This window comes from Sandaracinobacter neustonicus, from assembly GCF_006385875.1.
Taxonomy (GTDB): Bacteria; Pseudomonadota; Alphaproteobacteria; order Sphingomonadales; family Sphingomonadaceae; genus Sandaracinobacteroides; species Sandaracinobacteroides neustonicus.
The window spans coordinates 1-49,703 of record NZ_VFSU01000025.1 but is presented as its reverse complement, the minus strand read 5'-3'; the positions used below and the strand labels follow the sequence as shown (position 1 = coordinate 49,703).

General features: G+C 63.7%; 60 protein-coding genes and 2 pseudogenes. 53 read left to right on the top strand and 9 right to left on the bottom strand.

Features of this window, described 5'->3' with window-relative positions; all coding sequences use genetic code 11:
* Positions 1–224 (bottom strand): annotated as a pseudogene (locus FJQ54_RS10400) (IS110 family transposase); the annotation flags it as partial.
* 72 nt (positions 225–296) lie between these two features.
* Between FJQ54_RS10400 and FJQ54_RS17495 the strand changes: the two are divergent.
* The 14 genes from FJQ54_RS17495 (at position 297) to FJQ54_RS10335 (ending at position 13,544) form a co-directional block, all read left to right on the top strand.
* On the top strand, positions 297–452 hold the full coding sequence (locus tag FJQ54_RS17495) for a hypothetical protein (RefSeq protein WP_181160095.1): 156 nt from the start codon (positions 297–299) through the stop codon (positions 450–452).
* An 85-nt stretch (positions 453–537) separates the two neighbouring features.
* On the top strand, positions 538–978 hold the full coding sequence (locus tag FJQ54_RS10395) for a hypothetical protein (protein ID WP_140928349.1): 441 nt from the start codon (positions 538–540) through the stop codon (positions 976–978).
* 554 nt (positions 979–1,532) lie between these two features.
* A complete protein-coding gene (locus FJQ54_RS10390) occupies positions 1,533–1,856 on the top strand; it encodes a DUF736 domain-containing protein (RefSeq protein WP_140928348.1) in 324 nt (107 codons plus the stop codon).
* A 176-nt stretch (positions 1,857–2,032) separates the two neighbouring features.
* Complete coding sequence (locus tag FJQ54_RS10385) at positions 2,033–2,452, top strand: MerR family transcriptional regulator (protein WP_140928358.1); 420 nt, start codon at positions 2,033–2,035, stop codon at positions 2,450–2,452.
* 54 nt (positions 2,453–2,506) lie between these two features.
* Positions 2,507–3,154 (top strand): cation transporter, encoded by a 648-nt coding sequence (locus FJQ54_RS10380; protein ID WP_140928357.1) that lies wholly within the window; start codon positions 2,507–2,509, stop codon positions 3,152–3,154.
* Positions 3,155–3,273: 119 nt separating this feature from the next.
* Positions 3,274–3,615, top strand: a complete 342-nt coding sequence (locus FJQ54_RS10375) for a methyltransferase family protein (RefSeq protein WP_207790406.1) — start codon at positions 3,274–3,276, stop codon at positions 3,613–3,615.
* Positions 3,615–4,046 (top strand): DUF2946 family protein, encoded by a 432-nt coding sequence (locus FJQ54_RS10370; protein WP_140928346.1) that lies wholly within the window; start codon positions 3,615–3,617, stop codon positions 4,044–4,046. Before FJQ54_RS10375 ends, FJQ54_RS10370 begins: the two co-directional genes overlap by 1 nt.
* A 163-nt stretch (positions 4,047–4,209) precedes the next feature.
* Positions 4,210–5,352 carry a TolC family protein gene (locus FJQ54_RS10365; RefSeq protein WP_207790405.1) on the top strand — a complete coding sequence of 381 codons (1,143 nt, stop codon included), beginning with the start codon at positions 4,210–4,212 and terminating at the stop codon, positions 5,350–5,352.
* Positions 5,349–6,515 (top strand): efflux RND transporter periplasmic adaptor subunit, encoded by a 1,167-nt coding sequence (locus FJQ54_RS10360; RefSeq protein WP_140928344.1) that lies wholly within the window; start codon positions 5,349–5,351, stop codon positions 6,513–6,515. Before FJQ54_RS10365 ends, FJQ54_RS10360 begins: the two co-directional genes overlap by 4 nt.
* 1 nt (position 6,516) lies before the next feature.
* Entirely contained in the window at positions 6,517–9,768 is a 3,252-nt protein-coding gene (locus tag FJQ54_RS10355; protein WP_140928343.1) for an efflux RND transporter permease subunit, read from the top strand.
* A gap of 8 nt (positions 9,769–9,776) precedes the next feature.
* Complete coding sequence (locus tag FJQ54_RS10350) at positions 9,777–10,073, top strand: DUF190 domain-containing protein (RefSeq protein WP_235890401.1); 297 nt, start codon at positions 9,777–9,779, stop codon at positions 10,071–10,073.
* Between the two features lie 166 nt (positions 10,074–10,239).
* Positions 10,240–10,863, top strand: a complete 624-nt coding sequence (locus tag FJQ54_RS10345) for a cation transporter (RefSeq protein WP_140928341.1) — start codon at positions 10,240–10,242, stop codon at positions 10,861–10,863.
* On the top strand, positions 10,853–11,002 hold the full coding sequence (locus FJQ54_RS10340; protein ID WP_181160094.1) for a hypothetical protein: 150 nt from the start codon (positions 10,853–10,855) through the stop codon (positions 11,000–11,002). Before FJQ54_RS10345 ends, FJQ54_RS10340 begins: the two co-directional genes overlap by 11 nt.
* A gap of 85 nt (positions 11,003–11,087) precedes the next feature.
* Positions 11,088–13,544, top strand: coding sequence for a heavy metal translocating P-type ATPase (locus tag FJQ54_RS10335; protein WP_140928339.1), 2,457 nt, complete (start codon positions 11,088–11,090; stop codon positions 13,542–13,544).
* A gap of 135 nt (positions 13,545–13,679) precedes the next feature.
* On the opposite strand, the gene FJQ54_RS17950 is transcribed toward FJQ54_RS10335, so the two are convergent.
* Positions 13,680–13,802, bottom strand: a complete 123-nt coding sequence (locus FJQ54_RS17950; RefSeq protein WP_268920571.1) for a hypothetical protein — start codon at positions 13,800–13,802, stop codon at positions 13,680–13,682.
* Between the two features lie 202 nt (positions 13,803–14,004).
* On the opposite strand from FJQ54_RS17950, the gene FJQ54_RS10330 reads away from it, so the two are divergent.
* From FJQ54_RS10330 to arsH, 4 genes are read left to right on the top strand one after another with little or no spacing between them, the layout of a single operon-like run.
* Complete coding sequence (locus tag FJQ54_RS10330; RefSeq protein WP_140928338.1) at positions 14,005–14,334, top strand: ArsR/SmtB family transcription factor; 330 nt, start codon at positions 14,005–14,007, stop codon at positions 14,332–14,334.
* Positions 14,335–14,343: 9 nt separating this feature from the next.
* Complete coding sequence (arsC, locus tag FJQ54_RS10325; RefSeq protein WP_140928337.1) at positions 14,344–14,775, top strand: arsenate reductase (glutaredoxin); 432 nt, start codon at positions 14,344–14,346, stop codon at positions 14,773–14,775.
* A gap of 2 nt (positions 14,776–14,777) precedes the next feature.
* Entirely contained in the window at positions 14,778–15,821 is a 1,044-nt protein-coding gene (gene arsB, locus FJQ54_RS10320; RefSeq protein WP_140928336.1) for an ACR3 family arsenite efflux transporter, read from the top strand.
* Positions 15,818–16,552, top strand: a complete 735-nt coding sequence (arsH, locus tag FJQ54_RS10315; protein ID WP_140928335.1) for an arsenical resistance protein ArsH — start codon at positions 15,818–15,820, stop codon at positions 16,550–16,552. The genes arsB (FJQ54_RS10320) and arsH overlap by 4 nt, the downstream gene beginning before the upstream one ends.
* 210 nt (positions 16,553–16,762) lie before the next feature.
* Here arsH and FJQ54_RS10310 read toward each other — a convergent pair whose 3' ends face one another.
* Positions 16,763–16,984 carry a helix-turn-helix domain-containing protein gene (locus FJQ54_RS10310; RefSeq protein ID WP_140928334.1) on the bottom strand — a complete coding sequence of 74 codons (222 nt, stop codon included), beginning with the start codon at positions 16,982–16,984 and terminating at the stop codon, positions 16,763–16,765.
* Between FJQ54_RS10310 and FJQ54_RS17805 the strand changes: the two genes are divergently transcribed.
* The 23 genes and pseudogenes from FJQ54_RS17805 (at position 16,883) to FJQ54_RS10200 (ending at position 36,191) form a co-directional block, all read left to right on the top strand.
* Complete coding sequence (locus FJQ54_RS17805) at positions 16,883–17,404, top strand: hypothetical protein (RefSeq protein ID WP_235890403.1); 522 nt, start codon at positions 16,883–16,885, stop codon at positions 17,402–17,404. The genes FJQ54_RS10310 and FJQ54_RS17805 overlap by 102 nt on opposite strands.
* Positions 17,405–17,521: 117 nt before the next feature.
* Positions 17,522–17,644 (top strand): transcriptional regulator domain-containing protein, encoded by a 123-nt coding sequence (locus tag FJQ54_RS18120; RefSeq protein ID WP_408006019.1) that lies wholly within the window; start codon positions 17,522–17,524, stop codon positions 17,642–17,644.
* A gap of 214 nt (positions 17,645–17,858) precedes the next feature.
* Entirely contained in the window at positions 17,859–18,287 is a 429-nt protein-coding gene (locus tag FJQ54_RS10300) for a DUF2285 domain-containing protein (RefSeq protein ID WP_207790404.1), read from the top strand.
* A 138-nt stretch (positions 18,288–18,425) separates the two neighbouring features.
* Complete coding sequence (locus FJQ54_RS10295; RefSeq protein WP_140928332.1) at positions 18,426–18,716, top strand: helix-turn-helix transcriptional regulator; 291 nt, start codon at positions 18,426–18,428, stop codon at positions 18,714–18,716.
* A gap of 13 nt (positions 18,717–18,729) precedes the next feature.
* Positions 18,730–19,563 (top strand): annotated as a pseudogene (locus FJQ54_RS10290) (replication initiator protein A); the annotation flags it as partial.
* A gap of 227 nt (positions 19,564–19,790) precedes the next feature.
* Complete coding sequence (locus FJQ54_RS10285) at positions 19,791–20,282, top strand: DUF2840 domain-containing protein (protein ID WP_140928330.1); 492 nt, start codon at positions 19,791–19,793, stop codon at positions 20,280–20,282.
* On the top strand, positions 20,252–20,920 hold the full coding sequence (locus FJQ54_RS10280) for a S26 family signal peptidase (protein WP_235890400.1): 669 nt from the start codon (positions 20,252–20,254) through the stop codon (positions 20,918–20,920). Before FJQ54_RS10285 ends, FJQ54_RS10280 begins: the two co-directional genes overlap by 31 nt.
* A complete protein-coding gene (locus FJQ54_RS10275; RefSeq protein ID WP_140928328.1) occupies positions 20,857–21,192 on the top strand; it encodes a DUF736 domain-containing protein in 336 nt (111 codons plus the stop codon). Before FJQ54_RS10280 ends, FJQ54_RS10275 begins: the two co-directional genes overlap by 64 nt.
* A 3-nt stretch (positions 21,193–21,195) precedes the next feature.
* On the top strand, positions 21,196–21,945 hold the full coding sequence (locus FJQ54_RS10270; RefSeq protein ID WP_140928327.1) for a lytic transglycosylase domain-containing protein: 750 nt from the start codon (positions 21,196–21,198) through the stop codon (positions 21,943–21,945).
* Between the two features lie 244 nt (positions 21,946–22,189).
* The gene (locus FJQ54_RS10265) at positions 22,190–23,929 is read left to right on the top strand and encodes a relaxase/mobilization nuclease domain-containing protein (protein WP_140928326.1); all 1,740 of its coding nucleotides are present in this window, start codon (positions 22,190–22,192) and stop codon (positions 23,927–23,929) included.
* Positions 23,930–24,047: 118 nt separating this feature from the next.
* A complete protein-coding gene (locus tag FJQ54_RS10260) occupies positions 24,048–26,036 on the top strand; it encodes a conjugal transfer protein TraG (protein WP_140928325.1) in 1,989 nt (662 codons plus the stop codon).
* A 1-nt stretch (position 26,037) separates the two neighbouring features.
* Complete coding sequence (locus FJQ54_RS10255; RefSeq protein ID WP_140928324.1) at positions 26,038–26,487, top strand: CopG family transcriptional regulator; 450 nt, start codon at positions 26,038–26,040, stop codon at positions 26,485–26,487.
* A gap of 148 nt (positions 26,488–26,635) precedes the next feature.
* Entirely contained in the window at positions 26,636–27,643 is a 1,008-nt protein-coding gene (gene trbB, locus FJQ54_RS10250) for a P-type conjugative transfer ATPase TrbB (protein WP_140928323.1), read from the top strand.
* Positions 27,640–27,981, top strand: coding sequence for a TrbC/VirB2 family protein (locus tag FJQ54_RS10245; RefSeq protein WP_181160093.1), 342 nt, complete (start codon positions 27,640–27,642; stop codon positions 27,979–27,981). The genes trbB and FJQ54_RS10245 overlap by 4 nt, the downstream gene beginning before the upstream one ends.
* The gene (locus FJQ54_RS10240; protein WP_140928322.1) at positions 27,978–28,247 is read left to right on the top strand and encodes a VirB3 family type IV secretion system protein; all 270 of its coding nucleotides are present in this window, start codon (positions 27,978–27,980) and stop codon (positions 28,245–28,247) included. Before FJQ54_RS10245 ends, FJQ54_RS10240 begins: the two co-directional genes overlap by 4 nt.
* 14 nt (positions 28,248–28,261) lie before the next feature.
* Entirely contained in the window at positions 28,262–30,712 is a 2,451-nt protein-coding gene (gene trbE, locus FJQ54_RS10235; protein WP_140928321.1) for a conjugal transfer protein TrbE, read from the top strand.
* Positions 30,709–31,458, top strand: coding sequence for a P-type conjugative transfer protein TrbJ (gene trbJ, locus FJQ54_RS10230; RefSeq protein WP_140928320.1), 750 nt, complete (start codon positions 30,709–30,711; stop codon positions 31,456–31,458). Before trbE ends, trbJ begins: the two co-directional genes overlap by 4 nt.
* Positions 31,459–31,465: 7 nt before the next feature.
* On the top strand, positions 31,466–31,759 hold the full coding sequence (trbK-alt, locus tag FJQ54_RS10225; RefSeq protein WP_140928319.1) for a putative entry exclusion protein TrbK-alt: 294 nt from the start codon (positions 31,466–31,468) through the stop codon (positions 31,757–31,759).
* Between the two features lie 2 nt (positions 31,760–31,761).
* The gene (gene trbL / locus FJQ54_RS10220) at positions 31,762–33,024 is read left to right on the top strand and encodes a P-type conjugative transfer protein TrbL (RefSeq protein WP_140928318.1); all 1,263 of its coding nucleotides are present in this window, start codon (positions 31,762–31,764) and stop codon (positions 33,022–33,024) included.
* Positions 33,024–33,707, top strand: a complete 684-nt coding sequence (gene trbF / locus FJQ54_RS10215) for a conjugal transfer protein TrbF (RefSeq protein WP_140928317.1) — start codon at positions 33,024–33,026, stop codon at positions 33,705–33,707. Before trbL ends, trbF begins: the two co-directional genes overlap by 1 nt.
* Positions 33,704–34,714, top strand: a complete 1,011-nt coding sequence (gene trbG / locus FJQ54_RS10210; protein ID WP_140928316.1) for a P-type conjugative transfer protein TrbG — start codon at positions 33,704–33,706, stop codon at positions 34,712–34,714. The genes trbF and trbG overlap by 4 nt, the downstream gene beginning before the upstream one ends.
* Positions 34,711–35,979, top strand: a complete 1,269-nt coding sequence (locus tag FJQ54_RS10205) for a TrbI/VirB10 family protein (RefSeq protein ID WP_140928315.1) — start codon at positions 34,711–34,713, stop codon at positions 35,977–35,979. Before trbG ends, FJQ54_RS10205 begins: the two co-directional genes overlap by 4 nt.
* Positions 35,976–36,191, top strand: coding sequence for a DUF2274 domain-containing protein (locus FJQ54_RS10200; protein WP_140928314.1), 216 nt, complete (start codon positions 35,976–35,978; stop codon positions 36,189–36,191). The genes FJQ54_RS10205 and FJQ54_RS10200 overlap by 4 nt, the downstream gene beginning before the upstream one ends.
* 153 nt (positions 36,192–36,344) lie before the next feature.
* On the opposite strand, the gene FJQ54_RS10195 is transcribed toward FJQ54_RS10200, so the two are convergent.
* The 4 genes from FJQ54_RS10195 to FJQ54_RS10180 are packed head-to-tail and all read right to left on the bottom strand — an operon-like array spanning position 36,345 to position 38,570.
* Complete coding sequence (locus tag FJQ54_RS10195; protein WP_181160092.1) at positions 36,345–36,827, bottom strand: YybH family protein; 483 nt, start codon at positions 36,825–36,827, stop codon at positions 36,345–36,347.
* A gap of 2 nt (positions 36,828–36,829) precedes the next feature.
* Positions 36,830–37,711: a copper homeostasis membrane protein CopD gene (copD, locus tag FJQ54_RS10190; protein ID WP_140928312.1), complete on the bottom strand. Its 882-nt coding sequence runs from the start codon at positions 37,709–37,711 to the stop codon at positions 36,830–36,832.
* Between the two features lie 6 nt (positions 37,712–37,717).
* Positions 37,718–38,068, bottom strand: coding sequence for a copper homeostasis periplasmic binding protein CopC (gene copC / locus FJQ54_RS10185; protein WP_140928311.1), 351 nt, complete (start codon positions 38,066–38,068; stop codon positions 37,718–37,720).
* Positions 38,069–38,096: 28 nt separating this feature from the next.
* Positions 38,097–38,570 carry a DUF411 domain-containing protein gene (locus FJQ54_RS10180; RefSeq protein ID WP_235890399.1) on the bottom strand — a complete coding sequence of 158 codons (474 nt, stop codon included), beginning with the start codon at positions 38,568–38,570 and terminating at the stop codon, positions 38,097–38,099.
* Between the two features lie 89 nt (positions 38,571–38,659).
* Between FJQ54_RS10180 and FJQ54_RS10175 the strand changes: the two genes are divergently transcribed.
* From FJQ54_RS10175 to FJQ54_RS10140, 8 genes are all read left to right on the top strand, one after another.
* A complete protein-coding gene (locus FJQ54_RS10175) occupies positions 38,660–38,935 on the top strand; it encodes a hypothetical protein (protein WP_140928310.1) in 276 nt (91 codons plus the stop codon).
* A complete protein-coding gene (locus FJQ54_RS10170; RefSeq protein WP_140928309.1) occupies positions 38,932–39,375 on the top strand; it encodes a Spy/CpxP family protein refolding chaperone in 444 nt (147 codons plus the stop codon). The genes FJQ54_RS10175 and FJQ54_RS10170 overlap by 4 nt, the downstream gene beginning before the upstream one ends.
* A gap of 7 nt (positions 39,376–39,382) precedes the next feature.
* Positions 39,383–39,937: an RNA polymerase sigma factor gene (locus FJQ54_RS10165; protein WP_235890398.1), complete on the top strand. Its 555-nt coding sequence runs from the start codon at positions 39,383–39,385 to the stop codon at positions 39,935–39,937.
* 56 nt (positions 39,938–39,993) lie between these two features.
* Positions 39,994–42,093: a multicopper oxidase domain-containing protein gene (locus FJQ54_RS10160; RefSeq protein WP_140928308.1), complete on the top strand. Its 2,100-nt coding sequence runs from the start codon at positions 39,994–39,996 to the stop codon at positions 42,091–42,093.
* 3 nt (positions 42,094–42,096) lie between these two features.
* Positions 42,097–42,807 (top strand): copper resistance protein B, encoded by a 711-nt coding sequence (locus FJQ54_RS10155; protein ID WP_140928307.1) that lies wholly within the window; start codon positions 42,097–42,099, stop codon positions 42,805–42,807.
* Between the two features lie 14 nt (positions 42,808–42,821).
* The gene (locus tag FJQ54_RS10150) at positions 42,822–43,016 is read left to right on the top strand and encodes a hypothetical protein (RefSeq protein WP_140928306.1); all 195 of its coding nucleotides are present in this window, start codon (positions 42,822–42,824) and stop codon (positions 43,014–43,016) included.
* Between the two features lie 69 nt (positions 43,017–43,085).
* On the top strand, positions 43,086–43,445 hold the full coding sequence (locus tag FJQ54_RS10145; RefSeq protein ID WP_235890397.1) for a hypothetical protein: 360 nt from the start codon (positions 43,086–43,088) through the stop codon (positions 43,443–43,445).
* Between the two features lie 104 nt (positions 43,446–43,549).
* The gene (locus FJQ54_RS10140) at positions 43,550–45,904 is read left to right on the top strand and encodes a heavy metal translocating P-type ATPase (RefSeq protein WP_140928351.1); all 2,355 of its coding nucleotides are present in this window, start codon (positions 43,550–43,552) and stop codon (positions 45,902–45,904) included.
* A 14-nt stretch (positions 45,905–45,918) separates the two neighbouring features.
* Here the strand turns inward: FJQ54_RS10140 and dmeF are convergent, their stop codons facing one another.
* Complete coding sequence (gene dmeF, locus FJQ54_RS10135) at positions 45,919–46,866, bottom strand: CDF family Co(II)/Ni(II) efflux transporter DmeF (RefSeq protein WP_140928305.1); 948 nt, start codon at positions 46,864–46,866, stop codon at positions 45,919–45,921.
* On the bottom strand, positions 46,863–47,138 hold the full coding sequence (locus tag FJQ54_RS10130) for a metal-sensing transcriptional repressor (protein ID WP_140928304.1): 276 nt from the start codon (positions 47,136–47,138) through the stop codon (positions 46,863–46,865). The genes dmeF and FJQ54_RS10130 overlap by 4 nt, the downstream gene beginning before the upstream one ends.
* Positions 47,139–47,331: 193 nt before the next feature.
* Between FJQ54_RS10130 and FJQ54_RS10125 the strand changes: the two genes are divergently transcribed.
* The 4 genes from FJQ54_RS10125 to FJQ54_RS10110 form a co-directional block, all read left to right on the top strand.
* On the top strand, positions 47,332–47,661 hold the full coding sequence (locus FJQ54_RS10125) for an ArsR/SmtB family transcription factor (protein ID WP_140928303.1): 330 nt from the start codon (positions 47,332–47,334) through the stop codon (positions 47,659–47,661).
* 11 nt (positions 47,662–47,672) lie between these two features.
* Positions 47,673–48,104: an arsenate reductase (glutaredoxin) gene (gene arsC, locus FJQ54_RS10120; RefSeq protein WP_140927255.1), complete on the top strand. Its 432-nt coding sequence runs from the start codon at positions 47,673–47,675 to the stop codon at positions 48,102–48,104.
* A 6-nt stretch (positions 48,105–48,110) separates the two neighbouring features.
* Entirely contained in the window at positions 48,111–49,190 is a 1,080-nt protein-coding gene (arsB, locus tag FJQ54_RS10115; protein ID WP_140927256.1) for an ACR3 family arsenite efflux transporter, read from the top strand.
* On the top strand, positions 49,187–49,703 hold a 517-nt coding region (locus FJQ54_RS10110), incomplete at its 3' end, for an NAD(P)H-dependent oxidoreductase (RefSeq protein ID WP_140928302.1). The genes arsB (FJQ54_RS10115) and FJQ54_RS10110, both read left to right, overlap by 4 nt.

The window sequence follows — 49,703 nt, the reverse complement described above, 5'->3', positions numbered from 1 at the left end:
TCGACCGGGATGCCCCGCTCGACCAGACCATGATACAGAAACGTCGACAGAGGGCCGGTCTCCAGAACCACCCGCACCAAGTCGGGACAATGACGGTTTAGCCAGCTGGCCAACGCTTCGGGATCGCTCGCCACCACATCTCGCCGGAGCACACCACCCTCGGCATCGACCACACAGATATGCGTGCTCTTGTCGCTCACATCCAAACCAGCAAAGATCGACATCGGTCACCCTCCTGCATTGAAGCGTCAACGCGACTTCGTACCATCCAGGAGGGTGGCTAAATCAATTACGCGGTGTCCAAACACACCAAGGCGGCTCCGTTCCGCCGCAACGACCAGATGCTGGACGCCATGCCCATCGGAGTCATCATCTTCCCCGGCACAGGCATCCAGGACAACCTTGCCGACAAGGCCCGCAAGCTGGGTATCCCGGTCTGGAGGGCGACATGAGCGCCCCCATCTGCTATGCTGGCGACCGCGCCTGGGTGGAGGTGGATGGCGCAATCGTTGGCGTTGTTCACCGGAGGCGCAAGCCATGACCATCCTTCCCATCCTGCTGGCGATCACCGCCATCCTGATGCTGTGCTGGCTGCTGTTCACACTGGCCATCTATGCATTGCCGCTGTTCATAGGCGTGACGGCTGGCGTGTTTGCCTACCAAACTGGTGCTGGCTGGCCGGGGGCAATCCTCATCGGCGCTCTTGCAGCGGCAGTTACGTTGGTCGCAGGCAACATGCTCCTTACCAGCGCACGGCACCCGATGGCCAGACTTGCGGTCGCGATGCTGTTCGTCGCGCCGGCGGCCATCTCGGGTTATTATGCGACCCATGGAATCGTGCGGCACACAGCACCATCTGAAGCCTGGCAGCTGGCGTTTTCCATAATCGGTGCAATCGCGGTGGGCGGCACAGCGTTCGTCCGCGTGACGCAACTTTCCGCCGCCCGGCAACCCGGCGGGAATCCGCCACATGGCTAACTTGCCGGTTCAGGCGAGGGTGGACAGAGATTGGCAATGGCCTCGCCATCCGTCGTCAATCCGGGTGGAAAGCATTGTTTGAAGCGGGTCAGCGGAACATGCCTGACATATGCGACATCATTGGAACCTGATCCTCCGAGCCTCATGTCGGGATGCCCAAAAGCCATGTCAGGGAAGCTTAACGGGCTGCAGCGCAGCTCGGCACCATCCACATCTTACCGGAGCACAGGTCTCTATTTCCGGGATATCTCTTCCACCGGACAAGGAAGACAACGGGTGGCCTGCGTTCAACCTGTCATTCCCCGCCCACTCCATACAGCCTCTCTCAGGGCGTGATCTGGCCGAAGACCGGCTTCGCCTCGCCTGCCTAAGGCGCAACAGTTCCGTCACGACTTTCTTCCCCTGCCGTCTCCGCCGCCATTCCTCGCGGAAACAAGAAATTCCCTCCTGCGCTGTCCAGGCCCTTCGGGTGCGCCGGCAGGCGTCTCCGACCGGACGATACGCCATCGAGGCCGCAATGGTGCGGGCTCGAGGGAAAAGACAGGAACCTCATCATGGCCACCATCGGCACCTTCAAAAAGTCCGGCGAAGAGTTCACCGGCGAAATCGTCACCCTCAGCGTTCAGGCCAAAGGCGTGCGGATCGTTTCCGACACCCGCGCCACCGGCGAAAACGCCCCCAGCCACCGGGTTCTGGTGGGCCGCGCCGAAATCGGCGCCGCATGGTCCAAGCGCTCCAACGAGGGCCGCGACTATCTCGGCCTGAAGCTTGACGACCCTAGCTTCACCAACCCCATCTACGCCAACCTGTTCGACGACGAGGAAGGCGAAACCTACAGCCTCATCTGGTCCCGCCCAACCCGCCGCAACGGCGACTAGACGGGAACAGCACCCCGCCCGGGTAACCGGGCGGGGACAGCCCCTTCAGATCTGCCATGCTATTTGGCCCTGTCTACAGGTTAGTTACTTCATTGATTGGTTTACGGTAACCTATGAGCAAATAAGCCACGCGCACAAACCAGGAGATACACAAATTGTCCGATCTGGACCGAGATCTGCGTATTGGCGATCTTGCACGTGCAACCGGCACGACCGTCGAGACAATCCGCTACTATGAGCGGATCGGGCTACTGGCAAAGCCGGCACGAACGGACGGCAACTACCGCGCCTATTCCGATCGCGACCTGAAACGCCTGAACTTCATTCGGCATGCGCGAGGGCTCGGATTTGACGTTCCTGAGGTGCGCTCCTTGCTCGACCTCTCCGACCAGCCGGAACGGGACTGCGGAGAAGCGGATCGGATTGCCACGGGGCATCTGGTCGCCGTCAATGCGAAGATCGAGCAACTGGAACTATTGCGGGCGGAGCTGTCGCGCATGGTCGGCGATTGCCGAGGCGGTCGAGCGGCCGATTGCCGCGTGCTGGAGATATTGGGCGATCACAGCCGCTGCACGGCGGAGCATCCGAGCCCTTGACCCTATAGCGGCTTCAGGGTGCAAAAGGCTGTCATTGGCGATTCGGAGCGATTGATGGCTGGTGGCTGCTGCAATGATGGATGTGGAACGACGGCGCGAACGGCGCCGGCGTCTCCGGCGTGGCGGCGCGCGCTGTGGATTGCGCTCGCGGTCAATTTTGCGATGTTCCTGATCGAAGTGGTGGGCGGCCAGATGGCGGGCTCGGTTGCACTGAGAGCTGACGCGCTCGATTTCCTGGGAGACTCCGCCAATTATGCGATCGCGCTGCTGGTCGCGGGGATGGCACTGGTGTGGCGGGCACGGGCGGCGCTTGCAAAAGGCATCGTGCTGCTGGGGTTCGGCGGATGGGTCGCCGTAACGGCGATCCAACGCGCATTTGAGGGCACACAGCCACAGGCCTTCACCATGGGTGTCATCGGTCTTCTGGCGCTCGCCGCCAATGTCGGCGTAGCGCTGATGCTCTACCGGTTTCGCGACGGGGATTCGAACATGCGCTCGGTGTGGATCTGTTCGCGCAATGACGCGATCGGCAACATCGCGGTGGTCGCGGCCGCCTTCGGCGTGTTCGGAACCGGCAGCCAATGGCCCGATATCGTGGTCGCCGCGATCCTGGCTGGTCTTGGCATATGGGGCGGAAGCCAGATCATCCGGCATGCGCTTTCTGAACTTGCGCTTCCGGCAGAAAAGCTCCGCCGCGCATGAGCCGGACTGCTGGCGTGATAGCGCCGCCGCCCCTTCTGTATCTTGGTGGGCTTGGGGCGGGTTTGCTAGCCGACCGGCTTCTGGCACTGCCTCCTGTCGGGTTGCCGATGGGCGTTCGGATGGGCATCGGGCTGGCGTTGGGGATGTGTGGGGCTGCCCTGATCGCGACGGCGCTTGGCCGGTTTGGGCGGGCTGGAACGCCTGCCGAGCCGTGGAGACCGACTACGGCATTGGCGACAGGCGGGGTGTATCGGCTGACGCGCAACCCGATGTATCTCGGTATGGCGTTCCTTCTCTTCGCTCTGGCGGTCGGGTTCGACAGCCTGGGAACGCTTTTGCTGTTTCCTGTGGTGGTCCTCGTGGTGGACCGCTTCGTGATCTCCCGGGAAGAACTCTACCTCTCCGGTCAGTTTGGTGCGCCCTATGATGCCTATCGCCTGAAGGTGCGCCGGTGGCTGTAATGCCGCGCCGGTTGCCCATTGCGGCGCAATCCGGCATTAGCGCCGTTGTGCGATCTGTCCGATCCCTGCTGATGAATGTACGCCGTCTGGCCATCGTGATGATGGTGCTGGCGGCTGCATCGCTTGCGCCAACGGCTGTAGCAGGGGCGTATGAAGCCGGCCTCGATGCGGCGCAGATCGCCATGTCGGTCTCCAGTGTCGACGCGGATGGATGCGTGTCGAAGGCCGACGCGAAAGGGCAGAAGACACCTCTGCCCGATGGCGAACATTGCATTGCCTGTTGCCTGCACCATCACGGCCCGAATGGATTGAGCAGCGACGTCGAGACACTCGCAGCGCACCTGCCATCGCGCCATTCTTGGGTGGAGTGGCAGCCGACCGGCCTTGTGCAGGCACCGGAACCAGTCCTGATTCAGCCGCCTCGAGCCTGACGGCCGCCGCGCCCCGGCTTTGCCGGGGTTCAGCTCCTGCTGTCCTGCAACGAGGCTTTTCATGCTTGTTTTATGGCGACGCCGTTGCGTCGTATATTTTGCCTGTCTGTGGCTTCCTGCCACGGCAATTGCCGCCCAATCCCCGCTGACACTCGCCGATGCTGTGCGGGAGGCGCGGCTACGGTCGCCCCTTGGTGTTGAAACGTCCGCGCGGATCGAAGCCGAGCAGGGGCGTCTCGCCCAGGCGAAACTCCGCCCCAATCCAGAGCTCGACATCTCGGTCGAGAATTTCGCCGGTTCACGCGACTATTCCGGCACCCGGTCGGCGGAAACCACCGGCTCCTTGGCGCTGCCGGTCGAGCTGGGCGGCAAGCGCTCGGCGCGCGTTGGTGCGGCCATGGCCGGAGTGGCGATGGCTGAAGCAGAGGCCGGGATGGCGCTGCTCGATCTCGATCTGGCGGTGCGCGAGGCGCACACGCTGGCGGCGGAAGCCGAGGCGGAAGCCTTGCTGGCAGCAGAGGATGCAGCCATCGCGCGCGAGCTGGACGAAGCGGTCGGCAAGCTGGTGCGGGCCGGGCGCGAGCCGCCGCTGCGGCAGGTCACCGCTGCGGCCGAGCGTGCGCAGGCCGAAGCTGCGGTTGAACTGGCATCAGCCGAGCGCCTCGGGGCGAGGGAGCGGCTGGCTGCCCTGATCGGGCGGGATAGGGCGGACTTCGAGGTGCCGCCGCTTGCCCCCGCCCAGAAGCTCGAAACATCCGGGCAGAAGTTGGCGGCCGGGCCGGACATGACGGCCGCCCAAGTGCAGGTCGATCTTTCGCGGGCGCGGCTGCGGGAGGCCAAGTCGCAGGCCGTGCCGGACGTCCGCTTCAGCCTTGGCGCCCGGCGACTGGCCTCGGACGATGCCACCGCGATGGTGGCGGGTGTCTCCATCCCCTTCCCGCTGTTCAACCGGAACGGCGGCAACATTGCAGCGGCGTCGGCCGAAGTGCGGGGCGCGCAAGCCGCTGCAAGCCGACTGGAACGGCAGGCAAATGCCCGGCTCGTCGCGGCGGAAGCGCGCGTTCGCGGGGCCTGGGCCAGCTTCCAGACCTACGACCGCGTCGTGGTGCCCGGTGCCGCCGAGGCGCTGCGTATTGCGCGTCTTGGCTATGCGGCGGGCCGATTTCCCTATTCCGACCTGCTGATGGCCCAGCGGGGCTATGCCGAAGCCCGCCGCGCGCGGCTGTCGGCCGCCCGCGATGCCGAACTTGCCAGCGCCGAGCGCGACCGTGCCGCCGGCCTCTATCCTTTTGGAGATGCACAATGACCTTGACCCGACCCCAGATTGCGGGCGCGGCACTCGCGCTGTTGCTGGCAGGCGCCGGCGGATACGCGATCGCGACCTTCGGGCAACTGCCCGCGCAGGTCGCTGCACCAACAGAGGAACATGAAGAAGAGGCGGGCGGCGAACATGCCGGCGATGCCCTTGTTCTATCGCCCGAGGTGATCCGTGGCGCCGGTATCATCGTTTCCCGGGTGCAGGCCGGAGGGCTGGCGGCGGAGTTGCTGGCGCCTGCGGTCGTAACCGCTCCCACCAGCGGACAGGCGGTGCTGACCGCTCGTGCAGCAGGGACCGTCACGCGCATTTCAGCGCAACTGGGCGATGTCGTTCGGCCAGGACAGGTGCTTGCGGTCGTGGAAAGTCGCGAGGCCGCCCAGATTGCCGCCGAACGCAGCTCTGCCGCGGCCCGCGCGTCGCTTGCGCAGCAGACCCTGAAGCGCGAACGCACACTCTTTGAGCAGAAGGTCACGGCACGAGCCGATTATGAGCTGGCGCAGTCCGAAGCTGCCGTTGCCGAGGCCGAGGCGCGCCGCGCCATGGCGGCGGCGGGGGCGGCGGGCGTTTCCGCAGACGGCCGCGCAGTTGTTGTGACCAGCCCGATTGCGGGCCAGATCACCGCGGTTCCAGCGACGCTAGGATCCTTCGTGCAGCCCGAGACCGAGCTGTTCCGCATCGCCGACCCGCGCCGCATCCAGGTGGAGGCGTCCGTAAAGGGCAGCGACGCAGGGCGCATCGCCGCCGGGGATCGGGCGGTGCTCGAACTAGCCGATGGCAGGACTATCGAGGCGCGTGTGCGCTCGGTCACCTCCGCGCTCGACAGCGAAACCCGTGCCGCGACTGCCGTGCTGGTGCCATCCGGCGGCAATCTACGGCTCGGCCAGACGCTGCGCGCCCGCATTTTCCCGGCCAGAACCGGCAATTCGACGGCGATTGTGGTGCCAGAAGATGCCGTGCAATCGCTCGAAGGGCGAAGCTTGGTGTTCGTCCGCACGGCCGACGGGTTCAAGCCAGTCACCGTCATTACCGGCGCCCGCAGCGCAGGCCGGATAGAGGTCGTCTCAGGTCTGGCGCCCGGCGCGTCGATCGCGACCACCAATGCGTTTGTCTTGAAGGCCGATATGGCCAAGGGTGAAGGCGAGGACGACTGACATGATGGGCAACCTCATGGGCCTGTCGGTCCGCAACCGCTGGGCGATTGTCGCCCTCTTCCTGATCGTCGCGGTATTTGGTTTCTGGCAGCTTCTGAAGCTGCCGATCGACGCCGTGCCCGACATCACCAACAAGCAGGTGCAGATCAACACTGTCGATCCGGGGCTCTCACCCGTAGACATGGAAAAGCGCGTTACATTCCCGGTCGAGACCGCGCTGGCGGGCATTCCGGGGCTGGAAAGCACGCGCTCCATCTCGCGCAACGGCTTCAGCCAGGTGACCGCCGTGTTCAGCGAGCAGACCGACCTCTATTTCGCCCGCCAGCAGGTAAGCGAACGGCTGGGGCAGGCGCGTGACAGCCTGCCCGAAGGCGTGCAGCCGCAGATCGGCCCCGTCACCACGGGCCTCGGCGAAGTGCTGATGTATACGGTCGATTTCACCCACCCCGACGGCAAGGGTGCGCCCAAGGCCGATGGCAAGGCCGGCTGGCAAGCGGACGGCAGCTACTTGACGCCCGAAGGCGACCGGCTGACGGACGAGGTTTCGCGTGCCGCCTATCTGCGCACGGTGCAGGACTGGATCATCCGCCCGCAGCTGCGCAGCGTGCGCGGCGTGGCCGGCATCGACTCGATCGGCGGTTTCGAGAAGCAATATGTTGTGGAGCCGGACCCCGCCAGGCTGATCGCCTATGGAGTCTCCTTCAGTGAACTGGGGAAGGCGCTGGAAGCTGCCAATCTGGCGGTGGGCGCAAACTACTTCAACCGCGGCGGCGAGGCCTTCCTGGTTCGCGCCGACGCCCGCATCCGCAACCTCGCCGAGATCGAGGAGGCGGTGATTGCAACGCGCGGCGGCGTTCCCGTCGCCGTGCGCGACGTGGCGACCGTGCGCATCGGCGGCGATCTGCGCACCGGTGCTGCAAGCATGAATGGCCATGAGGTCGTCATCGGCACCACGCTGATGCTGATCGGCGAGAACAGCCGGATCGTGGCCGGCGATGTCTCCGAAAAGCTGGAGACGGTAAAGCGCTCGCTGCCGCCGGGCATCAAGGTGGAGACCGTGCTGGATCGCTCGAAACTGGTGAGCGCCACCATTGGCACCGTGCAGAAGAACCTGATCGAGGGTGCCATCCTGACGGCGGTGGCGCTGTTCCTGCTGCTGGGGAATTTCCGCGCGGCCTTCATCGCCGTCCTGGTGATCCCGATGTCGTTCCTGATGATGGCGACAGGCATGAATGCCTTTGACGTGCCGGGAAACCTGATGAGCCTTGGCGCGCTGGATTTCGGCCTGATCGTTGACGGCTCGGTCGTCATCCTGGAGAACTGCCTCAGACGACTTGCCGAACGGCAGCACCACGAAGGGCGCCTGCTGTCGCTGCAGGAGCGACTGGAGGAAACCACGCTGGGCGCGCAGGAAATGATCAAGCCCACGGTTTTCGGGCAGGCGATCATCCTCCTCGTCTTCGTGCCGCTGCTGCTGTTCAGCGGTGTGGAGGGCAAGACCTTCTCGCCCATGGCCATCACCATCATGCTGGCGCTGGTCGCAGCCTTCCTGCTGTCGATCACGCTGGTGCCGGCGCTGGTGGCACTGCTGGTGCGGGGCGAAGTCTCCGAAAAGGAGGTGCGCGGCATCGTCTGGCTGAAGCAGCGCTATGCGCCGCTGCTGGAGCGCTCGGTCGCCAACCCCTGGCCGTTCATTGCGGGCGGCTTTGCGGTGTTCGCAGCCGCCGGCCTGCTGTTCACCACACTCGGGCAGGAGTTTATGCCAACGCTCGACGAGCGCGACATGGCGGTTGCCTCACAGCGCGTGCCATCGACGTCGCTGGAACAATCGCTCGCCATGCAGAAGGGCGTGGAGAGGGCTATTTCCAGCCTGCCCGAAGTCAAGCTGATGTTCTCGAAAACGGGCACCGCCGAAGTCGCGACCGACCCGATGCCACCCAATATGTCCGATAGTATCGTGATCCTGAAACCAAAGGACGAATGGCCCGAAGGCGTCAGCAGCAAGACGGATGTGATCGAGCGGGTCGAGGCGAAGGCCAACAGTCAGGTTGGCCAGGGCTTTGAAATCAGCCAGCCGATCCAGCTCCGCTTCAACGAACTGATCGGGGGCGTGCGTGGGGACGTGGCAATCAAGCTCTATGGTGACGATCTGGAGCGGCTGAGCGCAACCGCCAGCCAGATTGCGGCGGCTCTCAACGCCACACCCGGCGCGGCCGATGTGCGAGCCGAACAGACAGCCGGTTCTCCGACCCTGGATGTGCGCTTTGATCGGGCCGCCATCGCCCGCTTCGGCCTTACGGTGGAGGAAGTGGCAGACACCGTCGCTACTGCATTGGCAGGTCGTGAGTCCGGCCTGGTGTTCGAAGGCGACCGGCGGTTCGACGTGGTGGTGCGCATGCCGAACGAGGCTCGTGCCGATCTCGACGCGCTTGCGGCAACGCCAGTGATGCTGCCAGAGGAAAGCAGTGGGCATCGGGCTTCCATCCCGCTCGGCGCTGTTGCGCAGTTCCGCTTCAGCGAGGGGCTGAACCAGATCAGCCGTGAGAACGGCAGTCGCCGCGTGGTGATCCAGGCCAATGTGCGCGGCCGCGACGTCGGCTCGTTCGTGGCGGATGCCATGCCCAGGGTCGAGGCGGTGCCGCTCCCGGCCGGCGCCCATATCGAGTGGGGCGGCCAGTTCCAGAACCTGCAGGCGGCGAACCAGCGGCTGTCGATCGTGGTGCCGATCGTGTTCGGCATCATCTTCGGGCTGCTCTACATGGCTCTCGGCAATGTCCGCCGTGCGCTGGCTGTTTTCACCGCGGTTCCGCTCGGTGTCGCGGGCGGCGTGTTCACGCTGGCGCTCACCGGTATCGCCTTCTCGGTGTCGGCGGCTGTCGGGTTCATCTGCCTGTCGGGCGTCGCGGTGCTCAACAGCCTGATCGTGATGACGGCCATCGGCCAGCGGATCGATGATGGCATGGAGGTCAGCCGCGCCATCATCGACGGAATGATGGAAAAGGTGCGACCGGTGCTGATGACAGGCCTGGTGCCTGCCATCGGTTTCGTGCCCATGGCACTCGCCACCGGCACCGGCGCCGAGGTGCAGAAGCCGCTCGCCACGGTGGTGATCGGCGGGCTGGTTGTCGCGACCATCCTGACGCTGCTGGTGCTCCCGGCCATCTCGAAAGTGATGCTGAGCCGTGAGAAGCCGGTGGAGGGCGCCGGTGATTTCGGCCCCGACCTCGTGCCTGCGGATAGAAGCTGGATATAACGGAATCCATGAAACTGCTGCGCATCTACACCGATGAGGCGGCCTATTTCGGCGACCACAAGCTCTATGCGGTTATCGCCACCAGAGCCCGCGATGCCCATCTGGCCGGAGCCACAGTGCTCAGGGCCATGGTGGGATTTGGCAGAAGCAGTCACGTCCACAGGCGACATGTGCTGGAGAACGACCAATCGATGGTCATCGAGATCGTCGACACGGAGGCGCGCGTTCGCGCCTTCGTGGAGACGCTGACAGACTTGCCCGAAGCTGGCCTCATCACGCTGGAAACCGTTGAGGTCCTGTCATGAACCAAAGGCGCAGCTGGAGGAGCGGCATCCGCATGACCAAACAATTTTTGGGCGAGACTTGGCTGAGCGGACGCGCCTACAGCTTCTACAGCTGCTCGGCGGATAAGCGGATCCAGCCACTCGGTTCGCACAATGACCAGGCCAGCAAACCGAGAGGCTTACGGGCATGAGCGAGGAAGCTGTCGAGATCGCAACAGCGGCGCAGCGGCGAACCCTGTGGATCGTTCTTATGCTGAACGCCGGACTTGCGCTGGCCTTTGTCTCGACCGGTCTCGTGGCGCAGTCAACCGCGCTGATTGCCAACGGCATCGACAATGCTTCGGACGCGATCGTCTATGTCATCAGCCTTCTGGCGCTTACGCGTCCGCCGGCGTGGAAACGGGGAGCAGCCCGAGTTTCTGGCGTCCTGCTGCTCATCTTCGCAGCCGGGATCCTGCTCGAAGCCGTCCGAGGCTTTGTCAGCGGGTCAGAGCCCGTTGGCCTGACGATGATGCTGATGGCGCTCGGCGCGGCGGTCGTGAACTGGATCTGCCTTCGCTTACTTCAACGGCTGCGCAAGGCCGATGTCGCCACGCGCGCGGCTACGACATTCAGCGCCAACGACTTCATTTCCAATGCTGGCGTGTTGGTGGCAGGCGGGGCTGTGCTCTGGACAGGCGCGGCTTGGCCGGATCTTGTGGTCGGCGTGGCGATTGCAGCAATCGCCATCAAGGGAGGCGTCGAAATCTTCCGCGATGCGAATGCTGAAGCGAAAGCTGGGCGCGAAAGAAGCATTGCCGATGGCAAATGATCATTCGGCTGGGGTGCACGATGATTGCAACGCGCCCAATGCCCAGCGGCTGTCCTCGGCACTTGGTCTCACTGCCACCTTCGTCATCGAGCTGGTCGTCGCCACTGTACTGACGCTGCTCGTGCTGCCGGCCATCTAGAAGGTGATGCTGGGCCGCCAGAAGCCGGAGGGTGATGTCAGTGATTTCGATCCTGGCCTCGTGCCGGCGGAATAGGAGACCGAGAATGGCCGAAAAGCTGAAGATTGAAATCCCGCTTGTGCTGCCAGAGGTAACAGACGCAGCCGACGCCTGCGTGCAGCGGCTTGTTGCCGAGCTGAAGGGGCAGCAGGGCGTCACGGATGCGCATGTCGCTCCGCCTTCTGAAGGTCCGGCGCTGCTCTGCATCCACTACGACCCGGATATTCTCCCCTTGTCGCGAATTCGCGAGCTGGCCGAAGCCGCTGGCGCCGAAATCACGCAGAAATTCGGACATATTTTGTGGCAGATGGGCGGCCCGCTCCACCCGCGCAGGGCCCGCACCATTGCAGAGAGTCTGCGCCAGCTTCCCGGGGTGCTGGAAGCAAATGCCAATGGCGCCGGCGTTCTGAGCGTCGAATATGATCGTGCGACAGGCTCTGAACCGGCAATTCGCGCCGAGCTGAAAAGGCTTGGTGTAGGCCCCACCGCATCGCTGTCACCGGACGCCGACGACGACCATGCTGGCCACGATCATGCCCCCGGCGAGCATGGCCATTCCCACGAGGGCGGCGGACCGTTCGGCGCAAGCAGTGAACTGATCTTTGCGCTGGTCTGTGGCGGGCTGCTGGTGGCGGGTTTCGCCATCGAAAAGCTGGTGGCCGCAGCGCCCGGCTGGCTGCCGCTCGCCTGCTACATCGGCGCCTATTTCTTCGGCGGCTTTTTCACTTTGCGCGAGGCGATCGACAACGTCCGCCTGAAACGCTTCGAGATCGATACGCTGATGCTGGTGGCAGCTGCCGGCGCCGCGGCACTCGGCGCCTGGGCGGAAGGCGCGCTGCTGCTGTTCCTGTTCAGCATCGGCCATGCGCTGGAACATTATGCCATGGGCAAGGCCCGGTCTGCAATCGAGGCACTTGCCGAGCTTGCACCGGAGACTTCAACCGTCCGCCGCGATGGCGCGCTGGCGGAGGTTCCAGTGGCCGAGCTCGAACCGGGCGACATCGTGGTAGTTCGACCCAATGAGCGGCTCGCGGCTGATGGATTCATTGTCGTCGGAACAACGGCCATCAACCAGGCTCCGGTGACGGGCGAAAGCATGCCCGTCGACAAGCGCCCGGTTGGAGAAGCGGCTGCAGCGCGCGCGAAGCCGGATTTGGTGGCGGCTGAAAGCAGGGTATTTGCCGGGACGATCAACGGGGCCGGTGCCATCGAGATCGAGGTGACCCGCCGCGCCGGTGAGACGACGCTGGCCAAGGTCGTCCGCCTCGTCAGCGAGGCTGAAACCCGCCGCTCGCCCACGCAGCGGTTCACCGATCGCTTCGAGCGGGTGTTCGTGCCACTGGTGCTCGGCCTTGCAGTGCTATTGCTGTTCGCCTGGGTGGTTGTGGACGAGCCATTCCGGGACAGCTTCTACCGCGCCATGGCGGTTCTGGTGGCTGCCAGCCCCTGTGCGCTTGCCATCGCCACGCCCAGCGCCGTGCTTTCCGGTGTCGCCCGCGCGGCGCGCGGCGGTGTGCTGATGAAGGGAGGCGCCCCTCTCGAACTGCTAGGGTCACTGGATGCCATTGCCTTTGACAAGACGGGCACACTAACGGTCGGCGAGCCGCGCATTCGCAGCGTCATCACGGCTCCGGATGTCGACGAGCAGGACCTGCTGGCCGTTGCAGTCGCTGTAGAGACGTTGTCCGACCATCCGCTGGCGCGCGCGATAGCACGCGACGGGCGGGAGCGGCTGACCACAACGAAAGTTCCTGGGGCGAGCGACCTGAAGAGCCACACAGGACAAGGTGTGTCCGCGAGACTTGATGGCGAACTGGTGCTGATCGGCAAGGCAGAGATGTTCGGCGCCGGCGATATCGCACCTCTTTCCGATGCGATGCAGGCGGCAATCGCCCAATTGAGGGAAGCGGGCCAGACCAGCATGGTCGTGCGCCGGGGCGACCGCGACCTGGGCGCTATCGGGCTGATGGACACGCCAAGGCCAGAGGCGCAAGCTGCTCTGGAGCGACTGCGCCAGATCGGTATCCGCCGCATGATCATGATTTCGGGGGACCATCAGAAAGTTGCCGAAAATATCGCCCGGGATGTCGGGCTCGATGAAGCCTGGGGCGACCTCATGCCCGAGGACAAGGTGGAGGCCATCCGCAAGCTGCGTGCCGAAGGCCAGGTTGCTATGGTGGGTGATGGCGTGAACGACGCGCCCGCCATGGCCAATGCGACGGTCGGGATAGCCATGGGAGCAGCCGGGTCTGACGTGGCGCTGGAAACTGCCGATGTTGCGCTGATGGCGGATGACCTTTCCAACCTGCCATTCGCGGTGGGCCTCAGCAGGCGCACACGCTCCATCATCCGGCAGAATCTGTTTGTTAGCCTGGGCGTCGTCGCACTGCTTGTGCCAGCTACCATCATGGGGCTTGGCATCGGTCCGGCTGTTGCGCTCCATGAAGGGTCGACGCTGCTGGTGGTGTTTAACGCGTTGAGGCTGCTCGCCTATCGCGAATAGCCCGCAAGTGCGCCCGAGCTTAAAGACTGTGTGATGAAGCTGGAGTTTCGATCCCACGCTAGAGCCCAGCGGCTGCCATCCGACTTCTACCGAGCATTGTCGATACTTTCTTCAGGTGTGGGCCAAGCCGGGTGATCAATCCTTGCACCATTCCATGACGAGGAAGTTGGGCACCCGGGTGTAGCGGCGGCCCCAGTCGCCGTCGGTGCCCATCGTTTCAATCCAGGCTTTCGCGGAGGCGTCCCAGCCGTCTGTCATCAAGTATTTCCTGTCCTCAGCAGATTTCCCGCCGCACCCGTCTTCTGACGGCGGCGTACCTGAAGGCCATCCCAGAAACTCCGCTCGCATCTCCATGAAGCATGGCGGCAATTTGGCACCGCATGCCGTCGGGACGGAGCTTTGAAACTTTTCTGGGAGATTCAGGCTTGTAGCCGGTCATTAATTCTATATTTCTCGAATTATGGATTTGGGAGATGCACTCAACGGCTTGGCCGCCCTGTCACAGCAGACGCGGCTGGAGACCTTTCGCCTCCTCGTCCGCCATGAACCAGTCGGCTTGCCCGCAGGCGAGATCGCACGCCAGCTCGATGTGCCGGCCAATACCCTTTCCACTCACATCGCAATTCTGGCGCGCGCGGGGCTGGCCACCTCAGAGCGACACAGCCGGGTCATCCAGTATCGCGCCGATCTGAACGGCCTGCGCGCCCTGATGCTGTTCCTAGTGAAGGACTGTTGCGGTGGAAATCCCGAGCTATGCGGCCCGCTGCTCACAGAACTCGCTTGCTGCTGAAAGCCTGCCATGCCCATCGACATAGTCATCTACCACAATCCAGCCTGCGGCACCTCGCGCAACACGCTGGCGCTCATTCGCAATGCCGGCATCGAGCCGCATGTGATCGAGTATCTGCAAACACCGCCATCGCGCGCCATGCTGGAGAGTCTGGTTGCACGCGCCGGCCTCACGCCTCGCGCATTGCTGCGCGAAAAGGGAACGCCGTACGCGGAGCTTGGCCTTCCCAACGCGGAGCTTACCGACGCTGAATTGCTGGATGCCATGGCCGCACACCCGGCCCTCATCAACCGGCCGCTGGTGGTTTCGCCGCTGGGCGTGAAGCTCTGCCGCCCGTCGGAAGAGGTCCTGGACTTGCTGCCAAGCCCCCAGCGCGGCGCCTTCACCAAGGAAGATGGCGAGCAGGTGATCGACGCTGACGGCAAGCGCGTGAACGGCTGACAATGAACCGCCTTTCGTTCCTCGATCGCTATCTGACACTTTGGATCTTCCTCGCCATGGCGGCGGGGGTGGCACTTGGCCGGCTGGTGCCCGCGCTGCCGCCGCTGATCGAAGGGTTCAGCATCGGCACCACAAATATCCCAATCGCCGTGGGACTGATCCTGATGATGTATCCGCCACTCGCCCGCGTTCGCTATGAGGAACTGCCGCTGGTCTTCAAGGACAAGCGCATCCTGGCGATCTCTCTGGTGCAGAACTGGATCATCGGGCCGGTGCTGATGTTCGCGCTGGCGGTGATCTTCCTGCGTGACGAGCCCGAGTATATGACCGGGCTGATCCTGATCGGGCTCGCCCGCTGCATCGCGATGGTGATCGTGTGGAACCATCTGGCGCGGGGCGACAACCAGTATGTCGCCGCGCTGGTGGCCTTCAATTCCGTGTTCCAGATCCTGTTCTTCAGCGCCTATGCCTGGTTTTTCCTGGCCTTCCTGCCGCCGCTGCTGGGCCTGCAGGGCAGCGTGATCGACGTGAGCTTCTGGACGATTGCGCAAGCGGTGCTGGTGTATCTCGGCATCCCCTTTGCCGCCGGGTTCCTGACGAGACGCGTGCTGATCTCCGCCAGGGGCAACGACTGGTTTGAAGGGGCTTTCCTGCCGAAGATCGGCCCGGTCACCCTGCTGGCGCTGCTGTTCACGATCTTCGCGATGTTCAGCCTGAAGGGTAGCGATATCCTGACCCTGCCGGGCGACGCCATCCGCATCGCCATTCCGCTGGTCATCTACTTCGTGGTGCAGTTCCTGATCAGCTTCTGGATGGGGAAGCTGATCGCGGCGGATTATCCGCGCACGACGGCGGTTGCGTTCACCGCAGCAGGCAACAATTTCGAGCTGGCGATTGCCGTCGCCATAGCCGCCTTCGGGCTGGCCTCCCCGGTGGCGTTCGCCGCCGTCATCGGCCCGCTGGTGGAAGTGCCCGTGCTGATCCTGCTGGTGAGCGTGGCGCTTCGGCTTGGGCGTCTCTGGTTTCCGGAAAGCGCGCCGCAATGAACCGCCTGCGCACCTTGCCCGACCCTTTGCATCTGCCGGCTCTAAGGCCGGAATATCTCGACCGCGTCCCAGCCCTCGGTCTTGGCGCAATGACGCCGCCACCGCGCATCCTGCTGCTCTACGGCTCGCTCAGGGAGCGGGCCTTCTCGCGCCTTGCCGTGGAAGAAGCCGCGCGCCTGCTGCAGCTGTTCGGCTGCGAAACGCGAATCTTTGATCCCGCAGACCTGCCGCCACCAGACCTTCTGCCCTACGACGACCATCCAGCGGTGCACGAACTGCGCGAGCACTCCATCTGGTCCGAAGGGCAGGTGTGGTGCAGCCCGGAGCGGCATGGGCAGATCACCGGGGTGATGAAGGCGCAGATCGACCATTTGCCGCTGGCGATGAAGGGCGTCCGCCCGACGCAGGGCAGAACGCTTGCCGTAATGCAGGTTTGCGCCGGCTCGCAATCTTTCAACAGCGTCAACACCTTGCGCATCCTTGGGCGATGGATGCGGATGGTGACGATCCCCAATCAATCGAGCATTGCGAAAGCCTATGCCGAGTTTGACGACAATGGGCGGATGAAACCCTCAAGCTATTACGACCGCATCGTCGACGTGATGGAGGAGCTGGTGCGGTTCACCGTGCTTCTGCGCCCGCATGCCGAGCAGATGGTAGACCGCTATTCCGAGCGCAAGGACCGCAATGCGCCGGTGGATACGCCGGTGGAGCAGGCCGGGCTGGCGTAACACATGATGGCGGCAACAGCTTCGCCTGTCAGAGCCCAATCGGGAGCGTTCCACAGTCGGAAACTCCTTACGCGGATGTTTGTCGAGGACGACTAACTGCTTTCGTCAGGTTCCACTTTGCTGCGCAAATCCGCAATGTCGGCGAACACCGAAATTCTGAGAGAGGCTAGAAAGACTTGGCGGTACGAGCCAAAAAAATATCAAAATGGGCTACGATCTGTCAGCAGCCGGTTTAACAAGATCAAGTAGGGAGACACCCAGCGCGCATGCCAACTCGTACAACGTGATGATTGTTGGATTTCGCCTGCCGCGCTCCAGGCTGCTGATATATTGCTGGCTGAAGCCGGAGCGAGCCTCAACATCCTCTTGTGTCAGGCCTTTTTCGTGCCTGATGCGGGCGAAGTTTTGGCCGACCAGTTTGCGCATATCCATGCGCCATCAGATCGCGGCTTACACACTATGAGTTTATCAACTATAATGTGTATCGGCTTTGCCTGTTTCGGAATTGCTACCCCAAGGCAAGGTTTTGGCTTGGAAAGTGCCTCAAAACAGTCAACAAAGCTGTCAGGTTGGAACAAGGATGTCGCCATGGTCGAATCCAGCCCTGTCACACTCGATGAGCCACCCGCCGCGGAGGCGATAACAGCTTATGACCATGCGCATTTGACGCTCTATCTGCAGTTGCTGGATTTTGCGCAGTGCGGCGGTGATTGGCAGCAGGGCGTGCGGGAAATCTTTGAAGCTGATCCCACCATTGATCCGGAGCGAAGCAGACATGTCTATGAGGCCCACCTGGCCCGCGCCCGATGGATTAGTGAAAAAGGCTATCGCGGACTGGTGTCTGGTAGCTGAAAGCAGCCCCGTGATGCGCTCCGGGCATCACGTCCCGCAGCTTTTGCAGCTTCCGGCCCGCCTGATAATCCCTCACATCCAGAAGACTTTGCATGGTTAACGGACCAGGAGGATTCGATGACTGGAGAGGATTCGCGCTGGCGCTCGGCTGACGCATATCGCCGTATCGAACGGCTATCCCCATCAGACATCGCTTGGGAATTCCTGCGACGAAACCCGGACTACATCCGCGACTACTAGGCATTCGCCAGTTCAGGACACGCCGCACCGCTAGCAGAGGAACTCTGCCAGCACTGGGGGTTGCGATTTCCCGGTCGATCCGGCGCTGCATCCCCCTGACGTTGCGGTCTTCTGGTCGCCGCTGCTCGATACCGGCAGTGTCATCCTTCAGCAGGCACCGCCGCTCTTTGGCGAGGAGGCAGGTCAACCAGCAATTGCATCCCCCAAGGGCCAGGTGGATGAACTCGGGCTCAATATCCGGCTTCCGATTGGCGCTGACGACGCATTGAACGTGCTGCAAATGGATGGCCAGAAGGATAGCAAACTGGTCGCCATCGTCCCGCTATCGATCGATGGCTTTGGCCGCTTGGCGGCGCTTCATCGCCTTCTTGCTCTGCTGCACGCGCGAGCCATTCCACCCGACACGCGGATGTCTGGGCAGCAGCGAACGCGGGCTGCCAAAATGTTGCGTGCATCGGATGCCCGGGCACAGGGCGCAAGCCAGCAGGATATTGCGCGCAATTTGCTGCGCATCGCCAAGCAGGATCGTCACAACTGGCAGGAATCCTCCGCCCGTTTCGCGGTCATGGCCCTGCTGCGGGATGCCAGGGCAATGATCTCGGGCGGCTATCGGAAACTGCTTCGTCATCGCATCCGGCCCTAGCTTGTCGCTGCCCGCGCGCGGTGTGCGAACTCAGCACCCCCTACCTCCGCACACCTTCTCACCGTTTCCAGTGCGCCATGGTCGTCGCTGCCCACCGCCCGTGATCGGCGGCCTTCAGAAGCAGCCGGAGACCAGACCATGCCCGCCGATTCCGCACCACTCCCGCCACGCTACCTTCGGACCAAAGAGGCGGCGCATTTTCTGAGCCTGTCCGCCAGGACGCTGGAGAAGCACCGGACCTATGGAACTGGGCCAGCTTATCACAAGCTTGGCGGCCGGGTGGTCTACGCGCTCGACGATCTGGAGACTTGGGTGAACCGCGGCGCTGTCACATCCACTTCAGACCCCCGAGGCTCCGTATTGCCTGCCCGCCGCCATGCCGGCCTGCCATCAATGGCGGCGCACAATCGCCCCTTCCCGGCGCGTTGATCGAGAACCTGTGATGGGTAATCAGGAACACCTTCCAGCGGAACGTCGCCAGCTGGAACTGTTCCGGGCGCTGCCCGGAAAGATCGCGGCCCGCGATGCCCAGGATTTGATGGCCTATCCGTTCTTCTCGCTCAGCAAATCGCACCGTGTTGTGCCGATCAACTTTGAGGCTGGGGGCGTGTCGATTCGGGTTGAGGCGGTGCCGGACCATGGCATGGCGACGATCTGGGATGCCGATATTTTGATATGGGCCGCCAGCCAGATTGTGGAGGCCCGCGATCTCGGGGAATCCACCTCGCGCCTGATGGCAACGACCCCCTATGACATCCTGACCTTCACGGGCCGCGGCACGTCGGCACGGGACTATCAGCGGCTGAAGGCAGCGCTCGACCGCCTGCAATCGACCACGGTTTCCACGACAATTCGCCAGCCTGCCGAAGGCCGGCGCCACCGCTTTTCCTGGATAAATGAGTGGCAGGAACGCACAAGGCGCGACGGTCGGCCAGCAGGAATCGAACTGATCCTACCCGACTGGTTTTATGCCGGCGTGCTGAACGATGCGCTCATCCTCACGATCGATCGCGGCTATTTTGATCTGACGGGCGGTCTCGACCGCTGGCTCTATCGCCTGGTGCGCAAGCATGGTGGGCGGCAGGGCAACGGTTGGCGATTTGATTTCCGGCATCTGCACCTGAAGTCTGGCAGCCTTGCGCCCTTCAAGCGGTTCGCGTTCGAACTGCGGGATATCATCCGCCGCCAGCCATTGCCCGGCTATACGCTCAGCATTGAGATAGAGCGCAGCGGCCGCGTGCTGCTGGCCTTCCAGCCGGCCACCTGTGGACAATTTCCGGACGGTATCGTGCTATCGGGAACCCGCACTATCGTGCCGTCGGGAACCCGATTGTCGTGCTATCGGGAACCGGAATCAGGCTCAACCCATTCCCGTACCAGCAGAATTCGGGCGCCTAACGACTCTAACCCAGAATCTAACATAGAAGATTGCGATAGAGTCGCTGGGGATAAGTCGCCGAAGATTCGATCTGGCGATCTGTTTGCCGGGAAAGGGCAGCGGCCATGAGCCATGTCCCCGGCTATCCGCGCCCGGAAACGCTGACGCAGGTCGATCTGGTGTGGATCGAGAAGCGGGTCCAGCACTGGATCCGCTTCGGCCGCCCGGTTCGCGACGACATCCGGGATCGCAGACGGCGTACCATTGCCTTCCGTCCCGGGAGTGTGTTTGCCTTCATCCAGTGGGCAGCCAACGACTATGGCACCATCCTGTCCCGGATTGATATCCTGCGTGCGGTTGGCGCTGGAGAAGCGTTTCAGACTGTCCCCAATGTGCGGCCAGGCGGCGAGTTGCTCCTGTCCATGGACGGCTGGCCCAAGGTGCAGAGCGTGCTCCAGCACATTGATGATATCGAGTCTGCCGACATCGACGCTTGCGCGGTATCCCCAGATCACTGGCGCCATGTGCACCACTGCCTGAGCGCAAAAATCGCCCCTCGCGCTTACACGAAGATGCGGCATGCGGCTTGGCTGAAGCGGCGGGAAATCGAGCGATGACCCGGCTCGGATATGCACGCCTGACATGGTTTGCGACGCTTGCTGTCGCTGCCACCACGCTGATTACTGTGCCGGTGAAACTGGTATGGAACGCGTCGGCCAGTGTGCCTGTCGGCTTCTACCGGATCAGCAAAGCCGATGCGCCACAGATCGGCGACCTTGTGTTGATCAGGCCTTCCCAACCCATCGCCCGCTTTATGGGCGAACGCCAATATGTCGGTCCCCGCACGCCACTTCTCAAACATGTGGTGGCGGTTCCGGGCCAGCAGGTTTGCCGCTTCGGTATGCGGGTCATCATCGAAAGCAACTATCGTGGCAGCGCGCTTTCGCACGACCGGAGCGGACGCCTGCTGCCCGTATGGCAGGGATGCCATACCCTTCAATCCGGCCAGCTCTTCCTCATGAACCCCGCCGTCCCGAACAGTCTGGACGGCCGCTATCTCGGCCCCACGGCCGCCACTGCCGTAATCGGACGCGCCTTCCCGCTGTTCGAGCGTTCGCGCCCAGTCGCGGCCGGCCAGCAGCAGAAACGCCCGCCTTCAAGCACTTCCATCACAAGAGAAGGAGACCTGAAATGTCACAGATCGGCACGTTCCAGCGCTGCGAGAATGGCTTTGCCGGGCGCATTGATACCCTGATGCTGGCCAGGGAGATCACCCTCGATATCGCCGAAGTTCAGAACAGCGAGAATGCGCCCGACTATCGTGTGCACGCGGGCGATACGGATGGCCCGGAGATCGGCGCCGGCTGGAAACGGAAGGGTGAACGGGCCGGAGATTATGTCGCGATCATCATCGATGATCCGCTTTTGCCACAGCCGATTCGCGCCAATCTGTTTCGGGACAATGCTGATGGTGCGTTCTGGTCCCTGCACTGGAACCGCGCCGACAGGGCTGGGGGAAAGCGCTGAACCATGTCCCGCATTGGCACGTTTTCCCGCATTGGTTTGCTGCTGTGCTGTGCGTCATTTGTCGGTGGGATTGCCAATGCGCGGCCGGTCAGCGCGACGTTGAACAGTGCCGCGGTGGCCTCCGCGATAGCAGAAGCGTCTCGCAGATTTGGCATTCCCGAGAGCTGGATTCGTGGCGTGATGCGCGCCGAAAGCGCCGGAAATCCGCACGCGATATCCGTCAAGGGCGCGATGGGTTTGATGCAGTTGATGCCCGCCACCTGGGCCGAGCTTCGCATTCGATACGCCCTTGGAAACGATCCCTTTCATCCACCGGATAACATCATGGCGGGGACGGCTTACCTGCGGGAGTTGCATGATCGCTACGGATCGCCGGGATTTCTGGCAGCCTATAATGCTGGTCCGGGTCGTTATGAACAGCATCTGCGGGGCCGCCCATTGCCAACAGAAACGCGCGTCTATGTGGCGAGACTGGCGTCATCGCTTGACGTTGGTAAGTCCGGAATTGCCGGAAAAGTGGCTGCGATCGATCCACATGCGTGGACACGATCGGCCATTTTCGCCGCGTCACATCAGACCCAACCGACCGCAAAAAAGGCGCTGGCCGATGATAATGTCGGTCCGGCATTTGAGCTGAGGGCAGACCTTCGGAAAGGGTTGCTGGCCTCCAGTTCACTCGCTCACGAAACGACACCCGCAACGCCGACCGGAGGCATTTTCGTTGCCCGATCCCGCCCGGATTCCAGGCCATGACCCCAATCGGCATAATGCGCGGGTTCGGATACCGCTGCGTGCGATGTGCCCTGAAACTGTGGAAGTGGGCCAGAACAGGTTTTCGATGGCAGGATAAAGGGTGGCGAGGTGTCGCCGCCGACGGTCGTGGGATCTCAATTGTTTATAGGCCAGTTTCGCGAGGTGCGGCATATGGAGCGCACATCGCGACATCATCGATAATCATGCAAGTTCAGATAGATGCCGCAATGTGCGTGCCGAAGCGATGACTGACGACAAGGAATTTCGTATCCGGCCAGGGCGCATCCGCTCCACGCGTACCCAGCAGGCCAGACCATTCATCTCGCAACTTTTGGCAGGCGTTGAAAAGGCTGGCGGACGCGTCAACCGCTCCGGGCAAATCGTGCGTGGACGCCGATCCCGCTTTGGCAAGGGCCAGGCGGCAACGATTGCGGCCCGTCAGCAGATCAATGCCCGTTCCCGTGGTGCCGTCATCAAGGCCCGCCTTGTGCGCAACCGCGGGAAGGCCGCACAGCTTGGAAGCCACCTTGATTATCTTCAGCGCGACGGCGTCACACGTGATGGAGCAGAAGCGGGGCTCTTTGGTTCGGCCGGTCAGGAAATCGAAGCAACGGACTTCGCCGAACGCTGTCAGGGCGACCGGCACCATTTCCGTTTCATCGTGTCGCCAGATGACCCGCTGGAGATGGCCGACCTCCGGTCGTTCACCAGCGACCTCGTTGCCCAAATGGAAACGGACCTTGGAACCCGGCTGGATTGGACGGCGGTAGACCACTGGAACACCGAGCATCCGCATGTGCATCTTATCGTTCGGGGCATCCGGGACGATGGTGAAAATCTGGTCATTTCGCGAGACTATATCAGCGAAGGCATGCGGGACCGTGCGCGGGCAATCATCACCGATGAGCTGGGGCCACGCACGGATCTCGACATTCGTCAGAGCATCGAACGACAGATCGGTGTGGAACGCTGGACGCAACTCGACAGGCAAATGCAGCGGGATCAGGATCGTCATGGTATCATCGACGTCGCGCCAGTTCCCGGCCGTACGCCCGATGCAATGGACGTCGCCAAGGTCGGACGGCTGCGCAAACTGGAGACGCTGGGTCTCGCCAGCCAGATTGGCGCCGGCCAGTGGTCATTGGCAGAGCAGGCCGAGTCCACGCTGCGGGAGCTTGGCGAGCGCGGCGACATCATCAAGCGTATGCACCGGGCGCTGGGGGATCGCGGCATTGAGCGCGGCAGTGCGTCCTTCGTGCTCGCGGCAGAAGGCATCGATCAGCCCGTTATCGGTCGCCTCGTCGTGCGCGGTCTGGACGATGAACTGAAGGGCAGCGCCTATGCCATCGTTGATGGGACTGATGGGCGCACCCACCACATCCGTCTGCCCGATCTGGAGGCGACTTCCGACGCCGCACCAGGCGCCATTGTCGAAATGCGCGCATTCGAAGACGCGCGTGGCATTCGCCTGAAAGCGCTCGCCGTCCGGTCGGACATCGATATCAACCGGCAGGTGACTGCGATCGGTGCCACCTGGCTCGACCGCCAGTCAATTTCGCGCGATCCACCCTCACTGTCAGACGGTGGCTTTGGCGCGGAAGTGCGCGAAGCAATGGAGCGGCGTGCGCTGCATCTGGTCGGCGAAGGCCTTGCCGAGCAACGCGGCCGGCGCATTATCTTCGCCGCCCAGTTGCTGGACACGCTGCGTCAGCGTGAGTTGGACCTGCTGGCAGGCCGAATTGCCGGCGAAACCGGTCTTCCGCACAATCCATCCCAACCCGGCGAACATGTGTCGGGCAGCTACCAGCGGCGCATTGCGCTGGCATCCGGCCGCTTTTCGATGATCGGCAACGGGTTCGGCTTCCAGCTCGTGCCCTGGTCACCGGCGCTAGAGCGGCATCTCGGGCGGGAGGTGTCGGGCATCATGCGCGACAGTGGCGGGATCGACTGGAGCTTTGCCCGCAAGCGGGAACTGGGCCTGTGATGTTCGCCCGTCCGTTCTGCACGATAGCCTAGCCGGCGGCGCGCCCTGCTCCCGAACACCGTTGCGGCCACTGGAAAACCCATGATCTGCAAGGTCGCCACTGTCCGAAGGGCTGCCCATGTCCGCCACCCGCATCCTGTGGGGCCAGATCCTCGCCGTGTTCCTGATCATCCTCACGGGCGTGTGGACTGCAACCCAATATGTCGCCTGGAGGCTGGGATTTCAGGAGGGGCTCGGAACCCCCTGGTTCGAACTGGCCGGCTGGCCGATCTACTACCCACCCGCGTTTTTCTGGTGGTGGTATCTCTACGATGCCTATGCGCCCGATATTTTCGTGACCGGCGGGCTGATCGCGGCGTCCGGCGGTATCGCCTCGATCGCCGTGGCAATCGCCATGTCCGTGTGGCGGGCTCGCGAAGCGCGCAAGGTCGAGACCTATGGCTCCGCCCGCTGGGCGAGCCGGGACGAGGTACGGGCGGCGCGCCTGCTTGGCGCTGACGGTGTGGTGCTGGGAAAACTCGGCGGCGACTATTTGCGCCACGATGGCCCCGAACATGTGCTCTGCTTCGCGCCAACCCGCTCAGGCAAGGGTGTTGGTCTCGTTATCCCGACGCTGTTGACCTGGCCGGGATCGGCCATCGTTCACGACATCAAGGGCGAGAACTGGCAGCTGACGGCAGGTTTCCGCGCCCGGCATGGTCGCGTGCTTCTGTTCGATCCTACCAATCCCGGGTCTGCCGCCTACAACCCGCTGCTGGAAGTCCGTCGCGGCGCCTGGGAGGTGCGCGACGTCCAGAACATCGCCGACATCCTGGTTGATCCGGAGGGTTCGCTGGAAAAGCGCAACCATTGGGAAAAGACCAGCCACGCGCTGCTGGTGGGCGCCATCCTCCATGTCCTCTATGCCGAGAAGGACAAGACACTGGCGGGCGTCGCCGCCTTCCTCTCCGATCCGCGGCGCACCATCGCCGTGACGCTCGAAGCCATGATGAAAACGCCGCATCTGGGAGACGCCGGCCCGCACCCTGTTATCGCCAGCGCCGCGCGCGAGCTTCTGAACAAGTCCGAAAATGAGATGTCGGGCGTTTTGTCGACCGCCATGTCCTTCCTGGGGCTCTACCGCGATCCGGTGGTGGCGGAAGTGACGCGCCGCTGTGACTGGCGGATTGGTGATCTGGTCACGGGCCCGCAGCCAACCACCCTCTACCTTGTGGTACCACCGTCCGACATCAACCGCACCAAGCCGCTGATCCGGCTGCTGCTCAATCAGGTGGGGCGCAGGCTGACCGAAGACCTCAGAGGACGGACCGACCGGCATCGCCTGCTGTTGATGCTGGACGAGTTTCCGGCGCTTGGACGGCTCGACTTCTTCGAAAGTGCCCTCGCGTTCATGGCGGGCTATGGCCTCAAATCCTTCCTGATCGCCCAGTCGCTGAACCAGATCGAGAAAGCCTATGGGCCCAACAACTCGATCCTCGACAATTGTCACGTCCGCGTCAGCTTCGCGACCAACGACGAGCGCACCGCCAAGCGGGTGTCCGACGCTCTTGGCACGGCGACAGAAATGCGGGCGATGAAAAACTATGCCGGCCATCGCCTCAGCCCTTGGCTGGGCCATCTGATGGTGTCGCGCTCCGAGACCGCCCGACCGCTGCTGACACCGGGAGAGGTCATGCAGCTGCCAACAACGGAGGAGATCGTGATGGTGGCCGGCACACCACCGATCCGCGCCAGCAAGGCGCGCTACTTCGAGGACAGGCGGTTGCAGGGCCGGATCAGTGCGCCGCCCGTTCCGAAAGTACCGGCAACGGTGGTGCCGGACCCCTGGAACCAGCTTCCGATCCCGCCACGACCATTCATCATTCCCGCAAAGCCGACAAAGAACACGAAGAAGCAGGCCTCCACTGGAGGCGAAGAACAGCAGCATGCAATGCAGTTAGGCGAAAAGCTCCCTCGCCCCGAGAATCCCATTGAGCCCAATGAATTCGACCTGGATGGCGCGCCACGCGAGCCCGACGCGGACGTGGAATTTGTACGGCTGCAAAACCAGATGCGGCAGGTCGCGCGACAGGCTTCCATGGACCCCAGCTCGGACAGTGGCCTCTAGCATGCGCCCCAAACAGCCCCGCAAACGCCGGCTGTCGGTCTATCTGGAACCAAACCTCCTTGTCGCGCTAGAGGAGCGCGCCGCGCGGAGGGACCATTCCCTGTCGATGATCGCCGAAGCGGCCGTTGCCGCCTTTCTCTCCCCCGACGATGGCGAGCGGCGGGAAGCAGCTGTCGCCAAACGACTGGACCAGATTGACCGGCGGATCGCCCGCATCGAGCGCGACCAGACCATAGCCGTCGAGACGATGGCCATGTTCGTGCGCTTCTGGCTCACCACTACGCCTGCACCACCGGAAGCGCATGCAGGTGCCGCGCGCGCAAAAGGGCTGCAGCGCTATGATGCCTTCCTTTCCGCGCTCAGTCGGCGCATGGCCAGCACCACCAGACTCGCCCGCGAACTGGCGGAGGATATCGGTTCGAGCGGACCGACGGTCGACCCGCAAGGCTGATACCAGAACCGGCACATTCGCCATCGCCTGTCATTGCACGCCACACCCCTTCGCCTCGCAATAGCTGTTGAACCGCGCGGAAATCGGGTTCTCTTACTCGGCCCCAACAGGGGCAGCATGGGCTGACCCTTCGACAAGAGGGCAGCAGATGCGCGGTTCCCGCAATCAGGAAGAAGCTCTCAACCGCAGCGCGCGGATGCTGCGCACTGCGCTTGGTCCCGCCATTGCGGCGCTGTTGGACGATCCGGCTGTCGTCGAAGTCATGCTGAACCCGGATGGCCGCCTCTGGTCTGACCGGCTGTCGCAAGGTCTTGCCGATACCGGGGAGCGGCTGTCGGCATCGGACGGCGAGCGGATCATCCGGCTGGTGGCCCACCATGTCGGCGCGGAAGTCCATGCCGGCGCGCCGCGTGTGTCAGCCGAACTTCCGGGAACCTGGGAACGGTTCGAAGGCCTGCTGCCGCCCGTCGTGCAGGCGCCCACTTTTGCCATCCGAAAACCCGCCGTCGCGGTGTTCACGCTCGACGACTATGCGGCTGCCGGCACCCTGCGTCCGCCCGAGGCAGCCCTGTTGCGGGACGCTGTCCAAAGCCGCCTCAACATCCTGGTTGCCGGCGGCACCTCCACCGGCAAGACAACATTGGCCAATGCCCTGTTGGCGGAAGTCGCCGGAACCGGCGACCGGGTGGTGCTGATCGAAGACACCCGAGAACTGCAATGCACTGCGCCCAACCTTGTGTCGCTACGCACCAAGGATGGCGTCGCCACGCTTTCCGATCTTGTCCGCTCCGCGCTGCGGCTGCGGCCGGACCGTATTCCCATCGGCGAAGTGCGCGGCGCTGAAGCACTGGACCTGCTGAAGGCCTGGGGCACCGGCCATCCCGGCGGCATCGCCACCATCCACGCCGGCAGCGCCATGGGCGCCCTGCGGCGGCTGGAACAGCTGATCCAGGAAGCGGTGGTGACCGTCCCGCGTCCGCTCATCGCCGAGACCATCGATCTTATCGCTGTGCTGTCGGGGCGCGGCAGCGAACGCCGCCTCGTCGAACTAGCCCGCGTGCCGGGCCTTGGCCTCGACGGCGACTACCGCCTGATCCCGGCCACCGCGCCGGTTGCCGTTCCAAACCTTCTCACCCTCGCAGGAGACCTTGCATGACCCGCTTGCTTACCCTTGCCAACCAGCACCGTAGCCGGTTCGCCGCACGCGCCTCGCTTCTGGCGATTATGTTCATGCTCACACCTGCCGCCTGGGCCGGTGGCGCGTCCATGCCGTGGGAGCAGCCGCTGGAGCAGATCCTGCAATCGATTGAGGGCCCGGTCGCCAAGATTATTGCGGTCATCATCATCATTGTGACCGGCCTGACGCTGGCGTTTGGCGACACGTCGGGCGGCTTCCGCCGGCTCATCCAGATCGTGTTCGGCCTGTCGATCGCCTTTGCGGCCTCGTCCTTCTTCCTGTCCTTCTTCAGCTTCGGCGGCGGGGCGCTGGTATGACCGGGATGGATGAGGTGCCCGGCTTCAGCGTTCCCGTGCACCGGGCACTGACCGACCCGATCCTGCTGGCGGGTGCGCCGCGCTCGCTCGCCATCGTCAATGGCACGCTGGCGGCAGCCCTTGGGCTGGGCCTGCGTCTGTGGCTGGTCGGGCTGGCGATTGGCGCCATCGGCCATTTGCTGGCGGTCTGGGGCGCCCGGCGCGACCCGCTCTTTGTCGAGGTGGGGCGGCGGCATCTGCGCCTGCCGTCCCATCTGGCGGTCTGAGGGCAAACGCCGCTATGTTTCACCTCGCCGAATATCGCCGTCAGGCCACGCAGCTCGCGGATTATCTGCCTTGGGCGGCTCTGGTCGCGCCGGGTATCGTTCTCAACAAGGACGGCAGCTTCCAGCGCACTGCCCGGTTTCGTGGGCCGGACCTCGATTCCGCCGTGCCGGCCGAGCTGGTGGCGGTCGCTGGCCGCCTCAACAATGCGCTGCGGCGACTGGGCTCCGGCTGGGCGCTGTTCGTCGACGCCCATCGCCATGCCGCCACTTCCTACCCTGAAAGCAGTTTTCCCGATGCTGCATCCGCACTGGTGGATGCCGAGCGCAAGGCAATGTTCGAAGAGGAAGGCGCGCATTTTGAATCGAGCCATTATCTGACTTTCTGCTGGTTGCCGCCGCCCGAAGATGCGAGCCGAGCGGAGCGGTGGATGTACGAAGGCCGCAACAGCCGGAACCTTGATCCGCGCGAATTGCTGGCTGGCTTCCGTGACCGGACCGAGCGCCTGCTTGGCCTCATTGATCCGCTCATGCCGGAATGCGCCTGGCTCGATGACGGCGAGACGCTGGGCTTCTTGCACAACAGCATTTCGACACAGCGGCAGCGGGTCGGAGTGCCCGAGACCCCGATGTATCTGGACGCGCTGCTGCCCGATCAGCCGCTCAGCTGCGGGCTGGAACCACGGCTGGGTAACGCGCATCTGCGCATTCTGACCATCACCGGTTTCCCAACGCAAACCACGCCCGGGCTGCTGGACGATCTGAACCGTCTGGCTTTTCCTTATCGCTGGTCAACCCGCGCCCTGCTGCTCGACAAGACCGACGCGACCAAGCTCCTCTCCCGCATCCGTCGCCAATGGTTCGCCAAACGCAAATCGATCGCCGCCATCCTGAAAGAGGTGATGACGAACGAAGCCTCCTTACTTGTGGATTCGGATGCCGCCAACAAGGCCGCAGATGCCGACCTCGCATTGCAGGAACTGGGTGCCGACCATGCTGGCATGGCCTATGTGACGGCGACCGTCACCGTCTGGGACGAGGATCCGCGCGCGGCAAACGAGAAGCTGCGGCTGGTCGAGAAGGTCATCCAGGGCCGCGACTTCACCGCCATCCCGGAAACCGTCAACGCGGTGGACGCCTGGCTCGGGAGCCTGCCGGGCCATGTCTATGCCAATGTCCGTCAGCCGCCGATTTCCACGCTGAATCTGGCCCATATGATTCCGCTGTCGGCGGTCTGGGCAGGCGAGCCGGAGGACGCGCATCTCGGCGGGCCGCCATTGCTGTTTGGAAAGACGCAGGGGTCAACCCCGTTCCGGCTATCGCTCCATGTCGGCGACGTCGGGCACATGCTGGTCGTCGGGCCGACGGGTGCTGGAAAGTCCGTGCTGCTGGCACTGATGGCCTTGCAGTTCCGTCGCTATCCCGGCGCCCGCGTTTTTGCATTCGATTTTGGCGGATCGGTGCGGGTGGCCACGCTTGCCATGGGCGGAGACTGGCACGACCTTGGCGGCAGTATCGCGCCGGCCAGCGACGATGAACCCGCCCGGCCGCTCAGCCTGCAACCGCTGGCCCGCGTCGACCGGGTGCCGGAACGTGCCTGGGCAGCCGACTGGGTGGCCGCCATGCTCGCCCGCGAAGGCGTCGAGCTGACGCCGGACGTCAAGGAACATCTGTGGTCGGCGCTGACTTCGCTTGGCACAGCACTTCCATCCGAGCGGACCCTCACTGGTCTGACCGTGCTGCTGCAATCCCGCCAGCTGAAGCAGGCGCTGGCACCCTATTGCGTCGGCGGTCCCCATGGCCGCCTGCTGGACGGCGAAACCGAGCATCTTGGCAGTGCGTCGGTGCAGGCCTTCGAGACCGATGGCCTGATCGGTACGCCCGCGGCACCCGCTGTTCTCTCCTATCTGTTCCACCGGATCGAGGGCCGTCTCGATGGTGCGCCCACCCTCATCATCATCGACGAAGGCTGGCTGGCGTTGGACGATGCCGCATTCGCCAGCCAGTTGCGCGAATGGCTGAAGACACTGCGCAAGAAGAATGCCTCGGTCATCTTCGCCACCCAGTCGCTGTCCGATATCGATGCTTCACCTCTGGCGCCGGTGCTGATCGAAAGCTGCCACACAAGGCTGTTGCTCCCCAACGAGCGCGCTATCGAACCACAGATCAGCGCTGTCTATCGCCGCTTTGGCCTCAACGACCGGCAGATCGATATCCTCGCGCGGGCAACCCCCAAGCGCGATTATTACTGCCAGTCCCGACGCGGCAACCGGCTGTTCGAACTTGGGCTGTCCGATGTCGCGCTCGCGCTCTGTGCGGCGTCGGCGAAGTCTGACCAGCCCTCCATCACCGCCCTGCATGCCGAATATCGCAGCGATGGCTTTCTTGCCGCCTGGCTTCGCCATCGCGGCCTTGGCTGGGCCGCCGACCTCGTTCCCGATCTTGTCCCAGAGGAGAATGACCAATGAACGGCAAATCCCGCGCCGCTCGGTTCGCAGCGGCATGGCTGCTGAGCACCGCGCTCGTACCCACGATGTTGTCCGCACCGGCGCACGCCATCGTCGTGTTCGACCCCTCCAACTATAGCCAGAACGTGCTGACCGCCGTCCGCTCGCTGCAACAGGTGACCAACCAGATCACCTCGCTGCAGAACGAGGCGGCAATGCTGATCAATCAGGGCAAGAACCTCGCCAGCCTGCCATATTCGGCGCTTGGCGCCTTGCAGCAGTCGATCCAGAAGACCCAACAGCTGCTCGCCGAAGCGCAATCGATCGCTTACGATGTCCAGCAGATCGATAAAGCGTTCCAGCAGCACTATGCTCAGGTTGATCCGGCCGCCACCGACGCCCAGCTGATCGCCAACGCCAAATCCCGCTGGCAGACCAGCGTGGCGTCATTGCAGGATGCGATGCGGGTGCAGGCGGGCATCGTCCAGAATATGGACGCCAGCAAGGGCGAGATGGCGGCCCTGATTGGTGAAAGTCAGGGGGCGTCGGGCGCGTTGCAGGCAGCCCAGGCCGGCAACCAGATCCTTGCGCTTCAGGCGCAGCAACTGGCCGACCTGACCGCCGTGACGGCCGCCAATGGCCGCGCGCTGGCGCTTCAGGCCGCTGAACAGGCAGCGGCTGCCGAACAGGGCCGCGAACACCGCAAGCGCTTCCTGACCCCCGGCACCACCTATCAGCCGGGCCAGGCCAAGATGTTCTACGAGTGAGACGGCAGTGGACAGCCGCACCCTCGCGCGCACCGGCGCATTCGCGTTCGTCGGCATCGCCGTCACGCTGATGGCGGTGCAGTTCTCCGACAGGGAGCGGCGGGAAGAGCCGCTGGCCGTTGCGCAGGTCGCTCCGCTTCCCGATCCCCGTCGCGCGGCGCTGCGCGCCTGCCGCGACATGGGGGAAGCGGCCTCACGAGACCCATCCTGCCTGAACCTCTGGTCCGAGAACCGGGACCGGTTTCTGGGGCAGGTGACCGAACGGCCGGCGATTGCTGACCACCCTGAGCCGGTGGGCTGATCATGGGCGGCACCGGCATCATCGACCAGTTTCTGGAGGTATTTACCTCCTATATCGACGCCGGGTTCGGCCTGCTGTCGGGTGAGGTCGCGTTCATCGCCACCACCCTCATCGTCATCGACGTGACGCTGGCCGCGCTGTTCTGGTCGTGGGGCGCCGACGACGACATCATGGCGCGTCTCATCAAAAAGACGCTGTTCGTCGGCGTGTTCGCCTACCTCATCTCCAACTGGAACGGGCTGGCGAAGATCATCTACGAAAGCTTCGCCGGCCTTGGCCTGATGGCCAGCGGCTCCGGCCTGCCGCCGGAAGACCTGCTGCGGCCGGGCAAGGTGGCACAGATCGGTCTCGACGCCAGCCTGCCGTTGCTGGAATCCGTGTCTGACCTGCTGGGCTGGGTCTCCTTTTTCGAGAACTTCATCCAGATCATCTGCCTGCTGTTCGCCTGGGCGCTGATCCTGCTCGCCTTCTTCCTGCTGGCAATCCAGCTGTTCGTGACACTGATCGAGTTCAAGCTGACGACGCTGGCCGGGTTCGTGCTGATCCCATTCGGCCTGTTCGGCAAATCAGCCTTCATGGCCGAGCGCGTACTGGGCAATGTCATTTCGTCCGGCATCAAGGTGCTGGTGCTCGCCGTCATCATCGGCATCGGCTCGACTCTGTTCTCCACCTTCACGCAAGGGTTCGGCGGCGAAATCCCGACCATCGACGAGGCCATGACCATCGTGCTGGCAGCGCTCTCGCTACTGGGTCTGGGCATCTTTGCACCCGGCATCGCCAACGGCATCGTGTCCGGCGGCCCACAGCTGTCGGCAGGTGCGGCCGTCGGCACAACCATGGCGGCCGGTGGCATGGTGGCCGCGGGCGTTGCAACCGGCGGCATGGCAGCAGCGGGCGGTTCGGCGATCCTTGGCCGCACGGCAGCCGCTGCCCGCGGCGGCGCGTCCATGGCAGCCGGCGCCTCAGAGGCCTATTCCGCAGGAAGTGCCGGTCGCAGCGGAATTGGCGCTGTGGCCGGGGGTCTCGGCAATGTCGCCCGCACGGGCGCACAGGCTGCGATTTCCCCTCTCCAGCGCGCATCTTCCAGTGGCAGTTCTGCAGGCACCGTATCGTCGGCCGCTTCCGGCGAACCGCCCGCCTGGGCCAACCGTCTGCGCCGTTCCCAGCGCCTGTCGCAAGGGACGCAGGCCACCCTCCACGCCATCCGCGCTGGCGACAGCCACGGCGGCGGCTCCTCCATCTCGCTCTCTGAAGGGAAAAGCTGATGTTCCGGCGATCCGCCGTTCACTATGGCAAAACGCCCGAGCCCGAAACGCCCTACCAGCGCGCGGCGCAGGTGTGGGACGACCGCATCGGCTCGGCGCGCGTGCAGGCCCGCAATTGGCGGTTGATGGCATTCGCCTGTCTGGGTCTGGCGGGCGGCCTGTCCGCCGCGCTCGTCTGGCAGGCATCTCGCGGCACCATCGTCCCCTGGGTGGTGGAGGTCGACAAGCTTGGCCAGACCTCCGCTGTCGGGCCTGCAACCGAAGGCTTCCTGCCGTCCGATCCGCAGATTGCCTATCAGCTGTCGCGGTTCATGGAACAGGTGCGCGGTATCGCCACGGATCCCATCATCGTCCGCCAGAACTGGTTGCGCGCCTACGACATGACAACAAGGCGTGGCGCACTGGTGCTGAGCGACCATGCCCGCGCCAATGATCCCTTTTCCCGTGTCGGCAAGGAACAGGTGTCGGTCGAGGTCAACTCGGTCATCCGGGCGTCGCCATCATCATTCCGCATCGCCTGGACCGAGCGCACCTATCGCGACGGATCGCTCATGGACACCGCCCGCTGGAGCGCGATTCTGACGGTTGCCGTCCAGCCGGCCAGCGACCCCGAACGCCTGCAAGCCAACCCGCTCGGCATCTATGTCGACGCCATCAACTGGTCGAAGGAGCTTGGATCATGACCCGGCCATCCTGTTTGCTGCTGCTGTTTTCCACGACGATCATCGCCGGCTGCGCGACGACGGCGATATCCGCGCCGTTGCCGCAGGCGAAGTCAGATATGCAAGCGTTGGCGACCGCACCGCGGGCGACGGACACCCCTGTCGCGCTCGGACCACCGCATCAACTCATAGTGGAAGTGCCCGTCCCCCTGCCGCTCCCCGGTCAGCTGAAGCCACTTCCCGCAATCGTCCGCACACCGGAGCCGGCATCGCCTACCACTCGCATACTTCAGGCCAACGCCGCGGCCCGCATGGAACCGGTACGCGACGGGTTCATCAACGCCATGCAGGTCTGGCCATTCGTCGATGGCGCCCTCTATCAGCTGTACACGGCGCCAGGCCACGTCACCGACATCGCGCTCGAACCCGGCGAGAAGCTGGTTGGTCCCGGCCCGGTCGCTGCCGGCGACACAGTGCGCTGGATCATCGGCGACACCGAAAGCGGCACGGGCGCTGCAAAACAGGTCCATATCCTGGTGAAGCCCACCCGGCCCGACATCGGAACCAATCTTGTCATCAACACCGACCGCCGCACCTACCACCTCGAACTGCGGGCAACGGAGCGGACTTGGATGGCGTCAGTCCGCTGGGATTATCCGCAGCGGGCGTTGCTTGCGCCACCACAGGGGAAAGCAGAGCCAGAACGGCAAGCATCCGCCGGGGTCGATCCCGCCAGTCTGGATTTTGGCTATAGTCTTTCCGGTGACCGCCCGGCCTGGCGGCCCGTGCGCGCGTTCAACGATGGGAGCCAAGTCTTCATCGAGTTCGATCGCAGTATCGGCCAGGGCGAGATGCCGCCCCTGTTTCAGGTTGGGCCAGACGGCAAATCGATGGAACTGATCAACTACCGCGTGCGCGGACACTATATGATCGTCGACCAGCTGTTCTCGATAGCCGAGCTGCGGATGGGAAGTGGCAAACGGCAGGCCAGCGTCCGGATCCAGCGCGATGTCGGACACCGGCCATGATCGTCGATCCGCCACCGCCGGCAGCGGCACCGGAAAGCGCATCAGCAGTTTCGTCGGGTGAGAAATCCGCCAATGGTCATGCGCAAAATGAGCGGCCTCGCCTGAAGGAATCCGCTGACGCCATGCGCCTGCGGCCGACGCTTCCGCCAGTCACGCGGCTGTCACGCAAAGCCCTGCTTGGGCTTGGAATCGTCGTCAGCATCGGGCTGGGTGGAGCGCTGGTGTATGCATTGCAAGGCCGCGAAGCTGCCGAGGGGCTGCCGGAGCTGGTGCCGACCGACAATCGCACCACACCTGATGGACTGGCCCAATTGCCCCGGGACTACAGCGGCATTCCGCGCCTCGGGCCGCCGCTGCCCGGCGACCTCGGTAGGCCAATCCTCCGTGCCCAACAGCAGGGCAGAGATGTCCCCGTGCCAGGCATTGCGACTTCCGCGCCGCCCGCCCAGCCCGTGGACCCAGCAGTTCAGCAGAGACAGCAGGAGAGAGAGGCAGCCCGAACCGCCAAGCTGTTTGCAACAGGCACCTCCACTGCATCTGCCGCGACACCTTCAGTCCTGATAGAGGGCCTTCCCGTCAATGCAGATCAGCCGCCCGGTGCCGCCCAGCCCACCGCACCTGTCGATCGCCGCGAAGCATTCCTTGGCCGGCGAAGCGAGCCGACAACCTCCCCCGAACGGATTACCGCGGCACCCTCCCGGCAAATCCTTCAGGCCGGCGCCATCATTCCCATCGCGCTCCTCACCGGCATTCGCTCAGACCTGCCCGGTCAGGTGACCGCCCAGGTGACCAGCAATGTCCATGACAGCCCCACCGGCCGGACAATCCTCATCCCGCAGGGAACACGCGTGATCGGCGATTATGATTCCGGTGTCGCATTCGGCCAGAGACGCGTGCTGCTGGCCTGGAATAGGCTGATTTTCCCGGATGGCCGCTCGCTCGCGCTGGATCGCCAGCCCGGCACCGATGCGCAAGGGCAGGCCGGGATGCAGGACGGCATTGATCGCCACTGGGGCCAGATGCTGAAGGCCAGCCTCCTATCCACCATATTGGGCGTCGGCGCCGAACTTGGTGCCGGTTCCGGCGACAGCGCCATCCTCCGCGCCTTGCGCCGTGGGGCCGCCGACAGCATCACCGACACCGGCAGACAGATCGTCGACCGTCAGCTCGATGTGTCGCCAACCCTCACCGTGCGAGCCGGCTTCACCGCCCGCATTCTCGTGACGCGCGATCTCATTATTGAACCCTATGGAGCTATCCCATGACAAAACTGAAACTCGGCCCAATCGCCGACGAAAGGCCGGTTAAGGTCACAGTCGAGCTGCCGGCCGCGCTGCATCGCGACCTCATCGCTTATGGAGAGCAATTGGCGATGGAAACTGGCACCGCTGCGCCGGAGCCGTGCCGACTGATTCCGCCGATGGTAAGCCGGTTTATTTCAGCAGACCGGGCATTTGCGAAGTCGCACTCAAAGTAGATTACCAGCCAGCTGCCTTAAACATGGGGCAGATTTGTCGGGCGATCCGGAATGTCAGTAGTTTGTGCAAAATGGCGATAAATTGCCATGCGTTCAGCTAATAATTCCAGCGCCTGCAAAGTCTGCAGTCCGGAAGTGCGAGGTACCATAAGCTCAGTTGCAGTCGGCGGCGATCTCGCGTCGCTTCGGCAGCGCCGCCCCGGTCGGCAACTTGCGGGACGACCAGTGGATGTGGGCGATCTGCCATCCTTCGGACAGCTTCGTCAGCACCATGGTTTCGGTTCCGATCCGGGGGTCAGCGCGCCCGTCGGCTGTGGTCGTGCTCTCCGACATGATGACCGCCTGCGCAGGCGTGATCAGGCATTGGCGAGCAACGGGGACAGTCACCGTCTTGGCAGCATGGGCGGCGTCGCCGGCCAGATGGCCTCCGGCATATTCAGCCGCTGATCGCTCGATGTGGCCTGCCTCGAAGATCAGCGCATCCGGTGCCAGCAGCGCGGTGACGGCCTTGCTGTCTCCGCGCTTCAGCGCAGCATGAAAGGCATCAACCGCAGCAGCCGGTCCCTGCTGTGCCGCTGCAGCGCTTGCGGAGAGGACCATCAGCGTCGTGAAGGCGATATGGAACTTATTTTGCATCGTCAGTCTCCTGAAGGGGAAAGAAGCCCCAGCCATCCGACGAGAAACAGGATGGACGTGGCAAGAAGCAGTTCGGCGCGCAGGCTGAAGACGAGGGGCCCTTGCGCGCCATTTCCGGCAAGCAACGGTGCAAGCCGGAACCGGTTGAGCGCCGCCAGCCCGAGCATCGCGGCGAACGCCAGCAGCTTCAGCACCATCAGCTGGCCCCAGGCTGTTCCCCACGCCGTGGCAAGGCCGCCCGAGCCCAGCATCATGGCTGCATTCAGCAGGCCGGTGGCCAGGAGCAGGCCGACGATGAGACTTCCGGTGAGATGAAAGCGTCGCAACGCCTGCGACAGAAATCCAGACTCGCTGTTCGGGCTGGCCGAGGCAATCAGCAAAAAGGCGGCAATGGCCCCCAGCCACAGGCCGGCGGCCAGAAGATGAACGATGGAGGAGGCGAGGTGCAGCAGGCCAAGCTCGCCATCCGATGCCGCCCCATGCCCGAACCAGGCGAGCGTCGCCAGCGCAACGGCCAGCAGCAGGGACTGTATGACAGGCCGCCCGATGCCGGCCACCGCCATCATCAGGAAGCCACCCAGAGCCGCGATCCGCAGGCCGAGGGCCAGAGCGAACCCGGGCAGTTCCATCAGCGTCTGCAGATGCGAGGGCTCGAGTTCACGCAGCGGCGTGCCGAACATCCGCCCAGCCAGGATCGCCATGCCCAACGCAGAAGCGGCGAGCGCGGCAAGGGAGAGACCGATCTGCGTTCCGCGTATGCGCGCGTTCCAGCTTTGGCGATGAGCTGCATCCAGTGCATGCAGGCCGAACACAGACAGGCCAAATCCCAGCCCAAGTGTCATCACAAGAATGAAGCGGACAGCGGCCGCCGGCAGATCTTCCACGCCGGATCAGCGGACCATGAAGCTGATGGTTCCGGTGACCCGATGAGTGTCCGCGCCGACGCCGAACCAATCGACCTTGTATGCACCGGCTGCGAGCGGCGATGCCGGGGTCACAGTCATTGTCTTGCCGTCAGCTGAGACCGCGGCTGTTGCCGCAAGCGGACTTGCGCCATCGGCCTTCGCCAGCGTCGCGCCGGACATCCTCTCGAACAGCTTTTCGCTGAACGTCAGGCTGATCACGCGGGGGGCGGCAACGCTTGCCCCGGCGGCGGGCGTGGAGGCCACCACCTTGGGGTGGGCGAACGCCGGCGCGGCAATCAAGGCGATGGCGGCGACAGGAAGCAGGACAATGCGCATAGGTATAAACTCCTTGGAAAAATCAGGATCAGGCAAAACGCCAGCTCGTGCCCTTCTGGTCGAAGGCCATCACATCGAAAGGCTCGCGCCGGCCATCCGGGACTTCCATTCCTGGGGAGCCGACCGGCATTCCGGGAACGGCAATTCCACGCGGCGCCTTCGTTCCCATGGCGAGCATCTTGCGGATTGCCGCAAACGGTACATGCCCCTCAACCGCACGACCTTCGACCATTGCGGTATGGCACGACCACAGAGGCTCGGGGATGCCGATACGGCGCTTCAACGCCTGCATATCGGCCTGATCGACAACACGCACGGTAAAGCCCGCCTTGCCAGCCATTGCCGCCCATTTCAGGCAGCAACCACATCCTGCATCCCGATAGACTGTCATGGGGGTTTGCGCCGAAGCCAACGCAGGCGCCGCCGCAACTGCCAGCGAAGCAGCCAGGAAAGTGCGTCGTCCGAAAGGTTTCAGGATGAGGGTCATGCCGCGAATACGCATTGCAACGCGCCATCCCTCACGCCGTGCGGGCTTTTGCCTTTGCGCGCGTATTCAACCTAGAGTGGCTGTCAGGCCACGCGGAGACCAGCATGACCGACAAGCTCGATTCCCTTTTGCAGCTGATGCGCGACGCCCCGCCGGACCGCGACCTGGGCATGGTCGAACCCCGTGTGTGGAAGCGGATTGCAACAGTCGAGCAGGCCATGCCGCTTGCCGGCTGGCGGCTGCCCGCGCTTTCGGCGCTGGCGGCGCTGCTGGTGGGGGTGGCCTCCACCACGACGGCCAGCGCCCGGCCGCCTGAAGTCTCCCCCTTCTCGTCCGGGATCGCGCTGGCGCCCTCCACGCTGCTGGAGAGCGGACGGTGAGCCGCACGTGGCGTCAGACCTTGCTGGTGCTGCTTGTGGCGCTGCTGGCCGGCATGGCTGGCGCGTGGCTCGGGCCACAGATCCTTGCGCGCACCCATGGAAATGGCACTTCGTTCCATGAGGCCGTTCACCGGGAGCTGGACCTGACCGCTGACCAGTCCGCCAGGATCGACGCCCTGGAGCGCTCCTTCGCGGTGCAGCGCAAGGCGCTGGAGCTGGAAATGCGGCAAGCCAATGCCGAACTTGCGGCGGCCATTGAAAGCGAAGGTGCCTATGGCCCAGCGGTCACGGCTTCCGTCGATCACTTCCATATGGCCATGGGCGAGTTGCAGAAGGCGACCATCGAGCATGTCTTTGCGATGCGCGCCGTGCTGACACCGGATCAGGCGGCAAAGTTTGACCGAACGGTTGTGGATGCGCTGACCGCCGAACCGCGGTGACCGCGGCGTGACCGCAGACACAGACGAAGCGCTTGTGCGCCGCGCGGCCGCCGGCGACGAGCCGGCCTTTGGCCAGCTGATGCGGCGCCACAAGGAGGGCCTCTACCGCTTCCTGCGGCGCCTGACCGGCGATCCCGAGGAAGCGCATGACCTGCTGCAGGACAGTTTCGTCGCGATCTGGCGCAACCTTGGCAGCTTCGACGCGGACCGCCCGTTCCTGCCATGGGCGCAGCGCATTGCACTGAACAAGGTCCGCGATGCCGCACGTCGCCGGGCTGTGCGGCGCTTCCTGCTGGGGCCTTCGCGCGACGCAGAAACCCTGCAAGTCGCCGATACTGCTGCCTTGCCTGATGTCGAAACGGCTGACCGGCAGGAGCTAGCGCGGCTGGATCGAGCAATCGCGGATCTGCCGCTTGCCCTCAGGGCTCCACTGGTCCTGACCGCTATCGAGGGTCTCAGTCAGGCAGAGGCCGGCGTCCGACTGGGTATCAGCGCGAAGGCCGTGGAAACAAAGGTGGCGCGCGCACGTCGAATATTGACCGGAATCCTCGATCGCGTGTGAGGGGAGACTGCTGACCGCGCGTATTCACAGGCAAGAGCCCATTGCCTGAGGATTCCATGCAACTTCCTGTTCCGTTCATCCGGGCCATCCCGCTTGCTGGCCTGCTGCTGTTCGCCGTTCCCGGTCAGACGCGTGACGTGACCGTCGATTTGGTCACCCAACGCGAGCGGCTGGAGGTGAATCCGGGCCGCCGCGACCTCGTCGTCACACTCAATGGCAGTGTTCCCGGGCCCGTCCTGCGTTTTCGGGAAGGCGACAACGTCACCGTCAACCTCCGCAACGATTTGCCCGAGATGACGGCGATTCACTGGCACGGGCTTCTGGTGCCGGGGCATCATGACGGCGCGCCGGGCTTCAACGGCTTTCCGGGCATCGCGCCCGGCGCCACCTACACCTATAATTTCACGCTGCGCCAGTCGGGCACCTACTGGTATCACAGCCATGCCTCCACACAGGAACAGGCCGGGCAATATGGCGCGCTGATTATCGAGCCGAAGGACGGCCCGGACGTTGCGGTGGACCGCGAGCATGTGATCCTGCTGACCGAGCACACGCCCGAAGACCCCGAGCGCATCATCCGCAACCTGAAGGGGGATGCCGGATACTATAACTGGAACAAGCGGACCACGCCGGAGCTGCTGCGCGACGCGGGCAAATTCGGGCTGGGCAAGACATTGTCCGACCGTGCGGCCTGGGGCCGGATGCGCATGGACCCGACGGACATCGCCGATGTGTCCAACTACACGCTGCTGGTGAACGGCCTGCCAACGGCCCGCAAGCCATTCTTCGAAATGAAGAAGGGCGAAAAGGTTCGGCTGCGCTTCATCAACGGCTCTGCGATGAGCTTCATGGACGTGCGCATTCCCGGCCTGACGATGACGATCATCGCGGCCGACGGGCGAGCGGTCGAGCCAGTGCAGGTCGACGAGTTCCGCATGGCAGTCGCCGAAACCTATGATGTGCTGGTCGAGCCGCAGGAAGACCGCGCCTACCCGCTATGGGTGGAAACGATCGACCGCCGCGCAAACGCACTGGCTGTGATGGGGCCGGCGCCGGGCATGCCGGTGGAAGCGCCCCGGCCCCGGCCGATGCAGATCCTGATGATGGGCGAAATGGGCCACGCGATGGGCGCACCCGCCCAGCCAGCTACAAGCCATGCAGGCCACCAGATGGCGGCGACCGATCCGGACACCGCCATCCTGAACGCTGCGGCAGAGCGCCAGCCACATGCGATGCCCGACATGGCTGGGATGCCGCCCGCTGCGAGTTCCTGCACGCCAGAACATGCAGCGATGGGCCATTGCAGCATGCCGGCCGCGCCCGAACCGGCGCCGAAGTCCGAATGTTCAGCGGAACATGCCGCCATGGGCCATTGCAAGATGCCCGAACCTGCGCCACCGCCCGCACAGGACAGCAGTTGCCCCCCCGAGCACGCCGCCATGGGGCATTGCACGCCCAAACCACCCACGCCGAGCGGACCAGACCGCATCGGGACCGCGGTTCCGGCCACTGCCGTTCAAGGTGGTACAGCCTTTCCCCGCGTCGACTATGGCTATGGCGCCGACCCGATGGCCGGCATGGACCACAGCCAGATGAACCACGCGATGACCGAGCTTGCGCGCGAGGGCGACGTCGACGGCTCGGGCCGGGTGTTTGGCTGGGCGACCGGCGCGCCTTATGGCGCGCGGGTGTTGTCGATGCGGGATCTGGTGGCAGCAAAGCCCAATCCGGATGCCCGCGCCCCGACGCGGGAGATCGTGATCCGCATCACTGGCAACATGGAGCGCTACATGTGGTCGCTGAATGGCAAGCCGTTCGGCGAAGCCCCGCCCGTTGATGTGCAATTTGGCGAGAGGGTGCGCATCACCTTCGTCAACGAGACGATGATGGCGCATCCGATGCACCTGCACGGCATGTTCTTCGAGATCGAGAATGGAGCGCCGGCCGACAGGATGCCGGAGAAAAATGTGATCGCTGTCGCCCCGGGCCGCACCCAGTCAGTGATCCTCACCGCAAACGAGCCGGGCGAGTGGCCACTGCACTGCCACCTCCTGTTTCACATGGATTCCGGCATGATGAAGAAGCTGATCGTGGCCAATGTCGGGCCGGCCCCCGGCGATGCACCGGCAGACGCCCACCAGCACAAGGCGCACTGACTGATGCGCGCCCTTCTCGTTTCGCTCCTGTTCGCAACGGCTCCGGCCTTCGCCCAGACTGTCGATGAACCCGCAGCGCATCTGCACGGCAACCGCACTTATAGCTACACCTCGGCCGAGGCCGACTACAGCCGGCAGTCCGGAACCGATGTGGTGAACTGGGACGCCGAAGGCTGGATCGGCGGCGATAACCACAAATTCTGGTGGAAGACCGAAGGCGAGCACGCCGGCTCCGCCTTCGAAAAGGCCGAGGTTCAAGCCCTTTACAGTCGCAACGTCTGGACGTTCTTTGACGTTCAGGGCGGGGTACGCACCGACATCGAGCCCGACCGCCGCGCCTATGCGGTGGTCGGCGTGCAGGGCCTCGCCCCGCAATTGCTGGAGACAGAGTTGCACGCATTCATCGGCTTCAAGGGCGATGTCAGCATCCGCTTCAAACAGTCCTTCGACCTGCGCCTCACCAACCGCTTCGTGCTGGAACCGCAGCTGGAGACAGACCTCTACCTCACCGACGTGCCCGAGCGTCGTGTCGGATCTGGCTTCTCCACAATCGAGACCGGGGTTCAGGCCCGCTACGAGGTAACGCGCAAGTTCGCACCGACGCTGGCTGTCACCTACGAGAGCAAGCTCGGCGAGACAGCCCGTCTCGCGCGCGAAGATGGCGAGGACACGGGCGGTTGGTCTGTGCGGGGTGGCGTACGCTTCTGGTTCTAGCAAGGAGATCGAAGATGACGAAAACATTCATGCTCGCGATGCTGTCGCTGATGGTTGCGGCACCGGCAGTTGCGCAACAAGTGCCTGCCGCCGAGACGAAGAAATGCTGCTGCGAGAAGGATTGCTGCGACAAGGCCGGCAAGGGAAAAGCGGACCATTCCAGCATGGGCCATGGGACGGACACCCCGGCGCCATCGACGCCTCGCTGATGCACCGCGGCTGCCGTGTTCCGGCAGCCGCCCCGTCACACACCGTGCTCAAGGTTGAAGGAGGTTCACATGCGAACCCGTCGAACCCTGTTTGTAGCTGCAATGGTCATGGCGTCATTTGCGTCGGTTGCACCGGCGAATGCAGAGAGCCTGCAGCACAGCGTTTTCATGCGCGGCCAGATCGTCGACATGAGGGACGATATCGCGACAGTCTGCATCGGCTCGGCCGACGGAGCCAGGATCGGGCAGGTTCTTGATGTCGCCCGTGTGGTGCCAGTGACAATTCCCGCCAAGTCGGGCCCCGCTTTTCGCCGAAAGGACGTGGGGCATGTCCGGATCGACAGCATCGTTGATACGCATTTCGCCCGCGCCACGGTGATCGGTGGCGAAGCGAAGGTACACGACATCGTCGAACTGCGCAGGGAATGACCGGCTGGTCGACACAATAGGGCTCCGGGCGGCGTCGGCCCGATCGCGTTGCAGGTGGGCATCACCCAAAGATGCCGTTCACGTGGAGTTGAGGGATGGCCGAAATGCACAGACACGCACCGTCAGGGCGTGACAGCCATAGTGGTCACGGCAATTCGACTGGCAGCAGCGCCAAAACCGCCCGCGACCCTGTCTGCGGCATGATGGTCGACCCACATGCCACCGCCCATCGCGCCGAGCATGCCGGTCATCCCTATTATTTCTGCTCCGCTGGCTGCCGCTCGAAGTTCATCGCCAGCCCGCAGACCTATCTTGGCAAAAAACCTCCGGCACCCGTTGCCCCGGCCGGAACCATCTACACCTGCCCGATGCACCCGGAGATCCGGCAGGACGGTCCAGGCTCGTGCCCAATCTGCGGCATGGCGCTGGAGCCCGAACTTCCCGACGCCAATGCCGGCCCGAACCCTGAACTCGTGGACTTCACCCGCCGCTTCAGGATCGGGCTCGCGCTCACTATTCCAGTCCTCATCCTCGAGATGGGCGGCCACCTGTTCGGCCTGCATCGCTTCATTTCACCGCAGACGTCCAACTGGTTGCAGCTGTTGTTCGCAACGCCCGTTGTGCTGTGGGCGGGATGGCCATTCTTCGAGCGCGGCTGGGCGTCCATCGTCAACCGCAGCCTGAACATGTTCACCCTGATCGCCCTGGGGACCGGTGCCGCGCTCCTCTACAGTCTGGTGGCCACCATCGCGCCGCAGCTGTTCCCGCCGTCCTTCCGGGCAATGGATGGCTCGGTTCCCGTCTATTTCGAGCCCGCAGCGGTCATCGTTGTGCTGGTGCTGCTCGGCCAGATGCTGGAACTGCGCGCCCGCGAGGCAACCGGCGGCGCCATTCGTGCGCTCCTCGATCTGGCGCCGAAAACCGCCCGACGCGTGGGGGCTGACGGCAGCGACCAGGAAATCCCGCTGGAAGACGTCGTCGTGGGCGACCTTCTGCGGGTGCGGCCCGGAGAGGCGGTGCCCGTGGACGGCAAGCTGTCTGAAGGCCACTCCACGCTGGATGAATCCATGGTCACCGGAGAATCCCTGCCGGTCACAAAAATGGTGGGTCATCAGCTGATCGCCGGCACCATGAACCAGACCGGTGCCTTCCTGATGACGGCCGAACGGGTGGGCCGCGACACGCTCCTGTCGCAGATCGTCGCGATGGTGGCGTCGGCGCAGCGCAGCCGCGCGCCGATCCAGCGCCTGGCTGACAAGGTCTCCGGCTGGTTCGTGCCGGCAGTGATCCTTGTCGCAGTGCTGGCATTTCTTGTCTGGGCGCTGGTCGGGCCGGAACCGCGTCTCTCCTACGCCTTTATCGTGGCGGTATCCGTCCTTATCATCGCCTGTCCTTGCGCACTCGGCCTAGCTACGCCCATGTCGATCATGGTCGGTGTGGGGCGCGGCGCACAGGCGGGCGTCCTCATCAAGAATGCCGAGGCGCTGGAACGGCTGGAGAAGGTGGACACCCTGCTTGTCGACAAAACCGGCACCCTGACCGAGGGGAAACCAAGGGTTGCCTCCATCCATCCCACAGAGGGGATTTCCGAAACCGAACTGCTCGCCCTCGCTTCAGCACTGGAGCGGCAGAGCCAGCATCCGCTGGCAGCCGCCATCGTCGCCGAGGCGCAGGCCCGAAATCTCGTCCTGGCCGACGTCACCGGCTTCGATGCCCCTTCGGGCAAGGGCGTTGTCGGCACTGTCGGAGGACGGCAGGTCGCCATCGGCAAGCCCGCCTATCTTGCCGAGCTTGGTGTAGAGACAGTCGGCCTTACCGACGCCGCAGATGCGGCCCGCCGGGAAGGGGCGACGGCAGTGCTCGTTGCGGTCGATGGCAAACCGGCGGGCAGCATCGCCATCGCTGACAAGGTAAAGGCCAGCACTCCGCAGGCGCTCGCCGCGCTGCGAGACGCCGGCATGCATGTCATCATGCTGACCGGAGACAATCACATAACGGCAGAAGCCATTGCGAGGCGCCTTGGCATCGACGATTTCGAAGCAGATGTTTTGCCCGCCGACAAGCAGGCAGTCGTTGAGAGGCTGAAACGCGAGGGCCGTGTGGTCGCCATGGCAGGCGACGGCGTCAACGACGCGCCCGCGCTCGCGGCAGCGGACGTCGGGATTGCGATGGGCGGCGGAACCGACGTTGCAATTGAAAGTGCAGGCGTAACGCTGATGGGCGGTGACCTGATGGGTATCGTGAAAGCCCGTCACCTGAGCCATGCCACGATGCGGAATATCCGCCAGAACCTGTTGTTCGCCTTCGCCTACAACGCAGCCGGCGTCCCACTTGCAGCAGGCGTGCTCTATCCGTCGCTCGGGCTGCTGCTGTCCCCAATCGTTGCCGCGGCGGCGATGGCCCTTTCATCGGTGAGCGTGGTTGGCAATGCTCTGAGGTTAAGGAGGCTGTCGCTGTAGCCGCCTGCCGCCCATTATTTCGTGCGGATCTCGACGGTGATGTGCTTCAATTCATGCACGGGTCTCAACCGTTCAAGAAGGTCGTCCGGATTTAGTGCGGCGGCCGTCGTCACGCTGACGATAGCGGCATGTGCCGCCGGACCAATTCGCCAGACGTGCAGATCCGTGATTGCGACATCTCCCTGCCTGCCAAGTTCATCCCGCACCTCGGCGGCGACATCCTCATCCGTTTGATCCAGAAGAACTTTCGCGGTGTCGCGCATCAGGCTCCAAGACCAGCGGCCAATAACCACGGCTCCGACAATTCCCATGATCGGATCCAGCCAGGTCAAACCCAGGAAGCGGCCAGACAGCAGGGCGACGATTGCCAGAACGGAGGTAAGCGCGTCGGCCAGAACATGAAAATAAGCCGAGCGCATATTGTTGTCGTGACCATGACCATGCCCGTGCCCATGTCCATGATCGCCGTGACCATGTTCATGGTGGTGGTGAGGGCCGCCTGACAGCAGAAACACGCTGGCCACATTCACCGCAAGACCGATGGCTGCGATGATGGTCGCCTCACCGAAGGCGACCGTGATGGGCTCGAAAAGCCTCCGGATGGATTCGACCCCGATGCCAAGCGCGACCACTCCGAGCACCAGCGCCGATGCAAAGCCTGCCAGATCACCGACTTTCCCGGTGCCGAAGCTGAACCGCGGGTCGTGAGCATAGCGTCGGGCATAGGCATAGGCTGCAGCAGCCACACCAAGCGCGCCGGCATGGGTAGCCATGTGGAAACCGTCCGCCAGCAACGCCATGGAGCCTGTGAGATAGCCTGCCACGATCTCAACCGTCATCATGAGAGCAGTGAGCAGAACCACCCAAAGCGTTCGCCGCGCATTCTCGTCATGATTGGCACCCAGGAAAACATGCGCGTGCAGATGCTCGTTGCCCGTTGCGGCGTCGATTAGACCAGTCATGATTTGTATCGTCCCAATATGGTGATCAGTTCGTCGGCACCGCGACGACGGGCAGCTTCGTCTAGGCCAGGGGCAGCGACATGATGCTCGAGATGATCGAGGATCAACACTTCCACGAGTCCGCCCAATGCTCCTCGTGCGGCTGCTGCCTGCTGCAGCACAGCAGAGCACTCTGCGTCTGTCGCGATCGCTCTTTCAAGCGCCGCGACCTGACCAGCTATTCGCCTGACACGCGCCAGCAGCTTCGCCTTGTTGGTCGAGATGTGTGCCATGAATATACTCCCCTATAGTATATTCACCAACACAACAATGGCATGACGTCGGCCTCGTGATGGGAGCTTCCAGTCGGCTGTCAGACCGTGTGGCGACGCGTCTCATTGCTCAGCTTAAATGGCACTGAAGCTGCTGAGCTGGAGGGAGCCCATCTGCATTGCATCGGTCACATAGTTCGATATATCTCGAATCATGGAATCCAATGCGGCCTTGTCCGCCTTTACCGCTCTATCCCAGCAGACAAGGCTGGATGCGTTCCGCTTGCTCGTCCGCCACGAACCCGAGGGCCTGCCTGCAGGCGACATCGCGCGTCACCTGGATGTGCCTGCCAACACACTTTCCACACACCTCGCCATTCTGGCGCGGGCAGGCTTGGTGACGTCCGAACGGCACGGCCGCGTCATCCAGTACCGCGCCGATGTCGACGGCCTCCGCGCGCTGATGCTGTTCCTCGTAAAGGACTGCTGCGCGGGAAGCCCGGAACTGTGCGCGCCGCTGATCTCCGAACTCGCCTGCTGCTGAGAGGCTCGCCAATGCCCACCGATATCATCGTCTATCACAACCCGGAGTGCGGAACTTCGCGCAACACGCTCGGCCTCATCCGCAACGCGGGGCTTGAGCCGCATGTCATCGAGTATCTGAAGACGCCGCCGTCGAGGGCGATGCTGGAAAGCCTGATCGAAAGGGCCGGCATTTCGCCCCGCGACCTGCTGCGGGAAAAGGGCACGCCCTATGCCAACCTCAATCTCGGCAACCCAGAGTTGACCAACACGCAGTTGATCGACGCCATGATGGCGCACCCGGTCCTCATCAACCGCCCGCTCGTCGTGTCACCATTGGGCGTCAAGCTCTGCCGTCCGTCCGAGGAAGTGCTCAGCTTGCTGCCAACGGCACAACAGGGCGCATTCACGAAGGAAGACGGCGAGCAGGTCATCGACGCCAGCGGCAAACGCGTGGGCGCCTGAAGACCCATGAACAGCCCCGCACGCCCACGCCTATCTTTCCTTGATCGATACCTGACGCTCTGGATATTCATCGCGATGGCAATCGGAGTTGGCCTCGGCGCGCTGTTCCCGAGCCTGCCCGCCGCCATCGACAGCTACAGCATCGGCACCACCAACCTGCCTATCGCGGTCGGGCTCATCCTGATGATGTATCCGCCGCTCGCCCGAGTCCGCTATGAGGAACTGCCTCTGGTGTTCCGCGACAAGCGCATCCTTGCCATCTCGCTCGTGCAGAACTGGATTATCGGTCCGGTGCTGATGTTCGCGCTCGCTGTCATCTTCCTGCGCGACCATCCCGAATACATGACCGGCCTGATCCTCATCGGCCTTGCCCGCTGCATCGCCATGGTGATCGTCTGGAACCAGCTGGCGAAGGGCGACAACCAGTATGTTGCGGCCTTGGTCGCGTTCAACTCGCTGTTCCAGATCCTGTTCTTCAGCGTCTACGCCTGGTTCTTCCTCATGTTCCTTCCGCCGCTGCTGGGGCTGGGAGGCAGCGTAATCAACGTCAGCTTCTGGACCATCGCACAGGCCGTCCTCATCTATCTCGGCGTCCCGTTTGCGGCAGGCTTCCTCACCCGGCGCCTGCTGGTCGCACGCAAGGGCGCCGACTGGTATGAACAGCGCTTCCTGCCAAAGATCGGCCCCGTCACTCTGCTGGCGCTGCTGTTTACCATCCTGGCCATGTTCAGCCTGAAGGGGCAGGACATCCTGACGTTGCCGGGCGACGCGATCCGCATCGCCATCCCGCTCGTCATCTACTTCGTTGTCCAGTTCCTCATCAGCTTCTGGATGGGGAAGCTGATCGAGGCGGATTATCCCCGCACCACGGCGGTGGCGTTCACGGCAGCCGGCAACAATTTTGAGCTGGCAATTGCCGTTGCCATCGCGGCCTTTGGCCTTGCATCGCCGGTCGCCTTCGCAGCCGTGATTGGCCCGCTGGTCGAGGTGCCGGTGCTGATCCTGTTGGTGAATGTTGCCTTCTGGCTGGGCCGCCGATGGTTTCCTGCCACCACGCCCAACGTTGCCACCAAGGATAATACATGAGCCGTTTGCGCACTCTTCCAGACCCCGAACATTTTCCGGCGCTGAGGCCCGAGTATCTGCATCGTCTACCTGCGCTGGATCTCGGCGAACTCGACCCGCCGCCGCGCATCCTGCTGCTCTACGGCTCGTTGCGGGATCGTTCTTTCTCGCGTTTGGCGACGGAGGAGGCTGCAAGGCTGTTGCAGCTGTTTGGTTGCGAGACGCGCATCTTCGACCCATCCGATCTCCCGCCGCCCGACCTGTTTCCTTACGACGACCATCCAGCAGTCCATGAACTACGCGAGCACTCGATCTGGTCAGAAGGGCAGGTTTGGTGCAGCCCTGAAAGGCACGGGCAGATCACCGGCATTATGAAGGCGCAGATCGACCATCTGCCACTGGCCATGAAGGGGGTTCGCCCAACGCAGGGCCGCACGCTCGCGGTGATGCAGGTCAACGCTGGCTCGCAGTCGTTCAACAGCGTAAACAGCCTGCGTATCCTCGGCCGCTGGATGCGGATGATCACCATCCCAA

Coding starts and splice junctions, on each gene's coding strand:
- FJQ54_RS10395 (WP_140928349.1), top strand. CDS start 538: ATGACCATCCTTCCCATCCTGCTGGCGATCACCGCCATCCTGATGCTG.
- FJQ54_RS10390 (WP_140928348.1), top strand. CDS start 1,533: ATGGCCACCATCGGCACCTTCAAAAAGTCCGGCGAAGAGTTCACCGGC.
- FJQ54_RS10380 (WP_140928357.1), top strand. CDS start 2,507: ATGGCTGGTGGCTGCTGCAATGATGGATGTGGAACGACGGCGCGAACG.
- FJQ54_RS10375 (WP_207790406.1), top strand. CDS start 3,274: ATGGGCATCGGGCTGGCGTTGGGGATGTGTGGGGCTGCCCTGATCGCG.
- FJQ54_RS10370 (WP_140928346.1), top strand. CDS start 3,615: ATGCCGCGCCGGTTGCCCATTGCGGCGCAATCCGGCATTAGCGCCGTT.
- FJQ54_RS10360 (WP_140928344.1), top strand. CDS start 5,349: ATGACCTTGACCCGACCCCAGATTGCGGGCGCGGCACTCGCGCTGTTG.
- FJQ54_RS10355 (WP_140928343.1), top strand. CDS start 6,517: ATGATGGGCAACCTCATGGGCCTGTCGGTCCGCAACCGCTGGGCGATT.
- FJQ54_RS10350 (WP_235890401.1), top strand. CDS start 9,777: ATGAAACTGCTGCGCATCTACACCGATGAGGCGGCCTATTTCGGCGAC.
- FJQ54_RS10345 (WP_140928341.1), top strand. CDS start 10,240: ATGAGCGAGGAAGCTGTCGAGATCGCAACAGCGGCGCAGCGGCGAACC.
- FJQ54_RS10340 (WP_181160094.1), top strand. CDS start 10,853: ATGGCAAATGATCATTCGGCTGGGGTGCACGATGATTGCAACGCGCCC.
- FJQ54_RS10335 (WP_140928339.1), top strand. CDS start 11,088: ATGGCCGAAAAGCTGAAGATTGAAATCCCGCTTGTGCTGCCAGAGGTA.
- FJQ54_RS17950 (WP_268920571.1), bottom strand. CDS start 13,802: ATGACAGACGGCTGGGACGCCTCCGCGAAAGCCTGGATTGAAACGATG.
- FJQ54_RS10330 (WP_140928338.1), top strand. CDS start 14,005: ATGGATTTGGGAGATGCACTCAACGGCTTGGCCGCCCTGTCACAGCAG.
- arsC (WP_140928337.1), top strand. CDS start 14,344: ATGCCCATCGACATAGTCATCTACCACAATCCAGCCTGCGGCACCTCG.
- arsB (WP_140928336.1), top strand. CDS start 14,778: ATGAACCGCCTTTCGTTCCTCGATCGCTATCTGACACTTTGGATCTTC.
- arsH (WP_140928335.1), top strand. CDS start 15,818: ATGAACCGCCTGCGCACCTTGCCCGACCCTTTGCATCTGCCGGCTCTA.
- FJQ54_RS10310 (WP_140928334.1), bottom strand. CDS start 16,984: ATGGATATGCGCAAACTGGTCGGCCAAAACTTCGCCCGCATCAGGCAC.
- FJQ54_RS18120 (WP_408006019.1), top strand. CDS start 17,522: ATGACTGGAGAGGATTCGCGCTGGCGCTCGGCTGACGCATATCGCCGT.
- FJQ54_RS10295 (WP_140928332.1), top strand. CDS start 18,426: ATGCCCGCCGATTCCGCACCACTCCCGCCACGCTACCTTCGGACCAAA.
- FJQ54_RS10285 (WP_140928330.1), top strand. CDS start 19,791: ATGAGCCATGTCCCCGGCTATCCGCGCCCGGAAACGCTGACGCAGGTC.
- FJQ54_RS10275 (WP_140928328.1), top strand. CDS start 20,857: ATGTCACAGATCGGCACGTTCCAGCGCTGCGAGAATGGCTTTGCCGGG.
- FJQ54_RS10270 (WP_140928327.1), top strand. CDS start 21,196: ATGTCCCGCATTGGCACGTTTTCCCGCATTGGTTTGCTGCTGTGCTGT.
- FJQ54_RS10265 (WP_140928326.1), top strand. CDS start 22,190: ATGACTGACGACAAGGAATTTCGTATCCGGCCAGGGCGCATCCGCTCC.
- FJQ54_RS10260 (WP_140928325.1), top strand. CDS start 24,048: ATGTCCGCCACCCGCATCCTGTGGGGCCAGATCCTCGCCGTGTTCCTG.
- FJQ54_RS10255 (WP_140928324.1), top strand. CDS start 26,038: ATGCGCCCCAAACAGCCCCGCAAACGCCGGCTGTCGGTCTATCTGGAA.
- trbB (WP_140928323.1), top strand. CDS start 26,636: ATGCGCGGTTCCCGCAATCAGGAAGAAGCTCTCAACCGCAGCGCGCGG.
- FJQ54_RS10245 (WP_181160093.1), top strand. CDS start 27,640: ATGACCCGCTTGCTTACCCTTGCCAACCAGCACCGTAGCCGGTTCGCC.
- FJQ54_RS10240 (WP_140928322.1), top strand. CDS start 27,978: ATGACCGGGATGGATGAGGTGCCCGGCTTCAGCGTTCCCGTGCACCGG.
- trbE (WP_140928321.1), top strand. CDS start 28,262: ATGTTTCACCTCGCCGAATATCGCCGTCAGGCCACGCAGCTCGCGGAT.
- trbJ (WP_140928320.1), top strand. CDS start 30,709: ATGAACGGCAAATCCCGCGCCGCTCGGTTCGCAGCGGCATGGCTGCTG.
- trbL (WP_140928318.1), top strand. CDS start 31,762: ATGGGCGGCACCGGCATCATCGACCAGTTTCTGGAGGTATTTACCTCC.
- trbF (WP_140928317.1), top strand. CDS start 33,024: ATGTTCCGGCGATCCGCCGTTCACTATGGCAAAACGCCCGAGCCCGAA.
- trbG (WP_140928316.1), top strand. CDS start 33,704: ATGACCCGGCCATCCTGTTTGCTGCTGCTGTTTTCCACGACGATCATC.
- FJQ54_RS10205 (WP_140928315.1), top strand. CDS start 34,711: ATGATCGTCGATCCGCCACCGCCGGCAGCGGCACCGGAAAGCGCATCA.
- FJQ54_RS10200 (WP_140928314.1), top strand. CDS start 35,976: ATGACAAAACTGAAACTCGGCCCAATCGCCGACGAAAGGCCGGTTAAG.
- FJQ54_RS10195 (WP_181160092.1), bottom strand. CDS start 36,827: ATGCAAAATAAGTTCCATATCGCCTTCACGACGCTGATGGTCCTCTCC.
- copC (WP_140928311.1), bottom strand. CDS start 38,068: ATGCGCATTGTCCTGCTTCCTGTCGCCGCCATCGCCTTGATTGCCGCG.
- FJQ54_RS10180 (WP_235890399.1), bottom strand. CDS start 38,570: ATGCGTATTCGCGGCATGACCCTCATCCTGAAACCTTTCGGACGACGC.
- FJQ54_RS10175 (WP_140928310.1), top strand. CDS start 38,660: ATGACCGACAAGCTCGATTCCCTTTTGCAGCTGATGCGCGACGCCCCG.
- FJQ54_RS10160 (WP_140928308.1), top strand. CDS start 39,994: ATGCAACTTCCTGTTCCGTTCATCCGGGCCATCCCGCTTGCTGGCCTG.
- FJQ54_RS10155 (WP_140928307.1), top strand. CDS start 42,097: ATGCGCGCCCTTCTCGTTTCGCTCCTGTTCGCAACGGCTCCGGCCTTC.
- FJQ54_RS10150 (WP_140928306.1), top strand. CDS start 42,822: ATGACGAAAACATTCATGCTCGCGATGCTGTCGCTGATGGTTGCGGCA.
- FJQ54_RS10145 (WP_235890397.1), top strand. CDS start 43,086: ATGCGAACCCGTCGAACCCTGTTTGTAGCTGCAATGGTCATGGCGTCA.
- FJQ54_RS10140 (WP_140928351.1), top strand. CDS start 43,550: ATGCACAGACACGCACCGTCAGGGCGTGACAGCCATAGTGGTCACGGC.
- dmeF (WP_140928305.1), bottom strand. CDS start 46,866: ATGACTGGTCTAATCGACGCCGCAACGGGCAACGAGCATCTGCACGCG.
- FJQ54_RS10130 (WP_140928304.1), bottom strand. CDS start 47,138: ATGGCACACATCTCGACCAACAAGGCGAAGCTGCTGGCGCGTGTCAGG.
- FJQ54_RS10125 (WP_140928303.1), top strand. CDS start 47,332: ATGGAATCCAATGCGGCCTTGTCCGCCTTTACCGCTCTATCCCAGCAG.
- arsC (WP_140927255.1), top strand. CDS start 47,673: ATGCCCACCGATATCATCGTCTATCACAACCCGGAGTGCGGAACTTCG.
- arsB (WP_140927256.1), top strand. CDS start 48,111: ATGAACAGCCCCGCACGCCCACGCCTATCTTTCCTTGATCGATACCTG.